25 protein-coding genes and 1 tRNA gene are annotated in these 41816 nt (G+C 56.9%); 10 read left to right on the forward strand and 16 right to left on the reverse strand.

Features of this window, described 5'->3' with window-relative positions; genetic code table 11:
• Positions 1-150: 150 nt before the first annotated feature.
• Complete coding sequence (locus RSSM_RS26680) at positions 151-2847, reverse strand: CotH kinase family protein (RefSeq protein ID WP_160168183.1); 2697 nt, start codon at positions 2845-2847, stop codon at positions 151-153.
• A gap of 978 nt (positions 2848-3825) precedes the next feature.
• Between RSSM_RS26680 and RSSM_RS26685 the strand changes: the two genes are divergently transcribed.
• Entirely contained in the window at positions 3826-6072 is a 2247-nt protein-coding gene (locus tag RSSM_RS26685; RefSeq protein ID WP_008687090.1) for a right-handed parallel beta-helix repeat-containing protein, read from the forward strand.
• A gap of 312 nt (positions 6073-6384) precedes the next feature.
• On the opposite strand, the gene RSSM_RS26690 is transcribed toward RSSM_RS26685, so the two are convergent.
• From RSSM_RS26690 to RSSM_RS26700, 3 genes are all read right to left on the reverse strand, one after another.
• The gene (locus RSSM_RS26690) at positions 6385-7104 is read right to left on the reverse strand and encodes a GDSL-type esterase/lipase family protein (protein WP_044303751.1); all 720 of its coding nucleotides are present in this window, start codon (positions 7102-7104) and stop codon (positions 6385-6387) included.
• Between the two features lie 157 nt (positions 7105-7261).
• On the reverse strand, positions 7262-7957 hold the full coding sequence (locus tag RSSM_RS26695) for a class I SAM-dependent methyltransferase (protein ID WP_008687093.1): 696 nt from the start codon (positions 7955-7957) through the stop codon (positions 7262-7264).
• Positions 7941-8414 (reverse strand): Rrf2 family transcriptional regulator, encoded by a 474-nt coding sequence (locus RSSM_RS26700; RefSeq protein WP_008687094.1) that lies wholly within the window; start codon positions 8412-8414, stop codon positions 7941-7943. The genes RSSM_RS26695 and RSSM_RS26700 overlap by 17 nt, the downstream gene beginning before the upstream one ends.
• A 433-nt stretch (positions 8415-8847) precedes the next feature.
• On the opposite strand from RSSM_RS26700, the gene RSSM_RS26705 reads away from it, so the two are divergent.
• Positions 8848-9939, forward strand: coding sequence for a type I restriction endonuclease (locus RSSM_RS26705; protein ID WP_008687095.1), 1092 nt, complete (start codon positions 8848-8850; stop codon positions 9937-9939).
• Between the two features lie 314 nt (positions 9940-10253).
• Here RSSM_RS26705 and miaA read toward each other — a convergent pair whose 3' ends face one another.
• Entirely contained in the window at positions 10254-11360 is a 1107-nt protein-coding gene (gene miaA, locus RSSM_RS26710) for a tRNA (adenosine(37)-N6)-dimethylallyltransferase MiaA (protein WP_008687096.1), read from the reverse strand.
• Positions 11361-12177: 817 nt separating this feature from the next.
• Here miaA and RSSM_RS26715 point away from each other — a divergent pair.
• Positions 12178-12741 (forward strand): GNAT family N-acetyltransferase, encoded by a 564-nt coding sequence (locus RSSM_RS26715; protein WP_044303752.1) that lies wholly within the window; start codon positions 12178-12180, stop codon positions 12739-12741.
• A 437-nt stretch (positions 12742-13178) separates the two neighbouring features.
• On the opposite strand, the gene RSSM_RS26720 is transcribed toward RSSM_RS26715, so the two are convergent.
• Together RSSM_RS26720 and RSSM_RS26725 are read right to left on the reverse strand one after the other, a co-directional pair.
• Positions 13179-13655 carry a hypothetical protein gene (locus RSSM_RS26720; protein WP_008687101.1) on the reverse strand — a complete coding sequence of 159 codons (477 nt, stop codon included), beginning with the start codon at positions 13653-13655 and terminating at the stop codon, positions 13179-13181.
• A complete protein-coding gene (locus tag RSSM_RS26725) occupies positions 13652-15391 on the reverse strand; it encodes a hypothetical protein (protein ID WP_236621418.1) in 1740 nt (579 codons plus the stop codon). Before RSSM_RS26725 ends, RSSM_RS26720 begins: the two co-directional genes overlap by 4 nt.
• A gap of 45 nt (positions 15392-15436) precedes the next feature.
• On the opposite strand from RSSM_RS26725, the gene RSSM_RS26730 reads away from it, so the two are divergent.
• Both RSSM_RS26730 and RSSM_RS26740 read left to right on the forward strand, forming a co-directional pair.
• A complete protein-coding gene (locus tag RSSM_RS26730; protein ID WP_008687104.1) occupies positions 15437-17863 on the forward strand; it encodes an endo-1,4-beta-xylanase in 2427 nt (808 codons plus the stop codon).
• 373 nt (positions 17864-18236) lie between these two features.
• On the forward strand, positions 18237-19679 hold the full coding sequence (locus RSSM_RS26740; protein WP_044303743.1) for a UDP-glucose 6-dehydrogenase: 1443 nt from the start codon (positions 18237-18239) through the stop codon (positions 19677-19679).
• 168 nt (positions 19680-19847) lie between these two features.
• Here the strand turns inward: RSSM_RS26740 and RSSM_RS26745 are convergent, their stop codons facing one another.
• From RSSM_RS26745 to RSSM_RS26765, 4 genes are all read right to left on the reverse strand, one after another.
• Positions 19848-20672, reverse strand: a complete 825-nt coding sequence (locus RSSM_RS26745; protein WP_008687108.1) for a MerR family transcriptional regulator — start codon at positions 20670-20672, stop codon at positions 19848-19850.
• Between the two features lie 243 nt (positions 20673-20915).
• Positions 20916-22364 (reverse strand): DUF1501 domain-containing protein, encoded by a 1449-nt coding sequence (locus RSSM_RS26750; RefSeq protein WP_008687109.1) that lies wholly within the window; start codon positions 22362-22364, stop codon positions 20916-20918.
• 10 nt (positions 22365-22374) lie between these two features.
• Positions 22375-25794, reverse strand: coding sequence for a DUF1553 domain-containing protein (locus RSSM_RS26755; RefSeq protein ID WP_008687110.1), 3420 nt, complete (start codon positions 25792-25794; stop codon positions 22375-22377).
• Between the two features lie 422 nt (positions 25795-26216).
• Positions 26217-27410, reverse strand: coding sequence for a phosphoglycerate kinase (locus tag RSSM_RS26765; protein ID WP_044303753.1), 1194 nt, complete (start codon positions 27408-27410; stop codon positions 26217-26219).
• Between the two features lie 306 nt (positions 27411-27716).
• Between RSSM_RS26765 and RSSM_RS26770 the strand changes: the two genes are divergently transcribed.
• Positions 27717-28697, forward strand: coding sequence for a hypothetical protein (locus RSSM_RS26770; protein WP_236621420.1), 981 nt, complete (start codon positions 27717-27719; stop codon positions 28695-28697).
• Positions 28698-29366: 669 nt separating this feature from the next.
• On the opposite strand, the gene RSSM_RS26780 is transcribed toward RSSM_RS26770, so the two are convergent.
• Positions 29367-30062: a cobalamin B12-binding domain-containing protein gene (locus RSSM_RS26780; RefSeq protein WP_236621421.1), complete on the reverse strand. Its 696-nt coding sequence runs from the start codon at positions 30060-30062 to the stop codon at positions 29367-29369.
• A 582-nt stretch (positions 30063-30644) separates the two neighbouring features.
• Here RSSM_RS26780 and RSSM_RS26785 point away from each other — a divergent pair.
• A complete protein-coding gene (locus tag RSSM_RS26785; RefSeq protein WP_008687120.1) occupies positions 30645-31721 on the forward strand; it encodes a sigma-70 family RNA polymerase sigma factor in 1077 nt (358 codons plus the stop codon).
• A gap of 392 nt (positions 31722-32113) precedes the next feature.
• On the opposite strand, the gene RSSM_RS26790 is transcribed toward RSSM_RS26785, so the two are convergent.
• The 3 genes from RSSM_RS26790 to RSSM_RS26800 form a co-directional block, all read right to left on the reverse strand.
• Positions 32114-33460: a DUF1501 domain-containing protein gene (locus tag RSSM_RS26790; protein ID WP_008687123.1), complete on the reverse strand. Its 1347-nt coding sequence runs from the start codon at positions 33458-33460 to the stop codon at positions 32114-32116.
• 66 nt (positions 33461-33526) lie between these two features.
• Positions 33527-36898 (reverse strand): PSD1 and planctomycete cytochrome C domain-containing protein, encoded by a 3372-nt coding sequence (locus RSSM_RS26795; protein WP_008687125.1) that lies wholly within the window; start codon positions 36896-36898, stop codon positions 33527-33529.
• 367 nt (positions 36899-37265) lie between these two features.
• Positions 37266-37850 carry a dCTP deaminase gene (locus tag RSSM_RS26800; RefSeq protein WP_008687129.1) on the reverse strand — a complete coding sequence of 195 codons (585 nt, stop codon included), beginning with the start codon at positions 37848-37850 and terminating at the stop codon, positions 37266-37268.
• Between the two features lie 193 nt (positions 37851-38043).
• On the opposite strand from RSSM_RS26800, the gene RSSM_RS26805 reads away from it, so the two are divergent.
• The gene (locus RSSM_RS26805; protein WP_044303755.1) at positions 38044-38793 is read left to right on the forward strand and encodes an LON peptidase substrate-binding domain-containing protein; all 750 of its coding nucleotides are present in this window, start codon (positions 38044-38046) and stop codon (positions 38791-38793) included.
• Positions 38794-39154: 361 nt separating this feature from the next.
• Positions 39155-39228 (forward strand) — tRNA-Arg (locus tag RSSM_RS26810).
• Here the strand turns inward: RSSM_RS26810 and RSSM_RS35540 are convergent.
• Positions 39190-40452: a tyrosine-type recombinase/integrase gene (locus tag RSSM_RS35540; RefSeq protein ID WP_008687133.1), complete on the reverse strand. Its 1263-nt coding sequence runs from the start codon at positions 40450-40452 to the stop codon at positions 39190-39192. The two genes, RSSM_RS26810 and RSSM_RS35540, sit on opposite strands and share 39 nt — an antisense overlap.
• A 652-nt stretch (positions 40453-41104) precedes the next feature.
• Between RSSM_RS35540 and RSSM_RS26830 the strand changes: the two genes are divergently transcribed.
• Positions 41105-41593 (forward strand): hypothetical protein, encoded by a 489-nt coding sequence (locus RSSM_RS26830; protein WP_044303749.1) that lies wholly within the window; start codon positions 41105-41107, stop codon positions 41591-41593.
• Positions 41594-41816 lie beyond the last annotated feature (223 nt).

Below are 41816 nucleotides of genomic sequence, written 5' to 3' on the forward strand. Positions count from 1 at the left end.
TCGCTCCGTCGTCGTCAGTGATTGTAGTCCGACGGTGAACGTGCCTGCAGTCACCGCATCGAACGAGGTGGTTTCTCCAGTCGCATCGTCGTACTCGCCGTCGTTGTTCAGGTCCCAAGCGTAAGCCGCGATCGTGCCGTCGCCGTCGGATCAGGCTGTGCCACTGAGCGAGATCGTATCGCCAACGGTTCCGGTGTAAGGGCCTCCCGCGTCAGCGGTTGGCGCGACGTTTTCAATAGTGTCGTTGGTGTTCATCGCACCGGGAGTCGCCACCGACAACACCGTCAACGTCGAGGAACCGTCAGGGAATCGTCCGTAGGAAACATCTGCCGTTTGTTCGTCAAACGTGATCGAATCGACCAGGGTTTCGCCGTCAGTATTGTAAAGCAAAACGCTTTCGCCACCCGCGGAGAGTTTGAAGGATGCGTGATCGTCGCCTTGGTCGGTATCGTCATCAGCCCAAATGATCAGGTAGCCGCCTGTGTCGATCGTCGATCCATCGGGGAACTGCCACTGGGTTGGATCTTCGGCGTCATCGGTCAGGTAGAATCCGCTGAGGTCAACCGAAGTTGTGCCGGGGTTGTATAGCTCGATCCAATCTTCAAACGAGTCCGCTTCATCGGGGTCTTCGATCGTTGCGTCATTGTCAGCCATGATCTCGTTGATGTAGATCTCGATCGATTCCGGATCCAGATCGTACGTCGCCAGAACCGAGGTCAGATATGTGGAACGATCTTCGATAAAACTGGTTAGTCCGTAGATCGTCCTCATGCCGTCACTGACATCGGTCGTCAGATTCTGCTCGAACTGTGCCGTCGTGTACTGCTTGTTCGGGTCCGCGGTTACGTCGGTTCGAATCAGGTCGGCAAGCTCATTGATTCGAGCGGTAGCCGACGTGACATCGAAGCCTTCTTCGAGCATCTCAGCCAGATCGCGAAGGTAGTCGGTGCTGTAATCATCGATTGCCCACAGGTTTTCCGCCAGCGGTCGCGGTTCGTCTTCCACAGGAGTTCCCGGAGGCCCCATGACCGTTCCCGTCGGCAACCAGAAGGGATCAATCTCGACCGGATCTTGGAATCGGTCGACGAACTGAGTAAATGTGCCGAACGATTCGTTCACATCCCAGAACACGTGCGTGAACTCACCCGTGTCGTCACGATCGTAGAGGTAGTAATTGTGTGCCGCACCGATGTACGAATCCAAGTTTACGAATAGGTTGTTGAGCGCAAGCGAAGCAAGCGTATCATCGACATCCAACAGCGGTTCGATGGCGTCGGCCAATTCACCCGACGGAGCGTTGTTGAGCACGTCGATGAACTCGATCAAATCCGTGTAGTCGTTCGCGGTCTCATTGGTCTTCAGTTCGTAGAATTCTTCGTAGTCCGCTTGATCAGTGCCCAGGTACGTCAGGTCCGAACCAAAGTCGGCTTGCGGGTCTTCCAGTAAGGCATCGTCCGACGCGGTTCCCTTGTAGAGGTTTCCGTCTTCGTCGTCGCTAAACCGGCTTTGCACGAACGTTTTGTCGATTTGCTCGACCGCCGTGTACAGCCCGTAATACTCACCGTTGATGTAGACCTTGGTATGCACCGCACGACCAACGCCTTCCACAAAGTTCGAAGCGTAGTCGTAGAACAGTTTCTCCCGCAGCATCGTCGGGTCGTTATAGTTGTTGTTCAGGTTCAGCTTCTTCAAACCCTGAAACGTTAGATCGTCGTTGTCTTCATCGTATTCATCGAAGTCAATTTTGATCGACTTCTTCACGCCTGTGCCATCGAATGACGAGTTGCCTTTGAAGCGAACGCCAACCTGGTCCAGTTCGATCCCGTCGCCCACAAAGCTGGCCTCAAAATACGGATCGTCTGGATCATTGGCGTGCGAATCGTAGAGCGTGTCGTACCAGTCGTCATCTTCAAACGTGATGTAGATCTCGTGAACGTAGGTGTCGTCGAAGAATGCGGCGGATGCATCATCAATGGCAACAGGGTCCCAGGGCGACACTTCGTCTCCCACGTTTGAAATGACAATCGTTCCCGTGTCGATGTCGGTTTCACCATCATCGTCGGTGACTTGTAGGCCGACGACGAACGTGCCCGCCGTCATTGAAGAGAAGTTTGCGTCTTCGCCGGTCGCGTCGTCATACTCGCCGTCGTTGTCCAGGTCCCAAGCGTAGGACGCGATGGTCCCATCATCGTCGTCGGATGCCGAAGCGGATAGCGAGATGGTGTCTGCGGTGGTACCCGCGTATGGTCCACCTGCATCCGCGGTCGGTGCGACATTCGACTCCGTAATATTCGAATTGGCGGCACCAGGCGTTGCAGTCAGCATCGAACCAAGAGTGTCACCGCCGTCGGGCGAGCGACCGTAGGAAACGTCGGTCAACTGCGCACCAAATTCAATTGAGTCGAGCAGGGTGGTTCCGTCGGTGTCGTAAAGTGCGACCGTTTCACCGTCAGATGACAATTTGAAGGAAGCGTGGTTGTCCCCTTGATCCGTATCACCATCGGCCCAAATCAGCAGGTGTTCGCCCGCCGCGATGGACGAACCTGATGGAAATTCCCACTGCTCCGGATCGCTGACGTCGTCGGTCAAGAACTTCCCACTCAGGTCGATTGCATCGGTGCTTGCGTTGTAGATTTCGATCCAGTCGTCAAACGCTCCGACTTCATCGGGATCTTCGATAATCGAATCGTTGTCCGCCATGAGTTCGTTGATGCAAAGATCACCGGCCAACATCTGGCGCGCCTCCAGGGCTTCGGCACGCAGGCAACGTGATGTGCGATGTCGACGTGTTTTTTTGGTGTTGTTCGAGCGGCGGACTTGTGAGATTGCAGAACTTGGAAGTTTCATGTCTTGGCGGTTGATTTCAATGGTGGAATTACGATCTAAATTCCAATGCGTTGTCGAAGCAAACATCGGGCCACCAAAAAAATGAAAATCTCGCAGTGAACCAGGTCACGAGTCCCCTGCTCGCCGGGGCGTCAATGTCATGGTGGAAGTCGCCAAGATTTTGGGCCCGCCATCAATTTGCAATTCATGGCGAGTTACGTTGCGAAAATCCAAGGCATTCGTGAAAGCCATTCGCACATTCACGCAAGTGTGCCGAGGTGACCGCGTTGGAGAGGTTTTCGAGCCTCGACGGCAGGCGTGCGACATATCGTCTAGCCCATGATGGGGTGCACGCTCGACGAGTGGCATCGGTAGCGAAACTCACCAAGAGTTTCGGCTTGGCTGGTCGACGGTGGTGGTGCCGAAAGTCTTGGCGACATTCGCTACGTATGGCATAGGCCTAAGTCATGTTTGGAAATTGATGCAAGTGCATAGAGATCGGGGTGGTATGCGGAGCATGCCCTACGTCACTTCTTCGCGAAGGGAAGATAGGTCCACCCATTATCTATTGACTTTGGGTTCGCGTGGCTGATTGAGGTAGTGCGTGATAAGACCGAGTATCATTTACTGTGTTCGGCTGGACGCGTTTTCGTGCTCTATTCGACAGCAGACATTTCGAGTCGCACATCACTGGATAGGAACATCTTGATGAATCTACCGGGCCGGTCATCTTCGCTATGGAGCCCTCTGCTGCTTGCTCTTTTGGTCACTCCGTCACTCGCCGCTGTAGGGCAGGAGGCAAGCAACGATTCGGCTCGAGGGCCATTGGCAACCGATGGGCCTCGTCGATTCTTTGTGTCCCCTCGCGGGGACGACGACGGGGTTGGAACAAGGGAACACCCATTTGCTACTTTGCATCGTGCGAGAGACGCCGCGAGAGAAATCGCGGGGAGGAGTGCTGAGATTATTCTCGGTCGTGGATCGTGGTCATTGGATACTGTGCTGAAGATGGATGAGCGTGACTCCGACGTCGTCTGGAGAGCAGCGTCGCCTGGGAAGTCCCATATCACGTCAGGAGTTTCGTTTGGGCCCAATCAACTGCGAAGGGTGTCGGGCGAGGATCGGAAACTCTTCCGAAAAGAGGTCGTCGATCGTATCGTGGAATTGGATCTCGGTACCGCTGGCGTCGGTGAAATGCGTCCCTGGCCGGACCGATTTGGCGATGGTACCGGAGGTCTCTTTGAAGTCTTCGTTGACGGGGAACGCATGCCGCTCGCTCGGTACCCCAACGTCGGCAACATGAAGATGAAGCGGGTCACACAAAATACGCCTGGCGTCTTTGAGTGGAGAGATGATCGTCACCGTGACTGGACTGATGCGATTGAACGAGGTGGGCTGTGGCTGCAAGGGTACTGGCGGGTTCCGTGGCAGGTCGACACCGTCCGAGTCGCCAAGCAGGACGCGGACCAAAATTTGGTTTACCATTCCACCAAGGTGGCACTGGGGATAGGCAATAAATACAAGCGGCCCCAGGGCAACGGTGCCGAGCCCTACATTGCGATCAACCTGCCCGAGGAGATCGACATGCCCGGTGAATGGGCTGTCGATTTCATTACCAATAAGCTTTACTTTCTGCCCGTCGTATCTCCAGACGAAGCTCGCATTACGATCGCAAGTTCGAAGGAGCCGTTGTTCGAACTCAAGGGAGCTAATCGTGTCGCGTTGAAGGGTTTAACGCTCGAGGTCGGGCGTAGCGATGGCATCGTTGTCAACGACGGAGAGGGAGTGTCGATCTCACAATGCACCTTCCGGTATCTCGGGAAGACGGCCGTTCGAATCAGCGGTGGCAGGAAACATACGGTGGAACGTTGCCATATCTACGAGATTGGTGGTGGCGGGATCGTAATCAGTGGTGGCGACCGCACGACATTGACACCCTGTCATCATGAGGCTCGTGATAACCATATCCACCACTTTGCCCGAACTCAAAAAATATACGCCGCGGGGATTCAAATCTCCGGCGTTGGAGTCAAGGTTCGCCACAACGAGATCCACGATACACCGCATCTCGGGGTGGGCGTTTCGGGAAACGAGCATCTTCTGGAATACAACAACGTTTATCACTTTGCCCAAGTCTCCAACGACATGGGCGGCTTCTATTCCGTTCTCGACTGGGCCGGCCGCGGCAATGTCTATCGCTACAACCTGATTCACTCCAGCCCGAGCGGCGAAGGAATCTACTTTGACGATGGGCAGAGCGGAGCGTTGGTCTATGGCAATGTTCTTTACCGATTGCACACGGGGATTTTTGTAGGTGGCGGGCACGACAACATTTCGCGAGGAAACATCGCGGTCGATTGCTCGGCGGGGTACCATCTCGACGCGAGAGGCATCCATCGAAACTACACCGCCGAGAACCCCAAACGCGTCCACAGCGTCGCACAATTCAACCACAAGGAACCACCGTGGAGCAAAGCCTATCCAGAGATGGTTGATATCCTGGAAAACCATCCCGAACGCCCCACCGGGACGATGTTCAAAGACAACTTGGCGATCGATTGTCGGTCTGTTCTGCGTTTAAAGGACAAACCATACCTGAACCTCAGCATCATCGATAACAACGTGGCAGGCGATGACGACTACTCCACGTTGGATTCACTCGTGTCCGCGATCACGGAAGGAAATCTCAAGAGCGTCGCACCGCAGATCAAGCACATGGCGATCGACCAAGCGGGACCGCGAAACGAAGAGGGCATTCACTACACCTATGTTGATTCCGAGTCGACGCGGTATCGCTACGATTTCGGAACAAACGATTCGCCGGTCGGGGAAGGTTGGAGTCCAGTAACACCAGAAGCCCGAGGCCATCTCGATATCAGCAGTGGCATCAACATCACGGCCATCGACCGAGGTTCGCAGGACGCAGTTGATCCCGTCGCCCGCGATTTCATGACGGGATACGGAACCAGCAAACTACGGCACAAAGTCAGCAACGGGATGTGGGAATTCACAGTTCAGTTACCAGATGCAGTTCATCCCAGGGGAGAATTGCGTGTCAAGGCGGAAGGCATCGCCTTTTCTCTCCATGTCGAGGAGGCGGGTGTGCCGACTCAGATTACGGGATCGGTTGAGGTGAAAGACGGCGAGCTGAACATCGACTTTCTGGGCGGCGATTTCTTTGGTACCGGGGAATCGAATTCGCAATGGGCCGTCGCTGCTTTGTCACTCGTCAAAATGCAGCCATAGCAGCAGCGTGACAACCCTTTTGGGTATCCACTGATTCGGGATGAGCGACAAGGCAATCGCGAGAGTGATGGTGGCTGTCGCTATTGACCAAGAAAAGAACGAAGGACACGAAAGTTGTGGGTGAGGTATCTTTGCGACGGGAGGAACGTCGTCGCGATTGTCACTCGCTTGTGCTTCGTGCTAGTAAAATCTAGCGATGGTCGTTAGCCGCGGTTTGTATGGAGCATACGGGGCGAACGCCCGCCGGCTAATTGGTTTGTCGAGGTGGCTGGATCGGTTCTCGATTTTTCGATGCTCAGCAGGTTGCGGATTTCAGTGGGTTGCGGACGGATGTGTGTGTGCTTGTTCGGCACTGGCCGACACGTGTTTCATAATTGCGTTTGCAACCTGTTTCGCTATTTCTTTCGCGCCTTCTGCATTTGGATGGATGCTATCGGGGAACATCTTTTTCTTGCCGCTCAAAGCGGTGTTGAGATCGATGATGCTGACTCCCGTTTGCTCGGCAATCTCGTTGATTTTCGGAATGAGTTCATTCACGATCACCTCGTTACCGAACTTGAATTTGTCATGTCCGGGATAAACGGGGACCGGATAGCAGATCCAGATTTTTGGTTCGCTATCGAGATCCTGGAAAGAGCGAATCAAGTCAACGTAGTCAGAAACGTAATCCGCCTGGTGTTTCTCCCAGTTCATAGGCCTTAAGTCATTCGTGCCTAGTTTGATGATCACGATATCGGGATTCATGGCAAGCGCAGCCTTGTACTCCCGAGTGTCCCAGTAAGGAGCGTGTCCCTGCTTCAACACCGTTCGACCGTTGCGTCCAAAATTCCCAACGGACCATCCGTCGCCGAGTGCGTGGGCGAGTTGAGCGGGATAGCTTTGGTGTTCTCGGTCTTCTATCGCGAATCCAAAAGTGATGCTATCGCCCACACAAGCTACTTTTATTGGCGCTGTCTTTCCTTCTGCCAACGCGACCATCGAGGTTACCAACACTGTCGCTGTTGCCATGAAGGTGATGATTCTGTTTGGCATAGTGTTGTGTTTCGTTTGGTTTGCCGAACGGTGGGAGCAGTGATCGGAGTCGGTGGCGTGTTGTTTTCGAGGAGAGGGCAGGGGATGCCACCTGTCATCACTTGATGCAGGTTCAATCGCAGCCGCAGTTCGTCGATTCATTCTGATTTTGGTTTCGCTATGCATAGGATACCCAACCACGAAACGCGAATCCGGTGTAGAACAAGCTGACGTCGGAGAACCCCGCTTCGCGCATGAGCGATTCGTCCTGTTCGGGGGCGAGAATGGTGAGATGAGAGTCGATTGCTTTGCGTGCTTTCTCTGCTTTTGCAGGTTCCACTCCAGAACTTGTGACGTACGCGGCGTATCGCGACAGCCACCTCGAACGTGCCCCATCGGATTGCGGAAAGCTCATGTGAACGGCAATGAAGGGTGCGTTCGGCTTAAGACGCTGGCGCACGGCAGCCAACATTTGCTTTCGCTCTTCGACGTCGGCAAAATGCATGGTTAAAATGCATGTCGCTGCATCAAACGGTCCGCTCGGTGCGACGTCGATCTTGCCTTCGTGAAGAGAAACTCGCGAGCCAAGCGGCCCCAGGGTTTGAGTGGCCAGTTGCAGCATCGATGGCGATGGATCAACGCCATCAAACGTCCAGCTTGGTTGGGCTTCGGCGAAGGCCTTCAGTTCCAGCCCGCCGCCTGCCCCGACAACCAAAACACGCCCACCGGTTCCAACACGTTCAGCCAGCAACAATGTCGCCATCCGCTGCATGTCAGTGAAACCGGGGAAAGCAAGCCGTGGTGAATCCGCGTAGTTGGCAACCGCTTGCGGATCATGAAATGCTGCCCTCAAAAAGTCATCGTTGGACGCCATGAGAATTCCGTTTTGCCTTGAGAGAAACACCTTTGGCTCGAAGTCGTTCATGGCAATCCGAGTTGAGTGATGCCAGGGTGACCTCACCGAGTCGCTGTAGCAACAATTGCTCGGCTTCGTCAAACGTCTGGCCTAGCGCAGCGTTCACGGATTGCTCCACCAAGCATCCCGGCGAATCGGTGCGGTTGCCGATCGCCAGCAACGAGGGACTGCCGACCGCTTCGTAGATGTCCCGCAACGTGACTTCTTCCAGGTTACACGCCACCGTCCAACCGCCACCATGTCCCTTTTCCGATCGCACGTAGTCTTGCTCGCGCAGTCCCGCCATCAGGCGACGCACCACAACAGGATTCGTGTCCATGATCTTGGACAGATCATCGGACGTGACCGGTTCATCCAGTTCTGCCATGTGCAGCAAAATGTGGAGCACGCCCGATAGTTTGCTATCTCGCTTCATGTAACTTACGGTATTACGTGAAGGTGTTTTCGTCAAGCTGGAAACTTGTGGGCATGGGAATCGTGCCAATGAGCATGTCTCGGCGTTGGTCTTCGCGTCGCAACCGTGAGCCGAATGGCCATTAGGCCTCGGGTGGAATCGTCGACTCGGTTTACGGGCCAACATACCGAATACCCGAGTGCTTACGCACTTCGGCTCATTGGTGGGGAACGTCCGGAGTCCAGGCTTCAGACGCTAGAGCACCACGAGCTTGATTCCGAAAAAGGTGCAGACATTCTTTCCGTGTCTTTTGGGAATCTGTCGCAGCGTTTAAGACTCTGAAACCGGATTCTCTTCCAAGGTGTGCCCTGTATACCACCCGTGCACAATTTGCTACCATTGGAGGCGTGGATTAGGGAAACATTCAAGCAATTTTCCAGAGGAGAAAGTGGGCATGGAACTCTTCGATACTCTTACCAGGCTAGCATCTCGGCTTGATTCGCAACGAGAGTTGCTCAGCACAGAAGAAGCAACGAAAAACGCGGTGATCATGCCGATCATAAATGCGTTGGGTTACAACGTATTTGACCCGACTGAGGTGATTCCTGAATTCACCGCGGATGTTGGAGTCAAAAAGGGAGAGAAGGTTGATTATGCGATTGTCGTCGACGGTGAGCCAACGATTCTGATTGAGTGCAAAGGGATCAACACGAAGTTGGATTTCAAGCACGCTTCGCAGTTGTACCGGTATTTTGGCGTTACGGCGGCAAGGTTTGCTGTCCTCACTAACGGACAGCATCTTTGGTTCTACACGGATCTCGATTCGCCGAATCAGATGGATTCAAAGGCTTTCTTCAAATTCGATCTCAACGATTTTGATGCACGAGACGTCGCTGAATTAAGCAAGTTCGGGAAGAGTGTGTTCAACCTCGACAACATCTTGGCCAATGCAACCGAGCTAAAATACACTCAGCAGTTGGGGGCGGTGTTGGCTACTGAGGTCGAGTCACCAAGCGATGAATTGGTGAAGCATTTGACGTCGAAGATCTACGATGGGCGTTTTACCGCTGCCGTTTGCGATCAGTTTCGACCTCTCGTCAAATCAGCTTTCAGAGATTTTATCAATGAACGGCTGAGCAATCGTCTCAAGTCGGCTTTGCAGGGTGTCAGTGCGGATATTGAGGCACCGGAATCTGAGGCAGATGATGAACCGCAAGACAATGGAATCGTGACGACCGCAGAGGAAATTGAGGGGTTCCACATCGTTCGTGCGATCTTGGCGAAGCATATCCCGGTGAAGCGGGTTGTGATGCGAGACACGAAGAGTTATTGCGGAGTTCTGTTGGACGATAACAATCGGAAGCCGATCTGTCGTCTGCACTTCAACGGCGGGCAAAAGTACATTGGGACGTTCGATGCCGAGAAAAACGAAACTCGCAACCCGATTGAAAGGTTGGAGGCAATCTATGACTTTGAAGAGCAGATTGTTGGATCTATCCATGCATATGACGGAAGCGCCGAACCAGCGAGCGCGCCGGTTGAATGACTTGATGGTGGAAATGCCGGTTGCTTTCTAAGCCTCGGTGAATTTGGTGTCCGGGGGAGCGAGCAGACTGATTGTGCCACGCACCATGTCTTGACGATGATCCGGGCGTCGCAACCGTGAGCCGAATGGCCGTTAGGCCTCGGGTGGAATCGTCGACTTGGTTTGCGGGCCGATATGCCGAGTACCCGAGTGCTTACGCACTTCGGCTCACTGGTGGGGAACTGGGGCTTGGAAGGACCGCACTACGTGGATGGGCGAATGAGGCATGTGGATGGTGCCGCCCACGGTGTGTGTCTGACTTCTGGCGAATCCAGTTACGGGGTTGTCCAGATTGGGTGTTTGGCGATTGTTGCGGTTAATTCGGAGACGAGGTCTTTGATCGGGCGCGCCGTTGGTTCTGAGTTGGTGGGATCGTCTGGGTTGAGATGCGTCACGATTGGTCGCATTTCGCTGAAGGATCGGAACCAGGTTTCTTGACGGCGGGCGAGACGGCGCGTGTGGAAGAGGACTTGCTCGGCGACGGATGACCAGTCGAATTGATTTGGTTGAAGATCGTGATTGCCGGTTTCTGACGTCTCCTCTTTTACGTTCGTCGTCGTTGCTTCGATCAGGCGTGCGAACTCGCTGCTCTCAAGTACCTCGCGGTATCCGACGGCGGTGCGGGCTGTTTTGGATAGATTCGGATATGTAGTGATGAGATTTCGTATCTCGTCGATCAATCCTGCTTTGAACATCTGCTCGACGCGGGTTTCGATTCTCCGGTGCAGCACGGCGCGCGGTGTTTGAATCGTGAACACCAATCCTTCTTCGGGTTCGGGTGCGGCATCGAATTGGTTCTGTCGATGGCTGATCGGTATGCCGACTTCTCGTGCGAACTCCAACGCCCGAATCATCCGTCGGACGTCGCTCGGATCGATCCGCGCCGCCGATAACGGATCGACTTGTTCGAGTCGTTTCCGAAGAGCCTCGGTGCCGTGTTGCTCGACATCTTTCATCACCGATTGTCGGAACGACTCATCGGCGGGCGGTCCGGGATCGAACCCGCGAAGGATGGCTTTGAGATACATCGGCGTGCCACCGACAAACATCGGGCGGTTGCCTCGGTTCCAAATTTCGTCAACGCGTCGGTGCACGGAGGCGAGGTACTCCGCGACGCTGTATTCGTGGTCGGGATCCACGACGTCGATCAAGTGATGCGGGACCTGGCGTTGTTCTTCCGGTGAGGGCTTGGCGGTCCCGATGTTCATGTGGCGATAGACGGCGATCGAATCGAGCGAGATGATTTCGATCGAGCGACGGTCGCTGACGCCGGAGTTTTGAGGGGCATGAGTGGAGCCCGTGGCAACCGTTGCGTTCGACAAGGCCGCTGCCACTCGCAGGGCAAGTTGCGTTTTGCCCGACGCGGTCGGACCGGTTAGCACGATGACGCGGTCAAGAAGCCCCGGAAAACAGTCGGCGGATGCGTGGTTCGGGGATGAAGTGCCTGCAGCGCCGGTGCCTATGGAGCGGGTGTTTGTTGAGTCGGCGTGATGCGAACCTGTGCTCGGTGAATCTGGTGCGGTCCTGGGGTCGGGCGTCATCGAAGTCAAAGAAAGTCCAAACGAAGTTCACTGATGTGGTAGAATCAAGTGTCGTGGAGAGTTCGCGATTGTGAAAGGGTGTTGACTCATTTCGCATCCGTGATCGGTCAAAATGTTATGGCTGTGCGGATATGCGGGGTGGTTGCGCCGGGGTAATTGGAAGGGTGTGTTCCTGGGGCTTCTCAGGCGGATCGTTTCTGGTTGCGCGTCGCGTTTTCGGTGACCGGTGAGGCTTGGCAAAATGCCTTAGACTGATCAGTTAACGAGAAATCGACGCTGAATCCGGCCTCGGTGGGGCGTGTTTCGCAGGATGGCCGCACAAACCGGTTTGGTTGTGCAGTCGGAATTGGAACGAGTGTTTCGGGCCGTTGCCATTTGAATTGCCACTCGAGTCCATTGCCATTTGTCTCAAAAGCGGCACAATTTGTGAGAACCTATTTGAAAGCTCGAGCGGGTTGATCGGCGGGTCAGTTGATCAGCACGCAAGTTGATGAGCAGCCAAGTTGATCGGTCGCCACGTTACTCCGCCTGCGGGCGTTTGGTCCGGATGTGCCGTGTGAACCGCGGCTAGCGCCGATTGGCTCGTTGTATTCGGATCGGTTTTTAATCTCGTTTTGATTGTTCGCCTGTCATCGTTTCTCTGTTGGAACCGACCGTCATGGGCATGACTTACTTTCGCCGATACCGCATGGAGTTAGACCTGCGCGGATTCCGTGCGCAGTGGGATCATGAATCCTTGACCGATGCGGGATATCAGTTGATCGGTTTCGACGAAGGTTTGGTGCGTGAACACGCTCAGGCCAAGTATCACAGTTTCTTTCGCGAGATCGACGCGGACGTCTTTCCTTGCCTCGGCCGTCGTGACGGGTGTCTGCGTTTGATGCGTGAGATTACTTCGCGGGCATCGTTCGTGCCGGGATCGACTTGGTTGCTGCGTTATCGAGATCGCCCCGGTGGTCGTGGGATGCCGGTAGGAACCGTGCAAGGGCTCGAGCAGGACGGATGGGGAGCGATTCAGAATCTCGGCGTTACGCCGGAGCATCGCGGTCGAGGATTGGGGCGATTGTTGCTCAACCGGGCCGCCGCGGGATTCCAGGCTGCTGGGTTGGACAAGATGCACCTCGAGGTAACCACCGCGAACACCGGAGCGATTCGGTTGTATGAGCAAATCGGTTTTCGCCGCGCGAAAGTCGTCTACAAGGCGTGCGAAATCGTTGGTTGATCCGTTTTCCGTGAACGCGATCGGTTAGTTGAGGCGAGAGAGTGCCTCGTGAAAGAGACGCGTTCGAATGGCGGCTTGGCGGGATTTGGAGGGAATCGATGAGCCACAAGTGAACGACTACCCCGAAGGGATGCTCAGCGAGTAGTCGTGGGTTGAGTGAAACGACCCCACGGTTACCGGTGCGCAGCGTTAATTTGGCCCTGTTTACTTGGCACTGATTATTTTCCCTGGCTGAGGCACTGCAACCAAGCCTGATCTTCCGCGGCCCCTCCGGGGTCGAAGTCTCTTGTTGGAAACTCTGTTGCCGTGGTGTTCGCTACGCTCGACCACCGGTTAATTGCTTGACACGCGTCCGGCGTGAAGAAGTTGTGGGGAATCAAGTCGTGGTAGGAACCGCGGCTAATGCCGATCGGCTGATGGGGAGTGGCACGGTGCCGTTAGGCGGGCTGGATGTCGCTGAAGATGAGGCGGCGGACTAGGTACAGCGATTCTCTTTGTTTGCCGCGCAGGCGTCTTTTCCTTTCTGCTTTCTTCACTGCGGCGTCGAAATCGGTGGGTGACAGGAACAGTTCGGCGGTTTGTGTCATGCCGGCGAGCTTTGCCACGTGATCGAGAGCGACACGGTGTGGAAGACCGATGCGATGGGCTCGGCACAATTCGAGTGTGAGGTCGTCAGCGATTGGGATGGCGGGAACGCGCAGTTGGCAGATCACCCAGTAGATTCCGCCGACGACCAACAGTCCCAGCAGCACCGCGGCGACAATCCACCATGGGAATCCTTGCGTGGGTGCGATTTCACGATACTCCGGTGCGAGTTCGCTTCGCCGCGTTTCGGCGAGGTACAGCCATGACGTGGTGCAGATGTCGATGATGTGTGTGTGCATCAGATCGAGCGTCGTTTCGTTTCCGTTCATATGGTAATCCCCCGACGTTGGAGTGAATCTTTGGCGGCGTCGCGAAGTGAACCGAGTGGTGATGTGGCGAGTTCTTTTAGTAGACCTGCCGACGTATCACACGTTGCGGTCGCGAGAGCTTCAGCGGCCGCGAGTCGGGCCCGTTGGTGGTCGCTGTGAACGATGTTCGTAAACGGTTCGATCATCAATTCAACAAGGCCGAGCGTTTGCGCAAACTCGATCGCTTCGATGCGTCGACTCATGACCGCGTGTCGTAGGCCGTCGCGAACCACATCGAGCGTGGCAGGGTCGATCCGCATGAGCGTCTTGCCGATTCGCATCCGCTCTTTTGCGGAGAGCGTTGGGAACAGTGGCAACATGTTATTGATGTTGAACTCGCCCAGCAGCCGTTTGGCGGGTTTGCTAAAGCGTGACTTCTTGGCTTCGGCCCACTTTACCAATCGCAGACAAACGTCGGCGGCGCGATCTTCAAACGATTCGCTGTGTGAGAACTCGTCACGGTCAGTGTTCGTCGTGGCCTCTGCGGCGGTGTTTGCCGTGCGGGCTTTTTCTGTCGCTTGGGGATCGTGGCTGGCCGACGATTCGGGGGGCGCCAATAACGCTTCGATGCGATCGCTGCTGACCGCTTGTAGCCAGTAGTCGGCGTTGGGCACGTCACACCGGCTCAAGCAAATCGAGACCGCATCGTAGGCGGCTTGGCTCGAGGTGATGGGGGCGTGATGTCGTTGGAGGATTTCCAGCAGCACGGCGATCGTTTCCGGATCATGTTGCATCGCCATGGTATAGGCGTGGGCGATCGCGGCGTCGCGGTCGATACCGAGCGTTCGCAGTAGTGAAACACCACCTCGGAGGCAATCAGGCAGGCCGTACTCTTTGAGGTTCGTCAGGGTGACCGACGAGGGGTCGGGTGTGATGACTTGCAGCAGCGTCTCGCAGTACATCGCATCGCAGCGTTGCAGCATGAGACCGAGCAGGCAATCAGGAATTGATCGTCGGCGTATGAAACCTGCCAGCAGTTCCATGACGGCCTGCTGTTGGCTGTTGCGAAGACGGCGGAGGAGCACGGTGCGACAGGACGAGTCGTCTGTCAGTGCGGCTCGCAATGCGGGGTCGTTCCACGTGCTGATCACGAGGAACGCGTCGAGCAGTTCTTCGCATCGGTGTTTCTGGAAATTCTTGGCGCTTTGAAGCAGTTGGTTTGTCAGTTCCAAACGTTGGCGTTCGACGTTCGGATCGGGACGCTGGCCCGCGTATTGACGGCGAGCGTGTTTGCCCCAGGTGCTCGCCAAAGGCACGACGGTGTCGATGCATTGTTGACGAACGATGTGTGAGAAGTTTTTCCACGAAGCGTCGATCAGCAGCGGCAACGCATCGCGGATCGAAAAGAACAACACGATCTCAGTCAGCACCGCCGTGCGATCGACGTCGAGTTTTGCGTCACCGGCTTCCGCTTTGGACAGTTCGTCGGTGAGAGTCTCGACCACGGTTGCGCATAATCCTTCGCGGTGGTTCTTGGTGGCTTCGATAATTTCGTCGCGGTAGCGATCCCAGTGTGCGATCACCAATTCATGCGATCGCCGGCAGTCTCGCTGGGCCAGCGTGCGGAAGCAGTATTGACGTGCCCGAGCGTCTTCGCTGGTCAGACCGCGGGCGAGGACATCGACCGCTTCCGGTCGGGACGTTTCGGCTAGAATGCGATAGGTGGTTTCGAGCGACATGGTCTTGAGCGGTACCACGAAATTCTTGATAGGCAGATTCGATAGTCAAACGTAGGTCTCCCTTTGCACACTACCCGCCACCTGATCTGGGGAAACCAGTCCGATTCAGCGACCGACATCCCTACCGTTGGATCGACCGGCACAACCCGTACAACGGTTCTTTTGACGATGGCGACACTCGCGGCGTTGATGGTTTGGTTGTTGATCGGCGAGGCAGCGATGGCGGGTTCGCAGGAGGGTGACATGCCGCTGGTCAGGCTGCATGCGGAGGTGAGCCAAACGACCGAAGCGTCCGGATTTGCGTTCCCCGCACGCGTTGCTTTGATCCGCAGTGGAAACACGAGCGAGCCGCTCGCGGTGAGGTTGTCGATCGAGGGCACGGCAACGAACGGCGACGATTACGAGAGGTTGTCTCCGATCGTTAAGTTTTCGTCGGGGCAAGAATTTCAGTACGTGCGAATTCAACCAATCGAAGATGACCGGCTCGAAGGGCCCGAGACAATTGTCCTGCGATTGTTGCCAAACACCGAAAACGATTTACGAGAGAGCGGCGGTCTGACGCCTGAGATTGAAAATGGGGCCACCTATCGTTTGGGGGCACCGAGTAGTCGGGAGGTCACAATCACCATCGCCGGTGAGGTGACCGAGCGGCAGCGCGGGGAGGCGTTCGTGTTCGGTCAGAAGGCCAGAGCACCGCAATGGACGGGCGATTCCCAATCCCATCGCCGAACCAGAGTGGACGGTATTGGTTTGCCTTTTGCGTTGGTCGATCGAGTCTCAGTGGTCGGGGCCGAAAACCCTTGGGATGATTCGCTATCTTGGCCGCTGGAATCAAGCGTCGAGAAAGGAGACGAGGTTCTCGTTAGTCTGTTTGCTCGGGTGATGGAAGACTCGACGGGCGAGCAGTCTGGCAACGCGGAAGGCAAATTGACAGTCCGTTTGCAGCACGACCAAGCTCCCTATGTCGGGATCGAGGAAACGTTCACGGTTGGTGAGACGTGGCAACCGTTGTTGTTGCGAACACGGTTGTCGGATGCGATCCCCGCCGGCGAGTCATCGTTGAGCGTTCGAGTGGGATACGGTCGACAGACGTTGGAAATCGCCGGTTTCCAGTTCTGGAATTTCGGCAAAGAACGTCACCCATTTTTGCCACAAGGGATCTTCAGCTACGAGGGCAGGGAAGCGGACGCGTCGTGGCGTTCCGGGGTGGCGGAGCGGATCCGGCAAACTCGCAGTGAATCGGTTCGGTTCTACGTTGACACGCCACCTGGGGCCGAGCGTTCTTACCGCTACCGGTTGAAGAAGGCGGAGTATGAAATCGGAACGGCGGTGAATTCGCGGTGGGTTGCGGCGACGGCGGGTGAGATGTGGGCGTCGGAGGATGCCAAGAAGTATCGTTCTGTTGTCAAAAAGTACTTCGACCGCGTAACGGACGAGAACGCTCAGCAATGGGCGGCGTGGGAACAAAATCCGAAACGCGCGATCGAGACGGCGGAGTGGGCTATTGATAACGGTCTGACATTAAGGGGACACAGCGTGCTTTGGGGGGATCCGGTTGATTGGCCTTCGCCGCCGGATCTGTGGAAGGATTATCAGGAGATCTTGGTGACTCGTGGCGGCGGTGTTCGCGTGGGGATGATGGAGATGCGGCGGCGAGTGGCAGCTCACATTCGCCAAAACGCATTGGTGGCACTTTCGGGCAGCATCGAGGGGACCGACGATCCGATCATCGCGCAGTGGGATGTGCTCAACCATCCGATTCTGCATGACGAGATGTGGGAAATCACTGGATGGGAGTTCTTGCGAGCGGCGATTCGCGAGGTGCGAACTCTTGCTCATCCCAAGACCGAATTGTTTGTGAATGAGGATCAGGTATTGAGTCTGCCGGGGCATCCGAACGCGAGGCCGCTCCATGAACTGATCTCCGATTTCTTGGACGCCGGGTTGCCGATTGACGGGGTGGGGTTTCAATGCCATTTCAAGAGCGAGCGTCTGCCGTCGATCGCGAGTATCGAGTCAACGATTCGGCGGTTCACGGGCTTGGGTTTGAAATTGCATGTTACGGAGTTCGATATTGACGATCAACATATCGATCGGCAAACGCAAGCCGATTTCACCCGCGACTTTCTGGAATTGATCGCCTCGGAACCTTCCTTCACGTCGACCACGGTATGGGGATTTTGGGAGGGCGAACATTGGCGGAGTGAGGAAGGGACCGCAATGTGGGACCAGCAATGGAATCTGCTACCCCACGGGCAAGTGCTGATCGATCATCTCGACCGAGATTGGAAACCGCTGCGGTTCCGGCCGGTGTCGAGCGAGTCGGCCGGAGCGGAAAAGCTTCCCGCCGATGCAACGGCCGTGGCAACGCAAACCCTCCGCCGAGGAAATTACGAGGTCGACGAGCTTGATGCGCTTGGTCGTGTTCGCAAGAGTTGGCTGATCACGGTCACGCCTACGGATACGCGATTCGAACTGATGTCTCGTTGATAAAGGTGATAGGTGGCCGGGACGCAGATGGTAGCCGGAGTCGCCTGGAGCTTGGTGGTGTGTTGGTGGTGGAGAGTCTGAGCTTGTCGGCTGTTTCAGCTACCGGCGTGCTGATTCTTGAGATCTTCATTGGGATGCGAAATTTTTCATGTTTGTGTCCACGGGTTCTTGGGGAAGGATCTTGGGGGCAATTTGCGAACCATGGCGGGCGAATGATCCTTACAATCGGCACCATCATTGAAGGCACTCAGGGGATTTCTGGGACCAGGGGAGACCCCTTCGCCTAGGAAGGTTTTCCCAACTAGGATGGTGGTCCTCTTTCGTTGCCGATAATCGGTTGCCCGTTCCTCCAGTATCCAAACGTCACGACAAGATGATTCTCACTCAACCACAGCTCGAACAATCGACCAACGTTGAACCGATTCGCAAAATCTGCTGCATTGGTGCCGGGTACGTTGGTGGGCCGACCATGGCCATGATCGCCAAGCAGTGTCCTGATATCGAGGTCAAGGTTGTCGACATCAACGCGGATCGGATCGCTCAGTGGAACAGCGACGAATTGCCCGTTTACGAGCCCGGGTTGGACGAAGTCGTTTCGGAAAGTCGCGGTCGAAACCTTCATTTTTCGACCGATGTTGATCAGGCGATTGCGGACGCCCAAATGATCTTCATCTCGGTGAACACACCGACCAAACACTTCGGTGTCGGGGCGGGCCGAGCAGCGAACTTGGAATTCATCGAAAAGTGTGCCCGCAAGATCGCCGAAGTGGCACAGGGACACAAAATCGTCGTCGAAAAATCAACGCTTCCGGTGCGAACGGCCGAGGCAGTCAAAGCGATTCTCGCGGGAGCCTCTTCGGGGGCGACGTTCGACGTCTTGAGCAACCCGGAGTTTCTTGCCGAAGGCACCGCGGTGGAAGATTTGGTCGCACCGGATCGTGTGTTGATCGGTGGCGAGAGCAAAGCGGCCGTCGATGCCTTGGTTGACGTTTACGCTCACTGGGTTCCCCGTGAGAAATTGCTGACGACGAACCTGTGGAGCAGTGAGTTATCGAAACTCACCGCGAACGCTTTCTTGGCCCAACGCGTTTCTTCGATCAACTCGATTTCGGCGCTTTGCGAGGCAACCGAGGCTGATGTGGATGAAGTCGCCATGGCGATCGGGATGGATTCGCGGATCGGACCGAAGTTCTTGAAGTCTTCGGTAGGGTTCGGAGGATCGTGTTTCCAAAAAGACATTCTTAACTTGGTCTACCTGTGTGAATACTTCGGCCTGCCTGAAGTCGCCGAGTACTGGGAACAAGTCGTCAAGATGAACGACTATCAAAAGACTCGGTTTGTCCGCCGGATCGTACGAACGTTGTTCAACACGGTGTCGGACAAGAAGATCGGCATCTGGGGTTTTGCGTTCAAGAAGGACACCAACGACACGCGTGAATCGGCGGCGATTTACATTTGCCGCGACTTGCTGCATGAACGTGCGAAAATCTCAATCTACGATCCACGGGTCGACGCGGAGCAAATTCGCCGTGACCTCGCCGATGTGATGCGAAACGGTGATTCGGAATTGAGTGCCGCGTCGGAGAAGTTGCTTAACGAAAACGTTGAGATCGTTACTGACATTCATGAGGCATCCAAAGACGCCCACGGTATCGCGGTGTTGACGGAATGGGACGAGTTCAAAGACGCTGACTTCGAGCGGATTCACAATGAGATGAAGAAGCCGGCGTTCATTTTCGACGGGCGAAACATTCTGAAGAACCTCCCGTTGGCCGACATCGGCTTCATCTATCAAGGCATCGGTTTCTCACGATAGTTGAGAGGCGTCAAAGCGATTGCTCATCGAGGTGGCTCGTTGTCTCGATGAGCGATGGTCTCTATCAGCGACGCTAATCTCGCTGTTCGTGGTGAACACCTAGCGTTGTCAGTTGGCAGAGTAAGCGGGCCGAGTGAGCATGGGTGATCCAATATTGCATCAGTGGTGTCACGCGTTCTCGGTATCGCTCGCGATCATGAACTGGATTTCGGTGAGGTAGCGTTTCGGGTTGCCTTTGAAAATCATGCCTGGCCCTTTGTGGTAAATCTCGCGGGTGGGCATATCGATTTGCAAGTTATCTGCTTTGGCTTGTTTGAGAATCTTCTCGTACGAACGACCGAGTTCGTCGTATGGGCCGAGGTGCATCAGTGACAAACAGTCGCCACCGGGTAATTCCTGGACAGCGATTTCATCGGTCGATTCGCCGCGTTTGATTGGCATGGCGGCGTCGAAGTTCGCGTCCTCGGCTCGGTATTCGTTGTCGTGATGCAACATCATCGGTTTGCCCGAAATGTATCTGCCGAATTTCCGCCCGATCTTGGAAAAGCCGCTGCCGCAATCGCTGTACTTGCCTTTCATGCGAACGCTTGCGACGAGGAGCGGGGCGATTGATTTACGTTCGACTTGGTAGGTTGCTTGTTGCATTTGGGTGGTCGCGTCTTTCTCGTGATGGATTGTTTTCTCGAGCAACCTGAGCACCTCGCGGTCTTTTCGCATGCGTTCTCGGATCTCGTCTTTCTGCGATTCGAGGAACGATACGATTTCCGCGTCGTCGTTATGGTTGCGTAGGATCTGTTTGATGTCCGCGAGTGAGAAATCCAGGTCACGCAGCGTGGCGATCACGCGAGCGGTCTCGATTTTGGATTCGCTGTAGAACCGATATCCGCTGCCCGCTTCCACGTGGGTCGGGGCAAGAAGGCCCTGTTCGTGATAGAACCGAAGGGTCTTCACGGTCAGGCCTGTCATCTTGGAAAATTCACCGATGCTGAACATGCCCGAAGTTTACGGGCTCCCGTAGGGGGAGGGTCAAGCGACGGTGCGGAATTTTTTTGAAGACGGGCAGGTCGTTGCGTTGCCGGTATCGCCGCGAGATTTAGGGCTTTGGGAATCCTACGCAGCTTGATTGTCGGGTAGGTGGTAGTGGATCTTGTTAAAAATCCCGCTGCATGAGGTCCTGCTGCATGAGGATCTTTATTAACAAGATCCACAACGTGCGAATCGAGTTAAGAGAGGCTGTTACGCTAGGATGTCTTTCACGACGTTGCCGTGGACGTCGGTCAGGCGGAAGTCGCGTCCTTGGAAGCGGTACGTCAGGCGTTCGTGATCGAGGCCGAGTTGGTGGAGGATGGTTGCTTGCAGGTCGTGGATGTGCACCGGATTCTCGGCGACGTTGAATCCGAGTTCGTCGGAGCTACCGTATTCGAAACCGGCTTTGACTCCGCCCCCGGCCATCCACATGGTGAACGCATCGGGATAGTGGTCGCGACCGAGCACCTTGCTGCCCGATGTTCGGCCTTCGCGAAACGGCGTGCGTCCAAATTCACCACCCCAAATCACGAGCGTGTCTTCGAGCAGGCCGCGTTGTTTGAGATCGCGGATCAGGGCGGCGATCGGTTTGTCCATCGTCGCGCACTTTCGCGTTAGACCGTCGGTGATCCCTTCGCTCGCGGCGGTGCCATGGAAGTCCCATCCCCAATCGAACAACTGCACGAAACGCACTCCCGATTCGACGAGTCGCCGGGCGAGCAAGCAGTTGTTCGCGAGACTGGATTCGCCGGGCGTCGCACCGTAGTCATCGAGCGTTTGTTGCGACTCCTGCGAGATGTTCATCACGTCCGGCACCGACGCTTGCATTCGGAACGCGAGTTCGTACTGTGCGATGCGAGTCATCGTCTCGGGGTGTCCCATCGCGGCGGACTGCATTTGGTTAAGGTCACGCAGTGCGTCGAGACTCTTGCGGCGCAAGTCACGGTTCATGCCTGCCGGGTCCGACGAATACAAAACAGGATCGCCTTGCGAACGACACTGCACGCCTTGGTAGACCGACGGCAGGAAACCGCTGCCGAATGAATTGCTGCCGCCGTTGGGTTGGACGCCGCTGGAGATAAGGACGACGAAACCGGGCAGGTCTTCGTTTTCGCTGCCGAGCCCGTAGGTGACCCATGAGCCCATCGACGGACGGCCCGACCGTGGTGAACCGGTGAAGACGAGTAGCTCCGCCGGTGCGTGGTTGAATTGGTCGGTGTGCATCGAGTGGACGACGCAAAGGTCATCGGCGATGTCGTGAAAGTGGGGGATCGCGTCCGACATCCACATGCCTGCTTCGCCGACCCGAGACCACTTTCGCGGTGACCCCATGAGTTTGGGTGTCCCCGAAGTGAATGCGAATTCTTTGCCTTCGAGAAACGCGTCAGGGCACTCTTGGCCGTCGCGTTCGGCGAGTTCGGGTTTGTAGTCGAACATGTCCAGGTTGGGTGGTGACCCGGTCATGTGAAGGTAGATCACCCGTTTGGCCTTCGGGGTGAAGTGCGACGGCTGCACGGCGATCGGATTGTCAGTCGGACGTGCGGCGGCGGCTCCATCGGCGAGCAAACTGGTCAGCGCGATCCCGCCAAGTCCAGCCGTGGATTGCTGAAGGAAATGGCGTCGGGTGCGGAGGTGAAGGGATTCGAGTCGAGGGTCCATGTCGTCGCCTTTATCGTTTCATCAACATTTCGTCGAGGTTCAAAATAACGTTGCCGAGTACCGTCCAGGTGGCATAGTCGTGCATGCCGACCTGATCGGTGAGTGCGTCTTCTGCGAGCGGGCCGAGCGGGGCGGTTGCCATCTGCACGGCGTCTTCGGGATGTTCGCGGTAGTACGCGTTGAGTTCGCCCGCCAACTGTTCGATACGTGCCGCCTCTTCCGCGGACGCGTCTCGCAGCAACGTTCGGTGGAACAATGTCATCACTCGTTCGTCGGTAGAATCGGACGAGGCGATAACATTCCGAGCCAACGCCTGAGCGGCTTCGATGTAGACCGGATCGTTGAGCGTGACGAGTGCCTGCAGTGGCGTGTTGGTACGAATGCGACGGACCGTGCAGACCTCGCGATTGGGTGCATCGAACTGTGCCATCGATGGATAGGGGCTCGAGCGGCGCCACATCGTGTAGATGCCGCGTCGGTAGCGGTCTTCCCCTTTGCTGGTTTGCCAATCGGTGGCGGAGCCGAACGCCGCCTTCAGCCCGAGGTCCGGTTGCATCGGACGAACCGGAGGCCCGTACATTTTGGGGCTCAACAGACCGCTGACGAACAACGCTTGGTCACGTACCATTTCGGCCGACGCGCGAAAGCGTGGACCGCGAGCACAAAGCCGATTGGCGGGATCCGCTTCGAGCAGTTCCGGTGTCGCTGCGCTGGACTGTCGATAAGTGGCCGAGGTCACCAGCAAACGCAACAGCTCTTTTAAGTTCCAACCGTTTTGTTGAAGGTCCACGGCGAGATAGTCCAGCAGTTTCGGATGCGATGGTAGTTCTCCTTGCGAGCCGAACTCTTCGCTGGTTTCGACCAAGCCGATTCCGAAGATCTGTTCCCAGTGTCGGTTCGCGATCACGCGTGCGGTCAGCGGGTTGTCATCGTCGACGAGCCAACGGGCGAGCGTCATGCGGTCGGGGCGGTCTTTGCCAGGAGCAATCTTCAAAGGGTGGAACGCTTCCGGGACTCCCTCTTCGACCTGGTTCCCATGGCTGAGATAACTGCCGCGGAGATGCACGTGCGTCGTTCGGCGTTTGTTCTCGGGCAGTTGCCTCATGATGGGAACGGTGGTTTGCGGTTTGATCTTCGCAAGCCGTGATTGCAGTGACTTCAGTTCGTCACGCCGGTCGTTGAGCAACGGTGTGATCCCGCGATAGTATTCGGCGAGTTTCTTTTGCTCATTGGCATCGAGCGGTGTCGACGCGCGGACCAGCTTTTGAATGCCTTTGGGCAGTTTCGTCCAACGCGGTAACGTGTCGTCCGTTGTTACCGAGAGTCGGATGCGATCGGATTCCGCAGGCACGTTGGGCAGGCGGACTGTCAGCAACCCGTTCGAGAGATCACGTGGCGTTTCGAACGCGAAGAAGCGTGCGGTGGGCGAACCAGGGTCCGTCTGCGGAGAGGCGATCGGATTCAGAGACAGATTGACGGCGCCGTCGGCGGGATAGGTTTCGTTCGGGCTGGGAACGTTTTCGGGTTGATGCGTCCAGACTTTGTTTCGTTGCTCGTCGAGTAGCTTAATCTCGAAACCACGGAGGCGTTGAATGATACTGCTGCCGCCGTCAGTACGATTCCAAATCGCGACCGAATCAATCGGCTGTACGGAGCCAAGGTCGATCTCGAGCCAGGGTGTGTCTTCGCCTTCGGTGTGCGTTACCGAACCGGCTGTGAAATCGCCGTTGGTGTTTTGATCGATCGCGCTGTGGGCATTGTCGCTATATTTCGACGAGCTTTGCGTGGCCTTGCCTTGCGGGGCAACGTTGACGCCGTTGGCGAAAGCCTGGACCTCGGCGAGGTGCAGAAACTTATTCTTGCCCGGCAATTCGATGCGGACGTATCTCGCGTCGACGGAAGAGGCGGCGTGAGGTCGCCATGATGCGGATACTGATTGAGGGACAGGCACTGTTCTGCCGCTCGCTGCGTTTTCGTTCGCGGCGGAGGTCGTGCTCGGGGCGTCGCCTTGTTGCTGTTCCAAACGCACTCCCGTGATGGGGGCGGAGAGCGGAACGTCGATGCGGCAAACGGTCTCGTGCGGTGTTTCCGAATCGGTCGAGATCCAACCGTTTTCGTCAACGTTGAGCGGCCGGTTCGACGAGGTCGCCGCGATGGGACGAACCGTGTTCCACGAAGGGTGTGCTTTCAGTTCGGCGAGCCACTTCGATTGCGCGGCCTCGATCTGTGGTGTGCTGCGTTGGAGGGCGGCTTTCAGGTCGGTGATTTGTTTTTCGAGGCGTTGTTTTTCTTCTCGTTGTTGATCGGACCAAACACCGAGGACCGGCTTCTCGTCTTTTCGATCCGCGTCGGCGGTGTTGTTAAAGAACGCGAAGAATTTGTAGTACTCGTCGTGGGTGATCGGATCGTATTTGTGCGTGTGACATTGGGCGCACGCCATCGTGGTGCCCATCCAAACCGCCATCGTTGTGTTGACTCGGTCGACGACCGCGACGTTGCGGAACTCTTCGTCGTTCGTGCCGCCTTCGTTGTTGGTCATCGTGTTGCGATGAAACGCGGTGGCGATGAGTTGATCGTCGGTGGGGTTGTCTAGTAAATCACCGGCGATCTGTTCGATCGTGAACTGGTCGAACGGTTTGTTGTCGTTGAGCGAGCGAATGACGTAATCGCGATAGGCCCAAATCGTTCGCGGAGGATCGTCGGCGTAACCGGACGAGTCGGCATAGCGAGCGAGGTCCAACCACACGCGGGCCCACCGTTCCCCGAACGCCGGCGACGCGAGCAAACCGTCGACGTAGCGTTCATAGGCATTGTTACGTTTGTCATTCACGAACGCGTTGGCTTGTTCCCACGTCGGTGGCAGTCCGGTCAGGTCGAGTGCGACGCGACGAGCGATCGTGAGGCGGTCGGCCGGTTCGGAGGGCGAAAGACCGTTGGCCTCGAGTTTGGCGAGGATGAAATGGTCGACCGCATTGATTGGCCACTGTCGGTTGCTGACCTCGGGGAGATCGGGCTTTTTCGGTTTGGAGTAAGACCAGTGTTTCGCATAGCTGGCTCCTTCGCGAATCCAACGACGCACCAGTTCGATTTCGTCTTCAGTGAGGGCGCGGCCCTTGCCTTCGGGCGGCATCCTCATGTCTTCGTCGTCGGTTGTTAGCCGTTCGAGCAGTTCGCTTTCGTCGGGGGCACCCGGCACGATCGCGGCATACCCGCCGAGGTCCTCGCGGGACCCCTCTTCGGTATCGAGCCGCAAGCCCGCGGCACGCTCTTCCTCGTCCGGGCCATGGCACATGATGCAGTTGCCCGAGATCAACGGCCGGATATCGCGGTTGAAGTCGATCGCGTCGCCGGCAAGGGCGGGGGAGACGCAGAAGATCGAGAACGCCGCCATGAGGTGAGTCCAGCGGCGATGCATTGTTTTTGCAAACATTGACGTAGCGATTGGCGGGGGAGGGAGGTGGGACGCTGCGTCTTCGAGCCGAGGGAGTGGCGTGCCGAAAAAACGGAGCGAGCGTGCGGGGGAGTGATCCGTGGCGGAGGTCGCTTGGGGGTTTACTACCGCACTGCGACAAATTGTACGCCTAAATTTCCGCAGATTTGCGGAAATCGGGTGCCCTGAACCAAAGTCACAATGCTTTGACGGAAATCGGAAACCCTATGGAATTGGGTGAGGGCGACGCGAGCGGAACCGACGTAGCGAAACTCGCCGAGAGTTTCGGCAGGGGGCGTGGGGTGCCGAATGTCTGGGCGACATTCGCTACGGTGTTCGGTGTTTGTTTTGCGCATGAGAAAACCCTGCCGGAGGTTGAGCCTGCGGCAGGGTTTGGATGCGAAGACGTTTTGCGGTGAGGCTTACGCTTCGTCGAGCAAGTCGACTGCGGCGAAGGATTGGCCTTCGAGCATCGCCAGCGACGCACCACCACCGGTGCTGACGTGGCTGACCTGTTCGGCGAACCCGAGTTGCTCGACTGCTGCGGCACTGTCGCCACCGCCGATAATGCTGGTTGCATCGCTGTCGGCGACCGCTTGCGCGACGGCTTTGGTGCCTTCGTCCATTGGTGGTTTTTCGAACACGCCCATCGGTCCGTTCCAGACGACCGTTTTGGCATCTTTGATGATTTCGCTATAGGCTTTGGCGGTTTCCGGGCCAATGTCGAGGCCTTCCATGCCGTCCGGAATTTCGCCGGCTTTCACGACCGCTTTGTTGCATCCGGCGATATTACCGAAATCGTCGCCGCAGTGGGTGTCTGATGGCAGGTGCAGTTTTCCGTCGCTCTTGGCGAGCAGTTCTTTTGCCAGATCGACTTTGTCTTTTTCGACCAAGCTGTTGCCGACCTTGCCGCCTTGGGCGAGCGAGAACGTGTAGGCCATCGCGCCGCCGATGAGGATCGCGTCGCAAATGCCGAGCAGGTTGTTGATCACGTTGATCTTGTCGCTGACTTTGGCACCGCCGAGGATGGCGACGAAGGGGCGTGCCGGTGTGCTGATCGCATCGGAGAGGTACGCGATTTCTTTGGCGACGAGGTGTCCGACGACGCGTGGTTTGCCCGACATGGCTTCCGGTACGGCGACCATCGAGGCGTCTTTGCGGTGGCAGGTTCCGAACGCGTCATTGCAGTACACGTCGGCCATCGCGGCGAGCTTGCCGGCGAATTCGGCATCGCCTTTTTTCTCGCCCGGGTTGAAGCGAAGGTTTTCGAGCACGAGGACTTCGCCTTCGCCGAGTGCGGCGGCCTTGGCGGTGGCATCATCGCCGACCGTGTCTGCTGCGAAATGAACAGTGCTGCCGAGCAATTCACCCAAACGAGTGGCAGCGGGTTGCAGAGAAAACTTTTCGTCGCCTTCGCCACCGGTGGGGCGTCCGAGGTGGCTCATCAGGATGAGTTTGCCGCCGCGGTCCACCACGCTTTTGATGCTGGGCAATGCCATGCGGATTCGGCGGTCGTCGGTAATGGCGAGGTTTTCATCGAGTGGGACGTTGAAATCGACCCGCATCAGGACGGTTTTGCCTTGGACTTCGGTTTGGTCGATCGTTTTCTTGGCCATCGGAAAAAGTGCTCCGGTTGATTGGAAAAAAGCAGGGAAGTTCGAAATCGGATTGATGTTCATTCGAGCGGGCGGCCCAGTATCGGACAGATTCCTGCGGTCGCGAAGGGGACGATGCTTTTTCGATCTCTCCGTCACGGTTTCCTCACGTCTCACTATCCGCATAACCGAAACCAGAGAGTGCATCCCTGCGGTCCGTTGTGAACGAATTGCAGTCGGTGCCGGTCTGTCGCGACCTTGGTGGAACGAGTCGCGACGGCGCCGTGAGGTGAACGCTACTTTTTTGCAAGTATGGGGGCGGTGCTGGTGATATCCACACCCGTGATGGACGACTTGTGCACGCGCTTTACGTTGCGATTGATCCGGACGCTGGTCGCCGGCTGCTCAATCTGGATCGTGTTGGCGGGAAATCTGCACGCTCAAAACACCCCTGCTCGCCGATTTCCGTCGGTTCCCCGGTGGGGCGGCAACGCGGAGGAAGAGCCGCGGGTCGGATCTGCGGCTCATCGTCGTTCCATCATCAACTCGTTGCCGTTGGATCGTCTGACCCCGGCCGCTCGCACGCAGATTCTCGAAATCGCCGAGAACCCGACGCTGTTTCGGCAACTGCCCAGCCAAGCGATCACGTGCGATCGTGACATGTTCTTGTTCCTGACCCGCAACCCAGATGTATTGGTCGGGTTGTGGGATTTGATGGAAATTACCAAGGTCCAGAGCCGCCGTTTGGGGCCGTACCAGATCGAAGCCCAAGACGGCGTCGGGACGGTGTGTAGCGTCGATTTGGTTTACGGCGACGCGTCGCAGCATATTTTTGTCGTCGACGGATCATACGACGGAAAAATGACGCCCACGCCGATCCGCGGCAAAGGCGTCTTCGTGCTGCACTCCAGCTACGCGAAAGGCTCCGACGGGCAAACGACCGTGTCGGGAACGCTCGATTGTTTTGTGCAACTCGAAAGCCTCGGCATCGATCTGATCGCCCGCACGCTCAGTCCAATCATCGGACGATCGGCCGACAGCAATTTCATGCAAACCGCCCATTTTATCGCTCAGGTGAGCCAGTCGAGCAGCCATAACCCGTCGGCGATGTTGGACATTGCCGACCGGTTGCCTCAAGTCGAGCCGCCGATCCGAAAAGCTTTCGCCGACACGATTGTCACTGTCGCCCGCCGAGGCCAGCCCGCTGGCCGCAGCTCGTCGACCCGATCGACCGTGGCCGATTCGAGCAATCAGGAATCCAGCGAAATGGCGCGTTCGGATTCGCGAGCAAACGCCTACAACCGCTGACCAAATGACAGGCGCAACCAGAGCCGCCGAGACTTCGGATGGGAGCAAGAGAGACAGAGTGTTGCGATGCACGTAGGGCCGTCTTTCCAAGACGGACAGGCAAGACGGTTGGGCAGCCAGACAGGCAAAACGTAGAGGGCGATGGGCTGGGCTGGCATCTGCTGGGCTGGGCATCCGCTGGGCTGGGCATCTGCTGGGCTGGGCAGAGCTGACATCTGCTGGGCTGTTCCGAAACGCGAACCGACGCAGCCGGAATCGCCAGAAATCGGAAACCCTTTGCAAATGAAAATGCTCGATTCCATCCGAGTCATTTTGAACAACGTGATTGCCACGCCCGCGGGGGCGATTCACGTTACGACCGCGGCTCTTCGACCCAGAGAGCCGCGGTCAACGCACAGGTTTGCATTCACAACGCAAAGGCTTGCTGCCGGATTTTCCACCGTCCGGTGATGAAGATTCGCCGGAGATAAAGATTCGCCCGGTTTTGAAACCCTGTCGGCTGGGAAGCCTGTCTGCGGAAAATCCTGTCTGCCGAGCACGCGACGCCGGGTGCGCACCTGCGCATCGGTCGATGTTTGGTTGCCCACATGCGGGCGCTTTGTCGCAGGTGTCAGGTGGCTGGGGTGCTGGCGATGGCAACCGAGTGAACGTTTTTTTGCGACCGCCGATTTACCCGTGGTTCGATGAGGCCTCTGCGCACGCCTGAGCGTTTTGATATTCGAATTTCAAACGCAGGATCTCAGCCATCTCGCCGAGTTGCCGTAGGGAATCGCAGTGAGCGGTGAATCGCAAACGCGGACGCAGCGAATCGGTTAACGCCCGCCCGCCGACTAGCAAAACGACGTCATCGGCCAGCGATTCGGCCATCCGATTTTGCCTGGCGACAAAAGTGTCTTCGTCATCGATCGACGAAACGCTCAGCCAAACCAGATGCGGGCGACAGTCCACCGTTGCCTGGATAAAACTCTCGAGCGGCAGTTGATTGCCCAGGCTGGTCGCTTTCCAGCCAACCTCACGCAGGGTCAGTTCCACCAGAGCGGTCGGCAGTTGATATGGATCGCACATGGGCGACCCGCCGATTGCCACCGGCGCATCCTCAGCGACCGGTGGCAGGGAACTGTTGAGGTCGAAAATCAAACGCAGAGCGACGTCACACGCCCTGCGTTCCTGGTAAACGTCGATCTCTTCGCACTGCCACGCCTTACCAACGCCGTGCATTGCGTCGGCAATCAAGCACTCCGCCGCCTGACTGCGAGACGCCCCCTCGTCGACCATCTCATAGAGCAGGCCGCGGCAGGTCTCAAACTCACCGCGAGCCAAGGCGTCGCGAAAGCACTGGTTTCGAGGAGATTTTTTTCCCTCCAAGCAGACGTGCCTCGTCGGCAGCATCTTCGGCAAACCCAACGTTTCCGGCTTGCAAAGACTCCTCTGCGAGGTCGCTAGGAAACGCTGCAACGCTTCGAGAGAAATTTTTCGGTGGCCTCCAGCCGTTTTTTGGCTGCAAATGGCACCGCAATCGCACCACCGCTTTACGGACGACTCGCTGACGCTCAGGGCGCAAGCGACTTGTTTCGGCGAAAAGAGTGGTTGTTCTGCAGCCAATTTGGGAATTTCGGCGAGAGTTGATGACGGACGCAACTAGAAAACGATCATCTTGAACGTGTGTACCCAGCGGGTGAACGTTTTTCGGACGAATTTGATCGTTTCGATGCAGTGTATGTCAGCGTCAATTCGGAATTTCCAAAGTGAACGAATGAATCAAAACTGAAAAACGTTCATTTTTGTAAAAAAAGATCACTCTTCCGCTTGCCTATCATCACCCGCACGCATATACCTGAGTGCAATGAACGTTTTCAGGAATGAAAACGTTCATTGCCTGTCGTCTCAGTTTGCAGCCTGCGGCGTTTACTAATGTTCAGTCTTGTCGAGCAGCTTTAGGTCACGAATATGAGTTCCTCAACCAAGTCCAAGTCTCGAAAGGCGGCCTCCCAGCCGAATCAGTTCGAAGGTTTGACGGCATCGTCCGTCGCCGCCCGAATGCCTGCTTGGGTGCAGTGCACGGAGCTGGCGGTGCCGATCGCCGAGACTCGCGATCAGGTCCGCAATTTGGAAAACGCGACCCCGGAAGAATTGCGGGTGATCACGAAACAACGTCTGCGGCAAGAGATCGACTTCATCGGCAACGAACGTTTCAGTTCGGCCCGAGAAGGCAAACGAATCTTCGCCGAAGAACTCGGTTTGGCGGAGCGACAGACTGCCCTCGGGATTGCCGCGATCCGACGCAGCGGTGTGGATTTGCCGATCCACCTCGGACGGTTGTGCGAAGCCCCGTTGCTCAAACCCGAACAGGAACGTTTGCTGTTCGAGCGGATGAACTATCTGCTCCAACAAGCGGCGATCCACCGCAGCGTTCTGAACCCCGATCGTCCTTCACGTCATCGTCTCGAGTTGATTGAACTGTACGTGGCACTCGCGGATTGGCATCGCGACCGGATCGTGGAAGCCAATTTGCGTTTGGTGTTCTCGATCGTGAAGAAGTTCGTGAATCCGAACAACAGTTTTGACGAACTGCTCAGCGATGGGATCGTTGCCTTGATCCGTGGCGTCGAGAAGTTCGACTTTGACCGTGGTTTCCGTTTCAGTACCTACGCGACGCAGGTCGTTCGCCGAAACGCGTACCGTACCGTTGTCCTGCGACAGCAAGAACGCCAGAAAGTCATGGGAGGATTGCAGGACATGGATATCGACATCGGTGAAGAAGAACGGGAATCGGCAATCAGTGAAAAACGATGGCACGAGTTGCGAAGTCGTTTGAGCGTGATGCTCGGTGATTTGGACCGTCGCGAGAAGTTCATCATCCGTGCACGGTTCTCACTCGGATCACACCGCCGCGTTCACACCCTTCAATCTCTCGCTGATCGTTTGGGCGTTTCGAAAGAACGCGTGCGTCAGCTTGAGCGACGTGCGATGGATAAACTGCGTGCGATGGCCGGTACGACGGACTTGGCCGAACTGGAAGGTTAACCGCGTCGCGGGTTCGGTCTCAGCGTTCCGAACACGGCCGACTGTTTTAGAAATTACTGTAGCGAAACTCGCCAAGAGTTTCGGCAGGGGGGGCTAGGATCGCCGCATGTCTTGGCGGGCTGTTGATTTATTCGTTTAATGGGCATCCGTAGACGACCTACTTTCCACTGCACGTCGCCTACGGCTACCGGTTAAACGCAATACCGTTCAATTTTCGTTTAACCCGTGCCCGAAGGGTAGGTTGCGTTCCGTCAAGCGTCGCCTACGGCTACCGGTTAAACGAAAACAGGTTGACTCTTGATTAAATCGACAAACCGCCAAGAGTTTCGGCGGAGAGCGTTGATGGCCGGATGTCTTGGCGACATTCGCTACGGCCTTTGATGCTGACGAGACTACGCCAAAATGCCTTCGACGACGTGGCCGTGGATGTCGGTCAGCCGCATGTCTCGGCCGCTGTAGCGGTAGGTCAGTTTCTTGTGATCGAAGCCGAGCAAATGAAGGATGGTGGCGTGCAGGTCGTGAACGTGCACCCGATCCTCGACGGCGGACAGACCGACCTCGTCGGTGGTACCGTGAACGTGACCTGATTTGACTCCCCCGCCGGCCATCCAAATGGTGAAGCCGTCGTCGTGGTGGTCGCGGCCGGGTTTCGGACCGACGGGAAGCTGCACCGTTGGGGTTCGCCCCATTTCTCCGCCCCAGATAACGAGCGTGTCCTCCAGCATTCCGCTTTGTTTCAAATCGCCCAGCAACGCGGCGAGCGGCCCGTCACATTCTTTCGCCAGGCGACGGTGCCCGACTGCGATGTTCGCGTGCGCATCCCACGGTTGTCCCGCACCGTGATAGACCTGCACGTAACGCACGCCGCGTTCGACCAAGCGTCGCGCGATCAGCAATTGCCTGCCCTGCTGCGTGTCCCCGTATGCGTCGAGCACATGAGCGGGTTCGCGGCTGACGTCGAACGCATCGGAGGCTTCTCCCTGCATCCGAAACGCGAGTTCGAGCGACTGAATACGCGACTCGAGAGCATGGTCCCCGGGACGATCGGCGAGGTGCATCGCGTTGAGTTTCTGGACCAGTGAGATCTGTTCGCGTTGTTGCTTGGCGAGCAGGTATTCGTTCTGAATGTTCGCCACCAACAAATCCGGATCGTTGTACTGCGAATCAACATACGTGCCTTGATAGATCCCCGGCAGGAAAGCACTCCGCCAATTCGCGGTCGCTGCGGTGGGTAAACCTTTGGGGCACATTGCCACGAATCCGGGCAGGCTTTGGTTCTCCGTTCCGAGCCCGTACAACGCCCATGAGCCGACGGCCGGACGAGGGCGAACAATGTCGCCGCAATTCATCATCAGCAGTGCCGGTTCATGATTGGGAACATCGGTCACCATCGACCGGATCACGCACAAGTCGTCGGCGTGCTTGGCGAGCTTGGGAAACAGTTCGCTGATCTCGATTCCCGATTTTCCGTGTTTGCTGAATCGAAACGGTGACCCATGAGCCACACCGCCGAGACGCCGGTCCTTCTCGAGTTGTTTCGAGAGAGTTTTGCCTTGCATCTTCTGCAGCATCGGTTTGGGATCGAACGTATCGATCTGCGACGGTCCGCCGTTAGCAAAAATATGGATGACCCTTTTTGCACGAGCCGGATGGTGTGGCTGGCGAGGGGCGAGAGAGTCGCCGCCGGTGTTGATTTCTTCGGCGAGCAAGCTCGATGCGGCGAGCATCCCCAACCCCATCCCTGATTGTTGCAGGAGACTGCGCCGGGAAGGCAGCCGGCAGGTTTCATGGCGAGTCATCGGCGTTCAGTCCAAATAGAAGAATTCATTGGTCAGCATCAGGGCTTGGGCGAGTTGTTCCCATTCGTCCAGAGGTGGAACCGGCGGGGGCGCAAAGTCATCCGACGCGTTCCATCGTTTGTCCGGATTGGGGCCGTCCACGCACCGAATCTCCGGAGCCCACAAGAACACATCGTTCGAGCCGTTTTTTCCGGGAGAGACGACGAAGTCAATCGTGGTGCCGATCGTGACTCGGACCCGATCGATGTTGGTATCGGACTCGCTGTTGTGAGCCGACCAGATCGGCGGCGACGGAACCGTTTCGCAGCGAACGGTCGCGTAGACACCGTCGCCTTTTTCCCGTTCGTGACGGAGTTTGCCGGAGATACGGACGGCCCCATTGAAAGGGGACACCCATCGCCGAACGACGGTGCGGTTTCGGTCGCGGGGAGTGTTCCCGCCGTGTGCGGTTAAGCGGACGTATCCGAGTTGGTCGTCAGGAAAGTCGTCGCCGAATTGGTATTGTTGTCCGGTCCAGTGGGTCAATGGTTCGAACGTCAACTCGTTGGAGGCGTCATTGCCGAGACCGTACTGCCAAACCGGCGTCGTGGTTTCGTTGGCTTGTCGGGCGACCGAAAGGAACGCGTTCAGTGTCGTGAACTCTTTGGGGGAAGCGTTTCGTCCGAGTACCCGCTCGAAAAGTTTGTTGATCGCCGTGTTCGGTTGGGATGTCGAGGCGTCGGTTGTTAACGCGGACGGTCGAACGAGGGCGGCGAGTTCCTTGGCACACTCGATCACGAACGGGTGGTTCATCACAAAGAGCGACTGCTGCGGTACCGTCGTGACCGATCGCTGCGCCGTCGAGGTGGTCGGGGTGGCGAAATCGAACGCACGCAACATCGGATCGAGTTCGACACGGTCGACATAGGCGTAGACGGTTCGGCGTGTTGAATATGGCGTCTGGGATAGCTTGACGCTGCGACCTCCGATGCGGCGGTCGAGTTTGCCGCTGACCGCCAACATGGAATCCCGCATCGCTTCGAAGTCGATCCGTTTTCGGTTCTGATGGCTGAGGTAACGGTTTTCCGGATCGTGCTCACTTGCTCGGTCTGACGCGGCGCTGCTGCGTTGGTAGGCTGCCGACGAGAGAATTGTTTGGTGTAACCATTTCAGCGACCAACCGTGATCCATGAACTCCCACGCCAACCAATCGAGTAGCTCGGGGTGTGATGGCGGTGACGACCGCAACCCGAAATCATCGGCCGCATCGACCAACCCGTGATCGAAGTATTTGCTCCAGACACGGTTGACGAGCACCCGGGCGGTGAGTGGGTTGTCGGCCGAGGCAATCGCGGCGGCGAGTTCGGCGCGTCCGCTGCCTCGGGTAAACGGGTCGGCGTTTTGGCCGGCAACGATGGAAACGAATCGCCGTGGCACCCGATCACCGCGACGCGCGGGTTCCCCGCGGAGCATCACAAACGGATTGATCGGTTTCTCTTTGTCGCGGATCACCATCGCTTTGGGAGGTGCCCCGGGGTGAGTCGCGTAGACCTCGCCGATCGCTTTTTGAAGGTCACCGAGCTTGCGGCGACCGGTGCCGAGCAAACGCGATGCGGCAACGACGGCGTCTTCGTCGAGCATGAACAGCCCGTCGTTTCCCAACAACGCGCGCCGGATTTGTTCGTCAGCACCGTTGTGAATTCGATCAGCGTCGGGACTTTGCTTGATCAATTGTTGCCATCGCTTCAGCACGCCGTGAAAAACCTTCGCGTACGTGTTCAAAACGTCTTGGCGGGTTTGGGGTTCGGTGTTCACAATCGCGGAACGCAGGTGAGGATTGATTTGCTCGCTTGATTTCCATTTCGCTAGCAGTGCTTCGCGTTGCGTTTGGAATTGTTCTTCCGAGATCGAAAGCGACTCGGCCCAGACGCCCCAAACGGGATGCTTCACACGGCCTTTTTGCTTCGTCAATTGGGAAAGGCTGTTCGCCAGTGGCGTCATCGCGGTGTGTTCGACTTTATGTTTGCTGACGATGGCGCGAATTTGTTTCTTGCTGCCCACGTGCATGTCGTAGTAGCCCGCGAAGTATGGCCTGCAGTCTTTGGTGAGGGCGGCGATCGCTTCCCGGCGGAGTTTTTTGCCGTAGGCCGTCATCGCGGTTTGAGCTTGCTCGAGTTGCTTTCGAAAATCTCGCTCCAGTTGTTTGTCGGTTGGCTCATTTGCGATATCAGGAAACTCGGCAGGGATCTCGCAGCTCGCAAAGACGCCGTAGAGCGAGTAGTAATCTTCGATCGGAATGGGATCGTATTTGTGGTCGTGACAACGGGCACACGCGACCGTCAATCCCATCAGCCCACGGGTGAGCACGTCGATTTGATCGGCGGCACGTTCGAGACGGTTGTTGCGAAACCGCGGGCCGACGGTGATCAAACCCAATGCGGCTAACTCCGGTGCATCGGAAGGTAACCCGAGCTGGTCAGCGGCGATTTGTTCGGTGAGAAAGCGGTCGTAGGGTTTGTCGTCGTTCAGGGAATCGATCACGTAGTCTCGAAACGTGTAGGCGAACGGGTATCGAACGTCCGCCTGCGCCCGCCAATCTTGCGTGTCCGCGTAACGTGCCAGGTCCAGCCAGTAGCGTCCCCATCGTTCGCCGTAGTGCGGCGAGGCGAGCAGGCGATCGACCACTTTTTCGAACGCGTCCATCAGCGGCGCGGGATCATTCACAAAGGCATCGATCTCGTCCGGTGTCGGCGGCAATCCCGTCACGTCCATCGTTGCGCGGCGGATCAGTGTCCGGCGATCGGCAGGAGCGGCAGCGGGAAGTTCGAGGTCGATCAATCGGGCATTGATGAACGCATCGATCGGGCTGGTGATCGGATACGCCGTGTTCGACGATGCGGTGGCGGCGGTACGGATGTCGTCGACGCCTTCGGGTAATTGCGGCAGACGGATCGGTTGGAATGCCCAGTGGTTTTTTGCGAGTTTGCCGATGGCTTCTTGGTCGCCCAAGTTCGCTGCTGCCGGTGCGGACTCTTGCGGCCAATGCATTCCCATCCGCACCCACTTTTGAAACACCTCGATCTCCTCTTCTTCGAGTGGAGCGTCCGGCGGCATTTCCAGACCTTCGTACCGCATCGCCTGCATTAGAAGGCTCTCGGCAGGATCGCTGACGACGGCGGCGGGGCCACTGTCGCCGCCACGAAGGATCCCTTCGCGGGAGTCGAGTCGCAGTCCTGATTCTTGTTTGACGTCGCTGTGGCACTCGTAGCACTTCGCGATCAGCAACGGGCGAACGCGGTTTTCGAAGTACCGTTCACGACGTTGTTTGCGATCATCGGTTTGAGCAATCGCGGGTGAAGTCAGGACGATGCACGCAAAGACCAGCAACCATTGTCGCATGAGATCGCACCGGTAGGTGAGGCAGGAAGGGGGCGTCAACGAAGACGCGGCGGGGGATCATCCTATCATCGTACCAGAACGAAATTGCCAAGTGTATTGATTTCTGGTTGGCTGGATTTCCAAACTGGGGGCGTTTCAAACAGTGCTTGCCGGGGGCGTGCATCGCTCGCTTTCGCGGTCACGTTGTTGGGGCTTTGCAAGAACAGGGGGCAAACTGCTCACCCCGGGATTGAGTTGGGCCGATGGCAGCGCACGCGGACGCATCGGTGCGTGGGGCGTGCCAGCGTTTTGATCGCGTGTTTGGTTCGCTTGTTGAGGGTGTCCGTCTTGGAGAGATGGACCGACGTGGGGACGCGATAGCCGGGGGTTATCGGGCTGCTTGGATGGCGTCGTCGAAATTCAGTTGCAGTTCGAGCTGGGTGTCGCGGTCGTCGAAGCCGAGTTCGCGATGCATCAGGCTGGGCTGAATGTCGGTGCTATTTTGATACTTGTCGGACTCGCAGGGTTGGCAGGTGCCGAGCAGTTGGTGATACGAGATTTGACAGACCTGCATGCCCGGATAAATCCGCACCGGTTGGATGCAGTGCATCTCGAGAGTCCACGTGCCGCAGTAACCGCACTGCCCAAGACTGCCGCCGGGGTTGAGAAACAAACCGAGACGGCCGAGCGACGAGCGTGCATGGAGGACGGGAACGAGGTTCCGCGTTTCGGTGTGTTCAACCGTTCGGCCGAGATACAACACACCGGGCTGCAGCGTCAGCCCCTCGGCGGGAATTTCGATACGGCGATACCGGTTGGGGCTGGCCGCGTCGAGGACGACTTCTTCGTAAACGAGCAGCTCGTCATGCAGCGCGAGGTTGTAACTGTTTGCGTTCAGGCGTGTCGGATCGAACGGGTCGATCGCGATATCGTCGCCCATCCGTGAAAGCAGTTCCTGGCTGGATAAAATCATGCGATGACGCTCGTCAATGCGGATGGTCCGACGGTGGGTGTGAATCCGTAATTTAGCGAGTTTCAGCGTCGTGTGACCGGTGTGGCGTCCTAGAATTCGCTATATTTCAAGCACGCTGTACGTTTTGTAACGTTTCACCCGGCAGTTTTCGAAGGTGCCCCCTGCCGATGGGGCACTCCGCAAGGCGTTCGACATGGATCCATTTTCTGACGTCACTCAACTACCTGACGATTTCGACGGGCAGGTGCGTCTGTTCCCGCTGCCGGGGTTGGTGATGTTTCCTCATGCGATGCAGCCGTTGCACATCTTTGAACCGCGGTATGTCGAAATGCTGCGAGAATCGCTCGCGACGGATCAACTGCTCACGATGGCGACGCTGCTCGATTCCGCATCGGTGGCCGATCCTGCTTCGCCACCGATCGCGCGGACCGTTTGTATCGGAAAGATTGTCTCGCACGCCGAACTCGCCGGTGACCGGCATAATATTTTGCTCGTTGGCGTTCGCCGAGCGAAGATCCGGCGGGAACTCGAGACGACTCGTCCGTTTCGATCCGCCCAAGTCGACTTGATCGACGATTTTTATCTGCCCGCGGCGACGGACCAACGCAACAAACTGAAACGAAGGTTGCTGACTTCGTTCGGGAAAATCATTCCTCCCAAGGCAGGGTCGCAGCAGAGTCTGCACGATCTGATGGCGGGCCAAATGGGGGTTGGCCCGATCACCGACATCATCGCCTACACGCTGCCGTTCGAACCGGAAGACAAATTGAAGTTGCTCGAAATGAGCGACGTTGATGCCCGAGCGGAGCATTTGATCAAGCTGATCGATCGTGGCGAGATCGAGCTGCAATCGGTCAGCCCGAGCGAAAAGGATGTGGATCTGCAGGAGCACGCCCAACCGCCGGAGAGAAACCAGTTCCCGCCACCGTTCAGTGTTAACTAGGTGAAGGTTGGGTTGGCCTCGGTCTTGGAAAGACCGAACTACGTGAGTGAGCGGAACAGCCGTAAGGCCTCGGGTGGAGACGTTGATCGATCGTCCAGACCAACCCGCGTCCTTGCTCAACCGGCCCAAAACCCGAGTGCTTACGCACTTCGGCTCACCCCTTCGCCGGGCTACCGCGAGTAGGTCATGCCCTGCATGACGGTAGGTTGCCCCCCGGGTCGCCCAAAGGCTTTACTCCAACGGTTGGTCACGGTCTGGGCGAGACTGTCGCGGGCAGGCGAGGTGGAAAGATCCGTGATTGCCAATGAACCCAATCGCCGAGTACAGTGTCCGCTCAACGGCCACGAGCCGATTCTCACACGCGCCCATAGCTCAGCTGGATAGAGCAACGGACTTCTAATCCGTAGGTCGGTGGTTCGAATCCACCTGGGCGTGCCTTGTTTCCCCTTGTGAATCATCAGCACCCGCTAAACACAAGGTTTTTTCCGTGTCGTCCGCTTCGCTAGGGGCTCCTGATTCCCTTAGATCGGCAGAGATGACACCGCCGATGACACCGCCGACCGGTTCCTCGATCGCCCTTTGCCAATGGGCATCGGTGGTTTGCAGGTAGTGCCGCTCTGCTACTCGGCTGGAATGCCCTAACCAAGTGTTCACGCAATGATCCGGGAAACGGTCCTGCAGGTCAGTCCGGCACGACGCCCTCAGGTTCACGAACGTTTTTTGCCAGGCAGCCAATCCAGCCGATTCGGTGATTCGGTGCATTTGGGTGCGAAGATTGGCCTCCCGGTCTCGGTAGCGACTGATGACGTAGGTGGAGCCCTCTGGGGCAGCATCCCATGCGGCATCAAGTAGCGGCTTGATCTCTGGAAAGATCGGCGTGAATCTCAGTCCGGTCTTTTGGCTGTCGATCCGCAGGCGAGAGTCATCCCACTGGACATCGCTCCATTTCAGACCGGTTACCTCGGTCGGGCACCGCAGGCCAGCGAAACGGCACAGCCCGAACAGCAACGCCCATTCGGTGTCACACTTCGCAAGAATCTTTCCCGCATCCTCTCGGGTGATGTAGTGGTCCCTGTCTCGGTTCACTTCACCGCCGATCTTGGTGTCTGATCCTGGGTTCTCGTCGATGATCTTCCGACGAACAGCCTCTTTCAGCATCGTCCGAACCATTTTGGCTCGCTTGTTTGCGGTGGCCTCTGCGAGCCCCTGCTTACGCATCCACTGATGCCACTGACCAAACTCAACGGGGGTGATCGTAGAGAGCAGCCGGTCCGCTCCAAATCGTTCCGTAAAGGAGCTGGCGCCCTGTCGGTAGTTGCGTGCCGTCAGGCCCTCCCACTTCTCGGTGATCAGGCGTTCGAAGAAAGATCCCGCGTAGCGATCCTCCTCGGCTACCACCACACGAGGCGAGGTAAGGCCCCACTTCACCAGGCTCTTGTGAATCCGCTCATCAACACCGCGTGCCCACTTTGCGGCTTCCGCTTCGGGCTGAACATTCGCGGCGCTTGCCCTCACCAACTCCTCGACATGCCGGGCAACCCCTTCCGCTGCTCGCTTGGACATAGCCCCCAACCACAACGAACGACGCTTTCCCGACTGCCTGAACTGCAACCTCCAACCGGTACGCCCACGGTCAGACTCTTTTCGCAAACTTGCCATTGCTTACCTCAGCAAATCACCTCAAAGAAAACCAACGGCAGGGAGTAGGTGAACACTCCTTTTCGGTAGCTAACCTAGCCGCTGATTGAAACAGTACCGACCACCAACGACCGGTCAAACAAAATCTGTTTCAGTTTCGTCCTCGACACCCTCAGGAGGCATCAGGAATCATCTGCAACCACCGAGTGCACCTAAACTAACGCTGCCCCCAACCCTCCCCACCAATCACCCGCCAGCAGGCGAGCGTGAATCGGGTGCATTTCACACGAACGACTCGGCAGAGCCTGCTAAGCACCCCAAAACGGCACCCAGGAGCCTGCTAAGCAACTCTTATTTGGGTTTGCGAACCTGCTTAGCAACTTTGGACGACGGCCCTAAATCACATGGTCGATTCATTGGTGATCCACAACGCGGGCACCGATGCCGGAACGCATTCAATAACTCGGATCGTCGAACCTTGGTTTCCTCGTCGCATGATTCATTGGAACAAACAAGGCGGACCTTTCGTGGTATACCTCTTTTTCGTGCTCGTTTTAGTTCCTTCTCGCTGGGGCGTCCTTGCGCCGCAACGGCGTCTCGGTTGGCTGAACTTGGCATTGAATTCCTCGTTGACGGGGAAGGGGTATTGATGGGGCTTGGAAGGGGCTTAGGGATGCAGTCTCAAACTGCCATCTGGTTCGATGAGCAATCGGTAGGTTGTTGCCTTGCCACCGGGTTTGGCGTCACCGCGTTTGACAACCTCAATGATTCCCTTCCGCTCGAATGCACGAAGGTTGCGATACGGTGTTGTGTGATCGGGGCACCCAATTATCTTTTGGACCGTTCTGGGGCTCAGGTGGAACGATTTCCCTTGGGAGGCGACGTCGCACGCAATGACTACCCTGGCCACCTCGCGACCGATGGGGCGAAGGTTCAAGCAATCTGCCCAGGATGGCACGTCTATGCTCTCGAGAATCGATTGCACAACCATGAGAAAACCATCGCCTCGCAACTCATCAAGCATCTGATCAAACTCCAACCAACTGACTTCTTCGTCTGTGCCGCAGTGTTGCGAGTTTGCACGCCACCAAGACCGGAAGATCCGATCCCTGAGCTCTCCTTCGGGGCGTTCTTCGCATTGACGAATGATCGACATGCATAAAGCCTTTAATGCGTTTCGTCGCTGGCCTCTGCCATTGATGCGATGGCATTCGATCAATCGTTGAAAGTCGATGGCCAGCTTTTGATGCACCGCCGCGCCCCCTCCTTGAGTATCCTGGGTTTCCTGAGTGTCCTTGGTATCCTGAGTCTCCTGGGTATCCTGTGTTGCATTTGGGAGAGGGATAGAACCTGGCGGAACCAAACCAGAATTAACAAGGCACACA

It is taken from the genome of Aporhodopirellula sallentina SM41 (assembly GCF_000346505.1).
Taxonomy (GTDB): Bacteria; Planctomycetota; Planctomycetia; order Pirellulales; family Pirellulaceae; genus Rhodopirellula; species Rhodopirellula sallentina.

Bases quoted from the DNA above. Each gene is read 5' to 3' on its own strand.
- RSSM_RS26700 (WP_008687094.1), bottom strand. From the start codon at position 8,414: ATGAAGCGAGATAGCAAACTATCGGGCGTGCTCCACATTTTGCTGCAC.
- RSSM_RS26745 (WP_008687108.1), bottom strand. From the start codon at position 20,672: ATGTTCAGCATCGGTGAATTTTCCAAGATGACAGGCCTGACCGTGAAG.
- RSSM_RS26705 (WP_008687095.1), top strand. From the start codon at position 8,848: ATGGAACTCTTCGATACTCTTACCAGGCTAGCATCTCGGCTTGATTCG.
- RSSM_RS26755 (WP_008687110.1), bottom strand. From the start codon at position 25,794: ATGTTTGCAAAAACAATGCATCGCCGCTGGACTCACCTCATGGCGGCG.
- RSSM_RS26785 (WP_008687120.1), top strand. From the start codon at position 30,645: ATGAGTTCCTCAACCAAGTCCAAGTCTCGAAAGGCGGCCTCCCAGCCG.
- RSSM_RS26740 (WP_044303743.1), top strand. From the start codon at position 18,237: ATGATTCTCACTCAACCACAGCTCGAACAATCGACCAACGTTGAACCG.
- RSSM_RS26695 (WP_008687093.1), bottom strand. From the start codon at position 7,957: ATGGCGTCCAACGATGACTTTTTGAGGGCAGCATTTCATGATCCGCAA.
- RSSM_RS26720 (WP_008687101.1), bottom strand. From the start codon at position 13,655: ATGAACGGAAACGAAACGACGCTCGATCTGATGCACACACACATCATC.
- RSSM_RS26805 (WP_044303755.1), top strand. From the start codon at position 38,044: ATGGATCCATTTTCTGACGTCACTCAACTACCTGACGATTTCGACGGG.
- RSSM_RS26790 (WP_008687123.1), bottom strand. From the start codon at position 33,460: ATGGGGTTGGGGATGCTCGCCGCATCGAGCTTGCTCGCCGAAGAAATC.
- RSSM_RS26800 (WP_008687129.1), bottom strand. From the start codon at position 37,850: ATGATTTTATCCAGCCAGGAACTGCTTTCACGGATGGGCGACGATATC.
- RSSM_RS26715 (WP_044303752.1), top strand. From the start codon at position 12,178: ATGGGCATGACTTACTTTCGCCGATACCGCATGGAGTTAGACCTGCGC.
- RSSM_RS26830 (WP_044303749.1), top strand. From the start codon at position 41,105: ATGCAGTCTCAAACTGCCATCTGGTTCGATGAGCAATCGGTAGGTTGT.
- RSSM_RS35540 (WP_008687133.1), bottom strand. From the start codon at position 40,452: ATGGCAAGTTTGCGAAAAGAGTCTGACCGTGGGCGTACCGGTTGGAGG.
- RSSM_RS26690 (WP_044303751.1), bottom strand. From the start codon at position 7,104: ATGCCAAACAGAATCATCACCTTCATGGCAACAGCGACAGTGTTGGTA.
- RSSM_RS26795 (WP_008687125.1), bottom strand. From the start codon at position 36,898: ATGCGACAATGGTTGCTGGTCTTTGCGTGCATCGTCCTGACTTCACCC.
- RSSM_RS26750 (WP_008687109.1), bottom strand. From the start codon at position 22,364: ATGGACCCTCGACTCGAATCCCTTCACCTCCGCACCCGACGCCATTTC.
- RSSM_RS26680 (WP_160168183.1), bottom strand. From the start codon at position 2,847: ATGAAACTTCCAAGTTCTGCAATCTCACAAGTCCGCCGCTCGAACAAC.
- RSSM_RS26765 (WP_044303753.1), bottom strand. From the start codon at position 27,410: ATGGCCAAGAAAACGATCGACCAAACCGAAGTCCAAGGCAAAACCGTC.